The organism is Actinocrinis sp. (genome assembly GCF_035650855.1).
GTDB lineage: Bacteria > Actinomycetota > Actinomycetes > Streptomycetales > Catenulisporaceae > Actinocrinis.
On record NZ_DASRGV010000315.1, the window covers coordinates 1 to 56,814 of the forward strand.

The 56,814-nt window shown below is 71.3% G+C and carries 52 protein-coding genes; 32 read left to right on the forward strand and 20 right to left on the reverse strand.

What is annotated here, in order from left to right; genetic code table 11:
* A partial coding sequence (locus VFB40_RS22215; RefSeq protein WP_324853719.1) for a PAS domain S-box protein occupies window positions 1-243 on the reverse strand: 243 nt, incomplete at its 3' end.
* A 327-nt stretch (window positions 244-570) separates the two neighbouring features.
* On the opposite strand from VFB40_RS22215, the gene ppdK reads away from it, so the two are divergent.
* The 10 genes from ppdK to hypE are packed head-to-tail and all read left to right on the forward strand — an operon-like array spanning window position 571 to window position 13,278.
* Window positions 571-3,345: a pyruvate, phosphate dikinase gene (ppdK, locus tag VFB40_RS22220; protein ID WP_324853721.1), complete on the forward strand. Its 2,775-nt coding sequence runs from the start codon at window positions 571-573 to the stop codon at window positions 3,343-3,345.
* Window positions 3,342-4,586 carry a 4Fe-4S dicluster domain-containing protein gene (locus VFB40_RS22225; RefSeq protein ID WP_324853722.1) on the forward strand — a complete coding sequence of 415 codons (1,245 nt, stop codon included), beginning with the start codon at window positions 3,342-3,344 and terminating at the stop codon, window positions 4,584-4,586. The genes ppdK and VFB40_RS22225 overlap by 4 nt, the downstream gene beginning before the upstream one ends.
* Window positions 4,583-5,500 (forward strand): FAD/NAD(P)-binding protein, encoded by a 918-nt coding sequence (locus VFB40_RS22230; protein WP_324853724.1) that lies wholly within the window; start codon window positions 4,583-4,585, stop codon window positions 5,498-5,500. Before VFB40_RS22225 ends, VFB40_RS22230 begins: the two co-directional genes overlap by 4 nt.
* Before the next feature lie 3 nt (window positions 5,501-5,503).
* Window positions 5,504-6,358 carry an NADH-quinone oxidoreductase subunit B family protein gene (locus tag VFB40_RS22235; RefSeq protein WP_324853726.1) on the forward strand — a complete coding sequence of 285 codons (855 nt, stop codon included), beginning with the start codon at window positions 5,504-5,506 and terminating at the stop codon, window positions 6,356-6,358.
* Window positions 6,355-7,701 carry a Ni/Fe hydrogenase subunit alpha gene (locus VFB40_RS22240; RefSeq protein ID WP_324853728.1) on the forward strand — a complete coding sequence of 449 codons (1,347 nt, stop codon included), beginning with the start codon at window positions 6,355-6,357 and terminating at the stop codon, window positions 7,699-7,701. The genes VFB40_RS22235 and VFB40_RS22240 overlap by 4 nt, the downstream gene beginning before the upstream one ends.
* 5 nt (window positions 7,702-7,706) lie before the next feature.
* Window positions 7,707-8,303, forward strand: coding sequence for a hydrogenase maturation protease (locus tag VFB40_RS22245; protein ID WP_324853730.1), 597 nt, complete (start codon window positions 7,707-7,709; stop codon window positions 8,301-8,303).
* Window positions 8,300-10,756 (forward strand): carbamoyltransferase HypF, encoded by a 2,457-nt coding sequence (hypF, locus tag VFB40_RS22250; RefSeq protein ID WP_324853732.1) that lies wholly within the window; start codon window positions 8,300-8,302, stop codon window positions 10,754-10,756. Before VFB40_RS22245 ends, hypF begins: the two co-directional genes overlap by 4 nt.
* A gap of 5 nt (window positions 10,757-10,761) precedes the next feature.
* The gene (locus tag VFB40_RS22255; RefSeq protein WP_324853734.1) at window positions 10,762-11,019 is read left to right on the forward strand and encodes a HypC/HybG/HupF family hydrogenase formation chaperone; all 258 of its coding nucleotides are present in this window, start codon (window positions 10,762-10,764) and stop codon (window positions 11,017-11,019) included.
* Window positions 11,016-12,152, forward strand: a complete 1,137-nt coding sequence (gene hypD, locus VFB40_RS22260; RefSeq protein ID WP_324853736.1) for a hydrogenase formation protein HypD — start codon at window positions 11,016-11,018, stop codon at window positions 12,150-12,152. The genes VFB40_RS22255 and hypD overlap by 4 nt, the downstream gene beginning before the upstream one ends.
* A 7-nt stretch (window positions 12,153-12,159) precedes the next feature.
* Entirely contained in the window at window positions 12,160-13,278 is a 1,119-nt protein-coding gene (hypE, locus tag VFB40_RS22265) for a hydrogenase expression/formation protein HypE (protein WP_324853738.1), read from the forward strand.
* 13 nt (window positions 13,279-13,291) lie between these two features.
* Here the strand turns inward: hypE and VFB40_RS22270 are convergent, their stop codons facing one another.
* From VFB40_RS22270 to VFB40_RS22295, 6 genes are all read right to left on the reverse strand, one after another.
* A complete protein-coding gene (locus VFB40_RS22270; RefSeq protein WP_324853740.1) occupies window positions 13,292-13,996 on the reverse strand; it encodes a DUF4389 domain-containing protein in 705 nt (234 codons plus the stop codon).
* Entirely contained in the window at window positions 13,993-14,532 is a 540-nt protein-coding gene (locus VFB40_RS22275; protein ID WP_324853742.1) for a flavodoxin domain-containing protein, read from the reverse strand. Before VFB40_RS22275 ends, VFB40_RS22270 begins: the two co-directional genes overlap by 4 nt.
* Window positions 14,504-16,210, reverse strand: a complete 1,707-nt coding sequence (locus tag VFB40_RS22280) for an NAD(P)-binding protein (protein ID WP_324853744.1) — start codon at window positions 16,208-16,210, stop codon at window positions 14,504-14,506. Before VFB40_RS22280 ends, VFB40_RS22275 begins: the two co-directional genes overlap by 29 nt.
* Before the next feature lie 2 nt (window positions 16,211-16,212).
* Window positions 16,213-17,235, reverse strand: coding sequence for a thiamine pyrophosphate-dependent enzyme (locus VFB40_RS22285; RefSeq protein ID WP_324853746.1), 1,023 nt, complete (start codon window positions 17,233-17,235; stop codon window positions 16,213-16,215).
* Window positions 17,232-18,461 (reverse strand): pyruvate ferredoxin oxidoreductase, encoded by a 1,230-nt coding sequence (gene porA, locus VFB40_RS22290; RefSeq protein WP_349261593.1) that lies wholly within the window; start codon window positions 18,459-18,461, stop codon window positions 17,232-17,234. Before porA ends, VFB40_RS22285 begins: the two co-directional genes overlap by 4 nt.
* Before the next feature lie 109 nt (window positions 18,462-18,570).
* On the reverse strand, window positions 18,571-19,299 hold the full coding sequence (locus VFB40_RS22295) for a 2-oxoacid:acceptor oxidoreductase family protein (RefSeq protein ID WP_324853750.1): 729 nt from the start codon (window positions 19,297-19,299) through the stop codon (window positions 18,571-18,573).
* A 269-nt stretch (window positions 19,300-19,568) separates the two neighbouring features.
* Here VFB40_RS22295 and VFB40_RS22300 point away from each other — a divergent pair, with 269 nt between their 5' ends.
* Window positions 19,569-20,261: a CBS domain-containing protein gene (locus VFB40_RS22300; protein WP_324853752.1), complete on the forward strand. Its 693-nt coding sequence runs from the start codon at window positions 19,569-19,571 to the stop codon at window positions 20,259-20,261.
* 113 nt (window positions 20,262-20,374) lie between these two features.
* On the opposite strand, the gene gap is transcribed toward VFB40_RS22300, so the two are convergent.
* Complete coding sequence (gap, locus tag VFB40_RS22305; RefSeq protein WP_324853754.1) at window positions 20,375-21,370, reverse strand: type I glyceraldehyde-3-phosphate dehydrogenase; 996 nt, start codon at window positions 21,368-21,370, stop codon at window positions 20,375-20,377.
* A gap of 206 nt (window positions 21,371-21,576) precedes the next feature.
* On the opposite strand from gap, the gene VFB40_RS22310 reads away from it, so the two are divergent.
* Window positions 21,577-22,443 (forward strand): universal stress protein, encoded by an 867-nt coding sequence (locus tag VFB40_RS22310; RefSeq protein ID WP_324853756.1) that lies wholly within the window; start codon window positions 21,577-21,579, stop codon window positions 22,441-22,443.
* Window positions 22,444-22,473: 30 nt separating this feature from the next.
* On the opposite strand, the gene VFB40_RS22315 is transcribed toward VFB40_RS22310, so the two are convergent.
* The 7 genes from VFB40_RS22315 to VFB40_RS22345 all read right to left on the reverse strand — a co-directional run bounded on the left by VFB40_RS22315 (window position 22,474) and on the right by VFB40_RS22345 (window position 29,665).
* The gene (locus VFB40_RS22315) at window positions 22,474-23,898 is read right to left on the reverse strand and encodes a M20/M25/M40 family metallo-hydrolase (protein ID WP_349261592.1); all 1,425 of its coding nucleotides are present in this window, start codon (window positions 23,896-23,898) and stop codon (window positions 22,474-22,476) included.
* 135 nt (window positions 23,899-24,033) lie between these two features.
* Window positions 24,034-24,513 carry a YbaK/EbsC family protein gene (locus tag VFB40_RS22320; protein WP_324853760.1) on the reverse strand — a complete coding sequence of 160 codons (480 nt, stop codon included), beginning with the start codon at window positions 24,511-24,513 and terminating at the stop codon, window positions 24,034-24,036.
* A 93-nt stretch (window positions 24,514-24,606) separates the two neighbouring features.
* Complete coding sequence (locus VFB40_RS22325) at window positions 24,607-26,241, reverse strand: amino acid adenylation domain-containing protein (RefSeq protein ID WP_324853762.1); 1,635 nt, start codon at window positions 26,239-26,241, stop codon at window positions 24,607-24,609.
* Window positions 26,234-26,992, reverse strand: a complete 759-nt coding sequence (locus VFB40_RS22330) for a thioesterase II family protein (protein WP_324853764.1) — start codon at window positions 26,990-26,992, stop codon at window positions 26,234-26,236. The genes VFB40_RS22325 and VFB40_RS22330 overlap by 8 nt, the downstream gene beginning before the upstream one ends.
* Window positions 26,993-27,005: 13 nt before the next feature.
* Window positions 27,006-27,290, reverse strand: a complete 285-nt coding sequence (locus VFB40_RS22335) for an acyl carrier protein (RefSeq protein WP_324853766.1) — start codon at window positions 27,288-27,290, stop codon at window positions 27,006-27,008.
* A complete protein-coding gene (locus VFB40_RS22340; protein WP_324853768.1) occupies window positions 27,287-28,252 on the reverse strand; it encodes a chlorinating enzyme in 966 nt (321 codons plus the stop codon). The genes VFB40_RS22335 and VFB40_RS22340 overlap by 4 nt, the downstream gene beginning before the upstream one ends.
* Before the next feature lie 105 nt (window positions 28,253-28,357).
* Complete coding sequence (locus VFB40_RS22345) at window positions 28,358-29,665, reverse strand: benzoate/H(+) symporter BenE family transporter (RefSeq protein ID WP_324853770.1); 1,308 nt, start codon at window positions 29,663-29,665, stop codon at window positions 28,358-28,360.
* Between the two features lie 64 nt (window positions 29,666-29,729).
* Here VFB40_RS22345 and VFB40_RS22350 point away from each other — a divergent pair, with 64 nt between their 5' ends.
* The gene (locus tag VFB40_RS22350; RefSeq protein WP_324853772.1) at window positions 29,730-30,278 is read left to right on the forward strand and encodes a helix-turn-helix domain-containing protein; all 549 of its coding nucleotides are present in this window, start codon (window positions 29,730-29,732) and stop codon (window positions 30,276-30,278) included.
* On the opposite strand, the gene VFB40_RS22355 is transcribed toward VFB40_RS22350, so the two are convergent.
* A complete protein-coding gene (locus VFB40_RS22355) occupies window positions 30,260-31,513 on the reverse strand; it encodes an MFS transporter (RefSeq protein ID WP_324853774.1) in 1,254 nt (417 codons plus the stop codon). The two genes, VFB40_RS22350 and VFB40_RS22355, sit on opposite strands and share 19 nt — an antisense overlap.
* 185 nt (window positions 31,514-31,698) lie before the next feature.
* Here VFB40_RS22355 and VFB40_RS22360 point away from each other — a divergent pair, with 185 nt between their 5' ends.
* From VFB40_RS22360 to VFB40_RS22420, 13 genes are all read left to right on the forward strand, one after another.
* Complete coding sequence (locus tag VFB40_RS22360) at window positions 31,699-32,421, forward strand: FadR/GntR family transcriptional regulator (protein WP_324853776.1); 723 nt, start codon at window positions 31,699-31,701, stop codon at window positions 32,419-32,421.
* Window positions 32,422-32,704: 283 nt separating this feature from the next.
* Window positions 32,705-32,971: a hypothetical protein gene (locus VFB40_RS22365; protein ID WP_324853778.1), complete on the forward strand. Its 267-nt coding sequence runs from the start codon at window positions 32,705-32,707 to the stop codon at window positions 32,969-32,971.
* Between the two features lie 104 nt (window positions 32,972-33,075).
* The gene (locus tag VFB40_RS22370) at window positions 33,076-34,956 is read left to right on the forward strand and encodes a RiPP maturation radical SAM C-methyltransferase (RefSeq protein WP_324853780.1); all 1,881 of its coding nucleotides are present in this window, start codon (window positions 33,076-33,078) and stop codon (window positions 34,954-34,956) included.
* Window positions 34,949-35,722 carry a thioesterase II family protein gene (locus VFB40_RS22375; protein ID WP_324853782.1) on the forward strand — a complete coding sequence of 258 codons (774 nt, stop codon included), beginning with the start codon at window positions 34,949-34,951 and terminating at the stop codon, window positions 35,720-35,722. The genes VFB40_RS22370 and VFB40_RS22375 overlap by 8 nt, the downstream gene beginning before the upstream one ends.
* Entirely contained in the window at window positions 35,719-36,642 is a 924-nt protein-coding gene (locus VFB40_RS22380; protein WP_324853784.1) for a PAS domain-containing protein, read from the forward strand. Before VFB40_RS22375 ends, VFB40_RS22380 begins: the two co-directional genes overlap by 4 nt.
* A 2-nt stretch (window positions 36,643-36,644) precedes the next feature.
* Entirely contained in the window at window positions 36,645-37,328 is a 684-nt protein-coding gene (locus tag VFB40_RS22385) for a GAF domain-containing protein (RefSeq protein WP_324853786.1), read from the forward strand.
* 4 nt (window positions 37,329-37,332) lie between these two features.
* Window positions 37,333-38,562 (forward strand): cytochrome P450, encoded by a 1,230-nt coding sequence (locus VFB40_RS22390; RefSeq protein WP_324853788.1) that lies wholly within the window; start codon window positions 37,333-37,335, stop codon window positions 38,560-38,562.
* Window positions 38,559-38,888, forward strand: a complete 330-nt coding sequence (locus VFB40_RS22395) for an acyl carrier protein (protein ID WP_324853790.1) — start codon at window positions 38,559-38,561, stop codon at window positions 38,886-38,888. The genes VFB40_RS22390 and VFB40_RS22395 overlap by 4 nt, the downstream gene beginning before the upstream one ends.
* Complete coding sequence (locus VFB40_RS22400; RefSeq protein WP_324853792.1) at window positions 38,885-40,573, forward strand: amino acid adenylation domain-containing protein; 1,689 nt, start codon at window positions 38,885-38,887, stop codon at window positions 40,571-40,573. Before VFB40_RS22395 ends, VFB40_RS22400 begins: the two co-directional genes overlap by 4 nt.
* A complete protein-coding gene (locus tag VFB40_RS22405) occupies window positions 40,570-41,736 on the forward strand; it encodes a LeuA family protein (protein WP_324853794.1) in 1,167 nt (388 codons plus the stop codon). Before VFB40_RS22400 ends, VFB40_RS22405 begins: the two co-directional genes overlap by 4 nt.
* A complete protein-coding gene (locus VFB40_RS22410; protein WP_324853796.1) occupies window positions 41,733-42,920 on the forward strand; it encodes a cobalamin-independent methionine synthase II family protein in 1,188 nt (395 codons plus the stop codon). The genes VFB40_RS22405 and VFB40_RS22410 overlap by 4 nt, the downstream gene beginning before the upstream one ends.
* Entirely contained in the window at window positions 42,921-44,063 is a 1,143-nt protein-coding gene (locus tag VFB40_RS22415; protein ID WP_324853798.1) for an acyl-CoA dehydrogenase family protein, read from the forward strand.
* A gap of 363 nt (window positions 44,064-44,426) precedes the next feature.
* On the forward strand, window positions 44,427-45,539 hold the full coding sequence (locus VFB40_RS22420; RefSeq protein ID WP_324853800.1) for a cellulose binding domain-containing protein: 1,113 nt from the start codon (window positions 44,427-44,429) through the stop codon (window positions 45,537-45,539).
* 73 nt (window positions 45,540-45,612) lie between these two features.
* Here the strand turns inward: VFB40_RS22420 and VFB40_RS22425 are convergent, their stop codons facing one another.
* Window positions 45,613-46,989, reverse strand: a complete 1,377-nt coding sequence (locus VFB40_RS22425; RefSeq protein ID WP_324853802.1) for an alpha/beta fold hydrolase — start codon at window positions 46,987-46,989, stop codon at window positions 45,613-45,615.
* 173 nt (window positions 46,990-47,162) lie between these two features.
* Between VFB40_RS22425 and VFB40_RS22430 the strand changes: the two genes are divergently transcribed.
* From VFB40_RS22430 to VFB40_RS22440, 3 genes are read left to right on the forward strand one after another with little or no spacing between them, the layout of a single operon-like run.
* On the forward strand, window positions 47,163-47,525 hold the full coding sequence (locus tag VFB40_RS22430) for an ArsR/SmtB family transcription factor (RefSeq protein WP_324853804.1): 363 nt from the start codon (window positions 47,163-47,165) through the stop codon (window positions 47,523-47,525).
* Window positions 47,509-48,048 (forward strand): SRPBCC family protein, encoded by a 540-nt coding sequence (locus tag VFB40_RS22435; protein ID WP_324853806.1) that lies wholly within the window; start codon window positions 47,509-47,511, stop codon window positions 48,046-48,048. The genes VFB40_RS22430 and VFB40_RS22435 overlap by 17 nt, the downstream gene beginning before the upstream one ends.
* Complete coding sequence (locus VFB40_RS22440) at window positions 48,048-48,713, forward strand: dihydrofolate reductase family protein (protein ID WP_324853808.1); 666 nt, start codon at window positions 48,048-48,050, stop codon at window positions 48,711-48,713. Before VFB40_RS22435 ends, VFB40_RS22440 begins: the two co-directional genes overlap by 1 nt.
* A gap of 48 nt (window positions 48,714-48,761) precedes the next feature.
* Here VFB40_RS22440 and VFB40_RS22445 read toward each other — a convergent pair whose 3' ends face one another.
* Window positions 48,762-49,586, reverse strand: a complete 825-nt coding sequence (locus tag VFB40_RS22445; protein ID WP_324853810.1) for a PaaX family transcriptional regulator — start codon at window positions 49,584-49,586, stop codon at window positions 48,762-48,764.
* Between the two features lie 350 nt (window positions 49,587-49,936).
* On the opposite strand from VFB40_RS22445, the gene VFB40_RS22450 reads away from it, so the two are divergent.
* The gene (locus tag VFB40_RS22450; protein ID WP_324853812.1) at window positions 49,937-51,499 is read left to right on the forward strand and encodes an endo-1,4-beta-xylanase; all 1,563 of its coding nucleotides are present in this window, start codon (window positions 49,937-49,939) and stop codon (window positions 51,497-51,499) included.
* Between the two features lie 63 nt (window positions 51,500-51,562).
* Here the strand turns inward: VFB40_RS22450 and VFB40_RS22455 are convergent, their stop codons facing one another.
* Window positions 51,563-52,159: a TetR/AcrR family transcriptional regulator gene (locus VFB40_RS22455; protein ID WP_324853814.1), complete on the reverse strand. Its 597-nt coding sequence runs from the start codon at window positions 52,157-52,159 to the stop codon at window positions 51,563-51,565.
* Window positions 52,160-52,367: 208 nt separating this feature from the next.
* Here VFB40_RS22455 and VFB40_RS22460 point away from each other — a divergent pair, with 208 nt between their 5' ends.
* Window positions 52,368-53,369 (forward strand): alpha/beta hydrolase family protein, encoded by a 1,002-nt coding sequence (locus VFB40_RS22460; RefSeq protein WP_324853816.1) that lies wholly within the window; start codon window positions 52,368-52,370, stop codon window positions 53,367-53,369.
* Between the two features lie 37 nt (window positions 53,370-53,406).
* Here VFB40_RS22460 and VFB40_RS22465 read toward each other — a convergent pair whose 3' ends face one another.
* Complete coding sequence (locus VFB40_RS22465; protein ID WP_324853818.1) at window positions 53,407-54,126, reverse strand: TetR/AcrR family transcriptional regulator; 720 nt, start codon at window positions 54,124-54,126, stop codon at window positions 53,407-53,409.
* Between the two features lie 187 nt (window positions 54,127-54,313).
* Here VFB40_RS22465 and VFB40_RS22470 point away from each other — a divergent pair, with 187 nt between their 5' ends.
* Window positions 54,314-56,482 carry an MMPL family transporter gene (locus tag VFB40_RS22470; protein WP_324853820.1) on the forward strand — a complete coding sequence of 723 codons (2,169 nt, stop codon included), beginning with the start codon at window positions 54,314-54,316 and terminating at the stop codon, window positions 56,480-56,482.
* The last annotated feature ends 332 nt before the right edge of the window (window positions 56,483-56,814 follow it).

The following is a 56,814-nucleotide window of genomic DNA, read 5'->3' on the forward strand; positions in this document are numbered from 1 at the left end:
CAGGATCTCCACATTGCGCCCGAGCAACTCCTCACGCGCATAGCCGAACATCGACTCGGTCTGCGCGTTCACCAACTTGATCCGGCCCTCGTCATCCACGATCACCATCGCGTCCGGCGCCGCCTCCAACAACGCCCGGAACGGAACGTCCGCGGGATGCGGATGCGGATCGGGCCGGAACTCGCGATGCGCGCCGGGATCGGCGCAGCATCCGACCACGCTGTGGTCCTGTGGTTCCACCACGCCCTCCCCCTTGCCGCCGACACGAATGCGCGGCGTGCATTTGCACGTGCGCCGTGAGCCATCAGTGTGCAGTCGCGTACAGCCAGTCGCGGCCGCTTCGGGTCAGTTCGACCGCGCACGCCAACCAACGCCACCCCTACGGGCGCGCTTGCGGGCGACGGCGGCGGACTTCCTGCGGCTCCGCGGGCAACCGGGAGCCCGCGCGAGCGCCGGCACTTCCGGGTCTTTGGTCCTCAGCCCACCGGGACTGCGGGCTCTGACCTGGCGCAACCATGAGCGGGAGCCTGAAGGCGAAGCCAGGACGACGCCGAAGGGGACGGGTTCACCATGTTGAAGACCGAGGGCAGCGCCAGTGCGTACCGCGCCGAACCGCCTGACCGTTACGTCTACGACTTCGCCGACGGCCAGGCCACCATGTCCGACCTGCTCGGCGGCAAGGGCGCGAACCTGGCGGAGATGACCAGGCTCGGCCTTCCGGTCCCGCCGGGCTTCACCGTCACCACCGAGGCCTGCCGGCACTACCTCAAGACCGGGCGGCTGCCCGGCGGTCTCGACGCGCAGATCGCCAAGCACCTGGCCGGCCTCGAGCAGGCGGCCGGGCGCCGGCTCGGGGACGCGGACGATCCGCTGCTGCTCTCGGTGCGTTCCGGGGCGAAGTTCTCGATGCCCGGGATGATGGAGACGGTCCTCAACATCGGGGTCTGCGACGCCACCGTCGCCGGGCTGGCCAAGCGCTACGGCGACGAGCGGTTCGCGTGGGACTGCTACCGCCGGCTGGTGCAGATGTACGGCCGCACGGTGCTCGGCGTTTCCGCGGAGGAGTTCGAGCGGGCGCTGATCCAGGCCAAGGTCCGCAAGGGACTGGTGCCGGACGCCCCGGACACCGCGCTGGACGCCGACGCGCTGCGGGCGCTCACCCGCCGCTTCCAGCGCATCGTGCGCGAGGTCAGCGGGCAGGAGGTGCCGCAGAGCCCGCGCGAGCAGCTGTCCGGCGCGGTACGCGCGGTGTTCGAGTCCTGGGACGGGCAGCGGGCCAGGGTCTATCGCAGGCGCGAGGGCATCCCGGACGACCTGGGCACCGCGGTGACCGTGATGACCATGGTGTTCGGCAACCTCGGCGGCGATTCGGGCACCGGCGTCGGATTCACCCGCGACCCGGCCACCGGCGCCCCCGGCGTGTACGGCGACTATCTGTCCGACGCGGAGGGCGAAGACGTCGTCTCCGGCGTCCGCAACACCCTGACACTCGAGCAGTTCGGCGCGCTCGACCCGGACGCTTACCGGGAGCTGCGCCGGCACATGGCCACGCTCGAGGAGCACTACCGGGACCTGTGCGACATCGAATTCACCGTCGAGCGCGGCAAGCTGTGGATGCTGCAGACCCGGGTGGGCAAGCGCACCGCGGCGGCGGCCTTCCGCATCGCCGCCGACCTGCTGGCCGACGGGACCATCGACGAGGACGAGGCCCTCTGCCGGGTCACCGGCGAGCAGCTGGCCCAGCTGATGTTCCCGTGCTTCGCCCCCTCCGGTGGCGCCATCGCCCCGATCGCCAAGGGCATCGCCGCCTCCCCCGGCGCCGCGGTGGGGCACGCGGTGTTCAGCTCGGCGGACGCCGTCGCGCGCGCCGCGGCCGGCGACCGCGTCATCCTCGTCCGCCGCGAGACCAACCCCGACGACCTGCCCGGCATGATCGCCGCCTCCGGCGTGCTGACCGGCCGTGGCGGCAAGACCTCGCACGCCGCCGTGGTGGCCCGCGGCATGGGCCGCACCTGCGTGTGCGGCGTGGAAAGCCTGGAGATCGACGAGCAGCTCGGCACCGCGACCGTCACCCGCGGCCGCTCGGCCGGAATCGTGATCAACCGCGGCGACCTGATCTCCATCGACGGCACCGACGGCTCGGTCTACGACACCGAGATCCCCGTGGTCAGCTCCCCCGTCGTCGAGTACTTCGAAGGTCACGGCACGCACACCGGCGACCCGGTCGTGGCCGCGGTCGCCACGCTGCTGGGGATCGCGGACAGCCGCGCGCAGCTGGGCGTGCGCGCCAACGCGGACACCCCGGCCGATGCGGCCCGCGCCCGGCGCTTCGGAGCGCACGGCATCGGCCTGGCCCGCACCGAGCACATGTTCCTCGGCGAGCGGCGGCCGATCGTGGAGCGGCTGATCCTGGCCGAATCCCAGCAGGACCGCACCAATGCGCTCAACCGGCTGCTTGAACTGCAGCGCGCGGACTTCACCGGGCTGCTGGCCGCGATGGACGGACTGCCGGTCACCGTCCGGCTGCTCGACCCGCCGCTGCACGAGTTCCTGCCCGACCTGACCGAGCTGTCCGTCGAGATCGCCGTCGCCGACGCGACGCACCAGCCGGTGACGGCAGAGCGGCGCGAGCTGCTGGCCGCGGTGCGCCGCTGGCACGAGCAGAACCCGATGCTGGGCCTGCGCGGCGTGCGCCTTGGCCTGGTGGTGCCCGGCCTCTACGCGATGCAGGTGCGGGCGCTGGCCGAGGCGATCGTGGCCAGGCGCGGCGACGGCGGCGCCCCGCTCGCGCACATCATGATCCCGCTGGTGGCCGAGGCACACGAGCTCGAACTCGCCAGGGCGGAGGCCAAGCGGGTGCTGCGCGAGGTGGACCCGGGCCTGACGGTCTCGGTGGGCGTGATGATCGAGCTGCCGCGCGCCGCGCTGACCGCGCGCCGGATCGCCGAGCACGCCGAGTTCTTCTCCTTCGGTACCAACGACCTGACCCAGACCACCTGGGGCATGAGCCGCGACGACGCGGAGGGCGCGTTCTTCCCCGCCTACCTGGAGCACGGCGTCTTCACCGCCTCGCCGTTCGGCACGATCGACCCCGAAGGCGTCGGTGCCCTGGTGCGCGCGGCCGTCAAGCGCGGCCGCTGGACCCGGCCGGACCTGGAGATCGGCGTGTGCGGGGAACACGGCGGCGACCCGGCCTCCATCCACTTCTTCCACCAGGCCGGCGTGGACTACGTCTCCTGCTCCCCGTTCCGGGTGCCGGTCGCGCGGCTCGAGGCCGGGCGGGCGGCAGTGCTGGCCCGGCGCGAGGCGGCGGGGTCCGACGCGGTGGGGAGTGACACCCGGTGATCGCCCTGCCCCTGGCCCTCGGGCACGCCGCGTCCGGCGCAGAGTCGGCCGCGGGAGGCCGCGGCGCGCGTGAAAGCGCCTCGCAGCTGACCGTGGAGGGTATCGGCGCCCTGGTGGCTGAGCTGCGCCGGCGCGGCTACCGGGTGGTCGCGCCGGTACGCCGCGCCGGCGCGCTGGTCCTGGACGAGATCAGGGAGGCCGGGGAACTGCCGTGGGGGCTGGGTGTGCAGACCGGGCCCGGGCACTACCGGCTGGTCGAGCGCGATGACGGCCAGCTGTTCGCCGGCGCGGCCGGGCCGATGCCGTGGAAGCGGTTCCTGCGCCCGCCGCGCGAGAAGATCCTGGACGCCGACCGCACCCCCGGCGGCGGTTTCACCGTCACCGAGCCCGACCCGGACGAGGAGCCGCCGCTGGCGTTCCTCGGCGTGCGGCCCTGTGATCTACGTGCCCTGACGATCCTGGACAAGGCGCTGCTGACCGCGGGCGGCCGGTCCGGGTACGCCGTGCGCAGATCGCGGGCGTTCATCGTGGCCGTGGAGTGCACCGAGCCGGCCGAGACCTGCTTCTGCGTCAGCGCGTCGGCCGCGCAGGGGGTCAACTGCGGACCGGGCGCCGACCCGGCCGGAACCCCGGGCGCGCCGCGCTACGACCTGCTGCTGACCGAGGTCACGGGCGGCGGCGGGCACCGGTTCCTGGCGCGCAGCGGCTCCTGTCGCGGCGCCGAGGTCCTGGCCGGGATCGCGCACACCGCGGCCGACACCAGGACCATCGACGCGGCGAGGCAAGCGGTCGAGCACGCCGCGTCCTCCATGCGGCGCACGCTGCCCACGGTCGACCTGCGCTCGCTCATGGCCGCCTCGGTGGAGGCGAAGCACTGGCGCGACGTCGCGGAGCGCTGCATCGCCTGCGGCAACTGCACGCTGGTGTGCCCCACCTGCTTCTGCACCACCACCGAGGACACCACCGATCTGACCGGCGAGCACGCCGAGCGGTGGAACAGCTGGGACTCCTGCTTCGACCTGGACTTCTCCTACATATACGGCGGCGAGGTGCGCTCCAGTGTGCAGAGCCGCTACCGCCAGTGGCTGACCCACAAGTTCGGCACCTGGCAGGACCAGTTCGGCGACTCGGGCTGCGTCGGCTGCGGACGCTGCGTCGCGTGGTGCCCGGCCGGCATCGACCTGACCGAGGAGCTCAAGGCTCTTCAATCCGAATGGGAACTGGAGGCGGACGACGCGTGAACGCCTCGACCCGCGACTTGCCCGCCCGCGCCGCGCACGCCGTACCCGCTCCCGCGATCCCGGCCCCGGCGGCCACGCGGCCGTCCCCGATGGCGCCGCTGCCGTACGTCGTCACCTCGGTGCACCGGGACACCTACGACACCGTCACGCTCGCGCTGGAACCGGAGGACGCGGCGCTGCCCAGCTGGGAGCCGGGCCAGTTCACCATGATGTACGCGTTCGGCGTCGGCGAGATCCCGGTCTCGGTGAGCGGAGACCCCTACCGGCAGGACCGGCTCGTGCACACGGTGCGCGACGTGGGCGCGGTCTCGCACGCCATCGCCTCGGCGCGAGCCGGGGACGTGCTGGGCGTGCGCGGCCCGTTCGGGCACGGCTGGCTCTCGGACGGCTGGCCGCAGCACGATGTCGTCGTGGTCGCGGGCGGTCTGGGGCTCGCCCCGTTGCGTCCCGTCGTCTACGGCCTGATCGCGCACCGCGCCAGGTTCGGCCGGGTCACCCTGGTCGTGGGCGCCCGGACGCCGGCGGATCTGGTCTACACGCGCGAGTACGAGGCGTGGCGGTCCTGCGGACTGGACGTGCGGGTGACCGTGGACCGTGCGGCGCCTGACCAGGGCGGGCGGCCGTGGACCGGCCACGTGGGCCTGGTGACCGCCCCGCTGGCCCGGGTGGCGCTCGATCCGGACTGGACCACGGCGTTCGTGTGCGGACCCGAGGTGATGATGCGCGCGGCGGCCGAGGCGCTGGCCGACCGGGGCGTCTCGGAGCAGCAGATCCTGCTGTCCCTTGAGCGCTCGATGAAGTGCGGCATCGGCGTGTGCGGCCACTGCCAGCTCGGTCCCGATCTGATCTGCCGCGACGGGCCCTGCGTGACCTACCGGCACGCCGCGCCGCTGCTGGCCGTCAAGGAGCTGTGAACCATGTCCCCCGCGACCGCTACCCCTGGGGCCGAGATCACTGAAACCGCCGCGCCGACCCTCGCGGTGTGGAAGTTCGCCTCCTGCGACGGCTGCCAGCTCTCGCTGCTCGACTGCGAGGACGAGCTGCTCGCGGTGGCCGGACGGGTGCGCATCGCCTCCTTCCCCGAGGCGACCCGCTCGGTGGCGCCGGGCCCGTACGACCTCTCCCTCGTCGAGGGTTCGATCACGACGCCCGAGGACGCCGAGCGCATCCGCGAGGTGCGCGCGCAGTCCAAGTACCTCGTCGTGCTCGGCGCCTGCGGCACCAGCGGCGGCATCCAGGCGCTGCGGAACTTCGCCGACGTCGCCGAGTACTCTTCCGCGGTCTATCCCACCCCTGAGTATCTCAGCACCCTCAAGGACTCGACGCCGATCCGGGACCACGTGCAGGTCGACTACGAGCTGCGCGGCTGCCCGGTGGACCGCGGCCAGCTGCTCGAGGTGATCACCGCCTATCTGGCCGGACGGCAGCCGGCGATCCCGGACCGCGGCGTCTGCTACGAGTGCAAGGCGCGCGGCGCGGTCTGCGTCACCGTCGTCCACGGCACGCCCTGCCTCGGTCCGGTCACCCACGCCGGCTGCGGCGCGCTGTGCCCGGCCTTCCAGCGCGGCTGCTTCGGGTGTTTCGGCTCGACCCGGCAGGCTCGCGTCCGCGCGATGGCCCGGCTGCTGCTGGCCGAGGGCGCCTCGCCCGACGCCCTGCTGCGCACCCTGAGTTCGGCCAATCCCGCCGACTCGGCCTTCCGCGCCATCGGCGCGCAGATCGAGCGCGATGTTGCGGCGGCGGGCGACGAGAAGGAGGCAGGACGGCCATGACGCACCGTCAGGAACGGCTGCTCGAAGTGGGCTCGCTCGCCCGGGTGGAGGGCGAGGGCGCACTACGCGTCGTGCTCGACCACGGTCGGGTGACCGAGGCGCGGCTGAACATCTATGAGCCTCCCCGCTTCTTCGAGGCCATGCTGCGCGGCCGCTCCTATCTCGAACCGCCGGACATCACCGCGCGGGTGTGCGGGATCTGCCCGGTCGCCTACCAGCTCACCGCCTGCCGGGCGATCGAGGACGCCTGCGGCGTGACTGTGCCGCCGCAGATCAACGCACTAAGAAGGCTGCTTTACTGCGGCGAGTGGATCGAGAGCCACGCGCTGCACATCTACCTGCTGCACGCCCCGGACTTCCTCGGCTATCCGGACGCCATCGAGCTGGCCAAGGACCACCGCGCGATCGTCAGCCGCGGCCTGGCGCTGAAGAAGACGGGCAACGACCTGGTGGAGGTGGTCGGCGGGCGCGCCATCCACCCGATCAACGTGCGGGTCGGCGGCTTCCACCGGGCCCCGGCGCGCAGCGAGCTCGACGCGTTCAAGAACCGGCTGGACGACGCCCTCGAGGCCGCGCTGGAGACCGCGCGCTGGGCCGGGGGCTTCGCATTCCCCGAGTTCGAGACCCCGCACGCGCTGCTCGCGCTTGACGACGCCGGAACGAACGGCGGAAGCCGCAGCCCGGCGGCCGGCGGCGCGGGCCCGCGCTACCCGATCGAGTCCGGGCTCGGCGTGATCACCACCGCCGGCGTCGGCTTCCCGCTGGAGGACTTCGAACACTACGTCAGCGAGTCGCAGGTCCCGCATTCGACCGCGCTGCACGCGAAGCTGCGCGGCGTCGGCACCTACCTGACCGGCCCGCTGGCGCGCTACAACCTGGCCGGCCCGAGGCTGTGGCCGGTCGCCGCGGAAGCGGCCCGCGCCGCCGGCCTCGGCCGCTTCGAGCGCAATCCGTTCCGCTCGGTGCTGGTGCGCGCCGTCGAGGTGGTGCAGGCCGTCGCCGAGGCCCGCGCGATCATCGAGGCCTACCAGCCGCCGGACCCGCCGTTCGTGCCGGTCGAGCCGCGGGCCGGCCGCGGCCACGGGGCCACCGAGGCGCCGCGCGGCCTGCTCTACCACCGCTACGACCTGGACGAGCGCGGCCTGATCACGGCCGCGCGGATCGTGCCGCCCACCGCGCAGAACCAGGCCGCCATCGAGGCCGACCTGCGGCTGGTGGTGCAGGCCGGAGCGCAGCTCGACGACGAGCACCTGACCCTGCACTGCGAGCAGGCGATCCGCAACTACGACCCCTGCATCTCCTGCTCGGCACACTTCTTGGACCTCGACGTGACCAGAAGGTGAGCGCCATGTCAGCCTTCGAGACCATCGTGATCGGCGTGGGCACCGATCTGCGCGGCGACGACGGGTTCGGCGGCGCCGTCATCGAAGCCCTGCGAAAGCAGCCGGCTCTCCGCGACCGAGCGCTGCTCGCCCGCTGCGACGGCGAGCCGGCCCGGATGATCGACCTGTGGGAGGGCTTCCGCTACGCGTTGGTGATCGACGCGGTACGCGGCGGTTCCGAGCGATTCGGATTCGTATACCGGCACGATTTCGCCTCCGGCACCACATCCGGATCGGCGCGGCAGCAGCGCGAGACGGCGCCCGGTGGGGAGCCCGCCGGCAACGGGCACGCGATCGGACTGGGTGCGGCCGTGCGCCTGGGCCGAGTGCTCGACCGGCTGCCCGGCCGGCTGATCCTGTACGCGGTGCACGGGCGGGACTTCCGGCTCGGCGCCCCGCTGTCCGGACCCGTGGCGCAGGCCGTGCCCGCGCTGGCCGGGCGGATCAGCCGGGAGGTACTCGGCGTGCTCTCGCTCGGCGAGGGCCGGGACCAAGGTCCCGGGGCCCGCCGGTCGAGCGGCCCTGTGAGGGTCCTGCCACCACGCGCGACGCTGAGGGCATGACCTCGACGCTGCCGCACCCGCTGCACGCCCGACGCGACCCGGCGGCCGCGGCTGCGCCGGCCCGCGGCGTCGAGCGGCGCCGGTGGGAGGTGCGCGGGACGGTGCAGGGCGTCGGCTTCCGGCCCTTCGTGCACCGGCTGGCGACCGAGTTGGCGCTGGCCGGACGGGTGCGCAACACCGGCGGCACCGTTCTGATCGACGCCGAGGGCCGTGCGGAGGCGCTGGACGCCTTCGAGGCGCGGCTGCGCGCGCAGGCCCCGCCGCTGGCCGCGATCGCCGCCCTGGTGCAGCTGCCCGCGCGCGACGGCGGGTTGCCTGCCGGGTTCGTGATCGAAGAGTCGCTGGCCCTTGAGGCGACCTCGGACGGCGAGGTGGCGCCCGCACACCGCGACGTGCCGCCGGACGCCGCGATCTGCGACGCCTGCCTGGCAGAGCTCTTCGATCCGCGCAACCGCCGCTACCGGCACCCGTTCATCAACTGCGTGGACTGCGGGCCGCGCGCCACCATCATCGACGATCTGCCTTATGACCGGCGGCGCACCGGGATGGTCGGATTCGAGCTCTGCGAAGCCTGCGCCGCCGAATACCGGGATCCGGCGAACCGCCGGTTTCATGCGGAGCCGGTCGCCTGTCCGGAGTGCGGGCCGCGGTTGCACTGGCAGCAGGTCGCAGCCTCGCCTCCAACTCAACAGGCGCGTGGTCGAGAAGTGCTGGGCGAGGACGCGCTGCGTGCCGCCGCGGCTTGTGTGGCTGCGGGCGGCATCATCGCGCTCAAGGGCTTGGGCGGCTTCCAGTTCGTCTGTGACGCGACGAACGAGGCGGCGGTCGCGCTGCTGCGCGAGCGTAAGCACCGTCCGAGCAAGCCGCTGGCCGTGATGGTCGCCGACCTGCGCTCGGCAGAGGCCCATGCCCGGCTGTCCGCGATCGAGCGTCAACTGCTGACCGGCCCGGCGCGGCCGATCGTCCTGGTCGAACCGCGCACGCCGCACGGACACCGGCTCATCGCGACCGGTGTGCGCCGGGAGAGCCCGGCCCTCGGCCTGTTCCTGCCCACCACGCCGCTGCACCATCTGCTGGTGCGGGCCCTGGGCCGACCGCTCGTGGTGACCAGCGGCAACCTCGGCGGCGAGCCGATCGTGATCGACGACGAGACCGCCCGGGCCAGGCTCAGTACGGTCGCGGACGGGATCTGCGGCCACGACCGGCCGATCCTGGCCCGCTATGACGACTCGGTGACGACCGTGACCGCCGACCGGCCGGCCGTCGTGCGCCGCGCCCGCGGCTACGCCCCGGCGCCGCTTTCCCTGCCGATCCCGGCGCGCCGTCCGCTGCTGGCCGTCGGCGCGCAACTCAAGTACACCTTCACCCTCGCGCAGCGCGCTACAGCGATTACGAGTGCTCACATCGGCGACCTCGAAGACGCGGCGACACACGAAGCCTTCGTGCGCTGCCTGCACCGGCTCAGCCGGCTGCACGCGATCGTGCCTGAGTACGTCGTGCACGACCTGCACCCCGGCTACCTTTCGACGCAGTACGCGGATCGCTTCCCCCGGGGCCGGCGGATCGCGGTCCAGCACCACCACGCGCACATCGCCTCCTGCGCCGCCGAACACGGACTGACCGAGGACGTCATCGGGGTCGCCTTCGACGGCCTCGGGCTCGGTGACGACGGGACGCTGTGGGGTGGCGAGGTCATGGTCGCGAATCTCCAGGGATACACCCGTCTGGGGCGCTTCGCCCGCGCTCCCCTGCCCGGCGGCCCCGCCGCCGTGCTGCATCCCGCGCGCATGGCGCTCGGCTACCTCGCCGGGCTGGAGCGGTTCGGCAGCGGGGAGTCCGGCAGTGGGGCGTTCGACCGGGAAGCAGCGTCCTGTTTCACCGACCGGCTGGACCAGCGCGAGGTGTCCACCCTGCTGCGCATGGTGGCGCGGCGGATCAACTGCCCGGTGGCGTCCAGCGCGGGCCGGCTCTTCGACGCGGCCGCCGCGTTGCTCGGCCTGCCCGCCGCGCTGCCGCCCGGCGCACAGGTCAGCTTCGAGGGTGAGGCGGCGATCGCGCTGGAGAACGCCGCGGGCGCGGTGTCCGCGCCGGCGCTGCCGTGGCGCTTGGCGCACGCGGACGGGCTGTGCATCTACGATCCGCGCCCCACGCTGGCCGCGCTGCTCGACGGCGTGGCCGCCGGTACGTCGATCGCACGCCTCGCCGCCGGCTTCCATGAGGCCATCGCCGAGGCGACCACCGCAATGGTCGAACAGGCGGTGCGCGTCGTCGGCGCCAAGCCGGTGTGCCTTTCCGGAGGCGTGTGGCAGAACCGCCGGCTGGCCGCGACGGTCGTCTCCAACCTGGAGAACGCCGGCCTCGACGTCTTTGTGAATCAGCGGGTTCCGTGCAACGACGGCGGCATCAGCTACGGCCAGGCCGCCATCGCCGCGGCTCGTCTCAGCGAGAGGTGAGCGCGATGTGCCTGGGCATTCCCGGACGGATCACGCAGATCCGCGACAGCGATCCGTTTCCAATCGCGCTGGTCGACTACGGCGGCGTGCGTAAAGACGCCTGCCTGGCGTACATCCCGGACGCTGTGATCGGCGAATACGTGATCGTACATGTCGGGTTCGCCATTGCACGGGTCGACGAGGCCGAGGCGCTGCGCACGCTCGACGTGCTGCGCGCCATGGGCGACCAGGTCGCCCAGGAGCTCGGGGAGCCGCTGCGATGAAGTACCTTGACGAATACCGCGACCCGGCGCTGGCCCGCGCACTGCTCGGGCAGCTGCGCGCCACCGCGACCCGGCCGTGGCGGATCATGGAGGTCTGCGGCGGGCAGACCCACACCCTCGTGCGACAGGGCATTGACGAACTGCTGCCGGCGGGGATCCGAATGATCCACGGCCCGGGCTGCCCGGTGTGCGTCACTCCGCTTGAGATCATCGACAAGGCCCTGGCGATCGCCGCACGTCCCGAGGTGATCTTCGCCTCCTTCGGCGACATGCTGCGCGTGCCGGGCTCGCGTACCTCCCTCGCGCAGCTGCGCGCGGCCGGCGCGGACGTGCGGGTGGTGTACTCGCCGATGGACGCCGTCAGCCTCGCCCGGGCCAACCCGGACCGGCAGGTGGTCTTCTTCGCCGTCGGCTTCGAGACCACCGCCCCGGCCAACGCCGGGGCGGTACTGGTCGCCGAGCGCCTCGACGTGCCGAACTTCTCCATCCTGGTCAGCCACGTGCTGGTACCCCCGGCCCTCACCGCGATCCTGGAATCAGAGCACTGCGAGGTGCAGGCCTTCCTCGCGGCGGGCCACGTGTGCGCGGTGATGGGCTGGACCGAGTACGAGCCGCTGGCCGCCAAGTACCGCGTGCCCATCGTGGTCACCGGATTCGAACCCTTGGACCTGCTCGAAGGCATCCTGATGACGGTGCGTCAACTGGAGGAAGGCCGGGCCGAGGTGGAGAACCAGTACGCCCGTGCGGTGCGGCGCACCGGCAACAGCGCCGCGCAGGACGCGATCCGCCGGGTGTTCCAGGTCACCGACCGCACCTGGCGCGGTGTCGGCCCGATCCCGGCCAGCGGCCTGCGACTGGCCGACGCCTACGCCCGCTTCGACGCCGAGCAGCGCTTCGGCACCGGCGATGTGCACGCGGTCGAGGAGCCCCGGTGCATCGCCGGGCGGATCCTGACCGGGCAGTCGCTGCCGACCGACTGCGCCGCGTACGGCACGGACTGCACGCCGCGCAACCCGCTCGGTGCGCCGATGGTGTCCGGCGAGGGCACCTGCGCGGCCTTCTACTCCGCCGGGCGCAGGGCGACACGCCCCGTTCCCGTCATCGACTTGACCAGCGTTCTGAACGGCAGGTGAGAAGCCCATGTCAGTGATCAACGATCCGGTCCAGGCGACCTGCCCGGCGCCGCACGCGGAGCACGAGCGCGTGCTGCTCGGGCACGGCTCCGGCGGCCAGCTCTCCGCGCGCCTCCTGCACGACGTGATCGTGCCGGGCCTCGGCGCGGCGGCCGCGGACCTCAGCCTCGACGACGCCGCGGTGCTCGATCTGGAGCCGTTCCTTGCGCCCGGCGACCGCGGCGGCCAAACCGAGGACCTGCGCTCCGGCAGCGTCGTCGTGACCACGGACTCCTTCGTAGTAGACCCGTTGGAGTTCCCCGGCGGGGACATCGGCGCGCTGGCGGTGCACGGCACGATCAACGATTTGGCGATGCGCGGCGCGCAGCCGCTCGCGCTGACTGTGGCGCTGATCGTGGAGGAGGGTTTCCCGCTGGCGCGGCTGCGCCGCCTGGTCGAGTCGGTCGGCCGGGCGGCCGCGCAGGCCGGCGTTCCGGTCGTCGCGGGCGACACCAAGGTGGTCGGGCGCGGCTGCGCGGACAAGCTGTTCATCACCACGACCGGCTTCGGCCGGCGCGCGCCGCGGGCGCGCTGCTCGGCCACCGCGATCCGGCCGGGCGACGCGATCCTGATCTCCAGTCCGATCGGCCTGCACGGGGTGACCGTGCTGGCCACCCGCGAAGACCTGGGCTTCGACGCCGATCCGCAGCTGCGCTCGGACACCAGGCCGCTGCACCGCATGGTCCAGACGATGCTCGACGCGGGCGGCTCCGACGTGCACGCGCTGCGCGACCCGACCCGCGGCGGGCTCGCCTCCGCGCTCAACGAGCTGGCCGAGGCGTCCGGAGTCGGCATCCTGGTCGAGGAGGACGCCGTCCCGGTGCCGCCCGTCGTCGCGGCGGCCTGCGACCTGCTCGGGCTCGATCCGCTGCACGTGGCCAACGAGGGCTGCGCCGTCGCGTTCGTCCACCCGGCCAGCGCCGACGCCGTGCTCGCCGCGATGCGCTCATGCGCCGAGGGCGCCCAAGCGGTGCGCATCGGCACCGCCGTGGCGGACAACCCGGGCCGCGTCGCGCTTCACACGCTCGTCGGCGCCTACCGCATCGTCGACATGCTCGTCGGCGAGCAGCTCCCCCGTATCTGCTAAGAACTCGTATCCGCTAATAGACGGGAGGTTGATCAGCGATCTGCGGTTCCGGCTCGCGCCCGCCGAGGTCGAGCCGGAAGGGCGGGTAGACGTCTGTCATAAGGCTGGCATAGACGATCACCCGCAGCGCCCACCGGTTCAGGCCGATGACGAGTTCGAATATCTCCGGCCGGTACGCGCCGGTGAAGGCGAGCGCGACGGCGGCGAACAGCGTCAGCACGCCGATCAGGCCGAGGCCCGGGACGCCGGCGAACCGGTAGCCGCCCAGGAAGATGCCCACGATGACGTACTGCGGGATGGCCAGCAGCCACCATTTGACCAGGGCCAGACCCCGCGAAAGCTGCTCGGGGTAGGCCACATCGAGCCGGGCGGGATAGTCGGGGACGTCGGCGAGCGTGAACGGCGGGTAGCGATCGGTGCCCAGGGCGCCGTACGAGTAGTACGCGACTCGCCAGCCCCACCGCAGCACCCCGACGTTGAACTCGAAGATTCCGCGCGGGTACCGGCCGGTGAACACGATCGCGAACAGCGCGACGATGCTCAGCACGAAGTAGGCCACGCTCAGGCACCACAGCGCGATGTAGTGCGGGATCGCCAGCAGCCACTTGACGAGCCAGAGCCACCGCGAGAGCGGTGCGTCGAGCCTGGCCTCGACCGTGACCGGCCGCTGGAAGCCGGCCGCGGGGGCGGGCGGCGCCGGGGTGTATGCGGCGGTCATCGCGCACCGCCCGGCTCGGTTTCCGGTCCGGTTTCCGGCTGCATGCCGGTCAGCAGCTCTTCGGCGATGTGCTTGCCCCAGGCCGCGATCTCGTCCCAGTCGCGCTCGTCGCTGTCCGCGATGTGCATTGCCGCCATCAGCGTGCGGTGCACGATGCCGAGCTGCGCGCGCTCGATCCGGCCGCCGAACACGCGGTGGTCGCGGGCCGCGGTGGCGGTGATGACCTGCGAGGCGTCCACCGGGGGCGTGGAGCCGTCCGAGCCGCGCTCGCCGACCGGGCCGCTGGAGAACAGCCAGACCGGCCGGCCGCTCAGCTGCCCGGAGACCCGGTCGACCAGCTGGCGGGCGCTGGGCAGCCAACTGCCCATGTACACCGCGCTGCCGAGCACGAGCGCGTCGTAGCCCTGCAGGTCGGCGACCTGGTCGGGGGTGCGGGCGTCGGCCGGCACGCCGTTGTCCGCCAGCGCCTTGGCGAGGGCGGCGCCGATTTGCGCGGTGGCTCCGTGCCTACTCGCGGTGCATACCAATACTCTCATAATCAGCGCCTTCTTCAGCGGGCTCGGTAATCATGGCGATCGCCCCGGCCGGGCACTCTTCGGCGCACAGTCCGCAGCCTTTGCAGTAGTCGAGGTCGATCGAGTAGCGCGGCTGCCCGTCCGCGTCGAAGCCGAGCTTCGTGATCGCGTTGTCGGGGCAGACGCCGTAGCAGTTGTCGCAGCCGAAGCAGTTGCCGCAGGACAGGCAGCGGCGGGCTTCGTAGAGCGCGTTGTCCTCGGTGAGGCCGTGCACGATCTCCGCGAACGTGTCGACGCGGCGCGCGGCCTCCAGGCTCGGGCGCACCGTGGCGGGCGCGTCGCTGTAGTACCAGGTGTTGAGGTTCTCGATCGGGACCGGGGTCTGCGGCGCGGCGGCCGGTTCGGCGGCCAGGCCGCGCAGGTACCGGTCGATGGCGCGCGCGGCCGCGGCTCCGTGGCCGATCGCCTGGGTGGCGGTGCGCTCCCCGTCGATCGCGTCGCCGCCGGCGTAGACGCCGGGCCGGCCGGTGGCGTAGGCGGAGTCGACGTCGATCGTCCCGTGCGAGACGGCGATCCCGGGCGCCCTGCCCAGCCAGTCGAGTTCGGCGCTCTGGCCGAGGGCGAGCACCACGGTGTCCGCGGCCAGGGTCTCGAATTCGCCGGTCGGCTGCGGGAACCCGGTCTCGTCCAGCTCCATCCGCTCCACCGCGATGCGGCCGCGGTCGGCGTGCGTGATGGTGGAGAGCCAGCGTACTGTCACGCCCTCCGCCAGCGCTTCTTCGAGCTCTGACTCGTGGGCGGGCATCCGGTCGCGGGTGCGGCGGTAGACCACGACCGCCTCGGTGGCGCCGAGCCGGCGCGCGGTGCGGGCGGCGTCCATCGCGGTGTTGCCGCCGCCGTAGACCGCGACCCGGCGGCCCAGGTGCAGCGGCCAGTGGTCCTCGGCCGCGGCCAGCATGGTGAGCGCGTCGAGCATGTGCGCGCTGTCGCCGGCCGGTATGTAAGCGTTCTTACCGCTCTGCGCGCCGACGCCGAGGAAGGCCGCGTCGAAGCCGCCGGCGGCGAGCGCCTGGTCGAGGTCGTCGACGCAGCTTTCCGTCTCGAAGCGCACGCCGAGCGCGGCGATGCGGGCTATCTCGGCGTCGAGCACTTCGCGCGGCAGCCGGTAGCGCGGGATGCCGTAGCGCATCATCCCGCCGAGCTTGTCGGCCGCCTCGCGCACGGTGACCTCGTGGCCGCGCAAGGCGAGCTGGTACGCGGCGGACAGGCCGGCCGGGCCGGAGCCGACGACCAGGACGCGGCGTCCGCTGGGTTCGGCGGTGACCCGCACCGTCCAACCCTGCTTGATCGCCTCGTCGCCGAGGAACCGCTCGACGGAGTTGATGCCGACGGACTGGTCGAGCAGCCCGCGGTTGCACGCGGTCTCGCACGGGTGGTAGCAGATGCGGCCCATGACGGCCGGGAGCGGATTGTCGAGCATCAGTCTCCGCCACGCGGCTTCGTACGATCCGTCCTCTGCCGTGTAGAGCCAGTCGCGTACTGCCTCCCCGGCCGGACAGGCGGATTGGCAGGGCGGCAGGACGTGCTGGTAGACCGGGCGCTCAACGCGCCAGGCGCCGGTGTGGTTGGTGCGGCTGCTGCCGGGGTCGAGGGTGGTGGCGAAGGGGTGCTCGCTCTTCGCTTCGCGCACGTCGTCCATGGCTACGCTCCCTGGCCGGTGGTCTCGCGGCCGGGGCCGGTCGCGTCGAGCAGCCCGTAGACCCGGATGTTGCGGTCGGCATGCTCCTGGATGCGCGCTACCAGATCCGGGCGGCCGTCCCGATGGCCGTTCGGGAACAGGTGCGCATAGCGGGTTTGCGGCCGCAGGTATTCGTCGACGGGGACGCGGTGGCGGATCGGGGTGACCGCGGTCAGCTCGCCGTATTCGGCCTCGAACAAGGGGAAGAGCCCTGATTCCGCGGCCAGCCTGGCCAGCCGGATGGTCTGCGACGAGGCCGCGCCCCAGCCGAGCGGACACGGCACCAGCACGTGCAGATACCGCGCTCCGGTGAAGCCCATCGCCCGCTCCACCTTCGCCTCAAGGTCGCGCAGGTCGGCGACCGTCGCGGTGGCGACATACGGGATGCGGTGCGCCATCGCGATCGCGGGCACGTCCTTGCCCTGGCCGAAGCGGTTACCGGGAATGCCGGCCACGACGGGCGTCGTCGCGGTCCGGGCGGCCGGAGGCGTGGCGCCCGAACGTTGCACGCCGGTGTTCATGTACGCCTGGTTGTCGTAGCAGACGAACAGGACGTCGTCGTTACGCTCGAACATGCCGGAGAGCGTGCCGAGCCCGATGTCGACGGTGCCGCCGTCGCCGGCCTGACCCAGGACCCTGACGTCGGCGTGGCCTTGGGCCTTGAGCGCCGCGGCCACGCCGGAGGCGACCGCCGGGGCGTTGCCGAACAGCGAGTGCAGCCACGGCACCCGCCAGGCGCTCTCCGGGAAGGGCGTGGAGACGACCTCGAGACAGCCGGTGGCGTTGACCACGACCAGCTTGCCGTCCGACACGCGCATCGCGGCGTCGAGCACGTAGCGCGCCCCGAGCACCTCGCCGCAGCCCTGGCAGGCCCGGTGTCCTGAGATCAGGCTGTTGGCGCGCTTCGGGTCGGACTGCGCGGCGCGCTGGTCTTCGGGCAGCAGCCGGTTGCCGACCGCGAGCGAGCCGACCTGGTAGAACTTCATCGCGATTCCTCCCGCGCGTGCAGCCGGGCGAGCAGCCGCTCGGCGGTCGATCCGGGAGCGTCGTCGGAGGCGCGGCCGTACCCGGCCCGGGACAGCAGATCGCGGTCCAGGCCGAGGAAGGAGAACCGGGCCACGCGGGACGCCGCCGCGTCGCGCACCAGGGTGCGCAGCGCCTTCTTGGTGATCGGTCGGCCGCCGAGCCCGGCGACCACGGTGCTGCAGCGGGCCGGCACGGCGGGCGGGTCGGCCAGCGCGGCGATCAGTTCCGGGGTGATGATCCCGGCCGCGCCGGTGGAGAAGGCCCGTTCGAGCACGACCACCTGCTCGGCCCCGGCCAGCAGGGTGCGCAGCCGGTGCGCCGGGAAGGGCCGGAAGCAGGTCAGTTCCACCGCGCCGACGGCGAGTCCGTCCGCGCGGGCCTCGTCGATCACGTCTTCGAGCGTGCCGAGCACGGAGCCCATGGCGAGGAACACCGTGCGCGCTCCCTCGAGCCGGTAGCCGCGGGCCAGGCCCTCGGACGGACGGCCGACCAGTTTCGCGTAACGCTCGGCCAGCTCCGGCATCCGCAGCAGCGCCCGCTGCATCCGGCCGTGGGCGAGGAAGCGCACCTCGGTGAAGGCTTCGGGCCCGACCATCGCGCCGATGGACATAGGCACGCCCGGGTCGAGGATCTGCTGCGGCCGGTAAGGCGGCAGGAACGCGTCGACGGCCTCCTGCTCGGGCACGGCGATGCGCTCGACCGCGTGGGTGAGTACGAACCCGTCCATGCACACCATCACCGGCACCGACAGCTCTTCGGCCAGGCGGAACGCGATCGGGTGCAGGTCGCAGGCGGCCTGGTTGTCGCGGGCGTAGAGCTGGATCCAGCCGCTGTCGCGCTGGGAGAGCGAGTCGCTCTGGTCGTTCCAGATGTTGATGGGGGCGCCGAGCGCGCGGTTCGCGACCGTGAGCACGATCGGCAGGCCGAGTCCCGCGGCGTTGTACAGCGCCTCGGCCATGAACAGCAGGCCCTGGCTCGAGGTGGCGGTGTACGTGCGCGCCCCGGCGGCCGAGGCGCCGATGGACAGCGACATCGCGCCGAACTCCGACTCGACGTTCACGAACTCGCAGGGCGCGAGCACGCCCTGGCGTACCAGAGCACTGAGTGCCTCGACGATGTGGGTCTGCGGCGAGATCGGATAGGCGGGCACCACCTGCGGCCGGCAGCGGGCTACCGTCTCGGCCACCGCGCGGGAGCCCTCGACGGCGCGTCCCGGCGCGGCCTGCTGCGCGGCGGCCGGGCCGGCCTTGGCCGCGGGGGCGTTCGCCGGCGTGATGCCGCGGCGTGCGGATACGTCAGGAGCGGGCACCGGGCACCTCCGGGGTCGAATACGCGGCGGACTCGGCCCCGTCGCGGGCGTCGTCCTCATAGAAGCGGTCGCCGGCGCGCCGGATGTGCTCGAAGGCGTCGGCGGCGGCCTCGGCGTTCGCTTCGGCCACCCGGCCGGAGAAGCGCGCGGCGATCGCGTCGCGCACGGCGGCGAGCGGGACGATGCCGGTCGCCGCGGCGGCGGCGCCGAGCATGGCCGCGTTCGGCAGCGGGCGGCCGGTGCGCTGCCGGGCGAATTCGGTGGCGGGCACGGTGCGCACCCGCACGGCGCACAGCGTCATGCCGGCCGCGTCTCGGGCCGCCGGCCGGGTCAGGCCGGTGTTCGTGACGTCCGTGCCGTTTGCTTCGGTATGGCCTGAGCCGTTGGTCAGCACGGTGGCGGCCGCCGCGTCGTCGGGCGCGGTGGTGTTGATCAGGGCGGTGCCGCCGGGCTTGAGGCCGTCGAAGACGAAGCGCTGGCGCAGCAGCGTCGCGTCGAGGACGATCACCAGGTCGGGCTCGGTCACCGGTTCGCGGGACCGGATCGGCTGCTCGTCGATCCGGCAGTACGCCTCGACCGGAGCGCCGGTGCGCTCCGAGCCGAAACTGGGGAAAGCCAGCGCGTAGCGGCCGTCGGCGATCGCCGCCCAGGCGATCAGCTCGGCGGCGGTGACGACGCCCTGGCCGCCGCGTCCGTGCAGTCTGATCTGGTACATGACGCTCCGCCTCCTCCCTGGCATCCTCGCCCGCCGCCCCCGCGGGTCCCAGGGTCCTGAGACCTGGGCCTGGCGGGCCGAAGGGCCGGGACTCGGCACCGCTGTGGCCCGCCTGGGTCACGGCGGCGGCGCGACCGTGCACGGCCGAGGCACTGCGGCGGTGTCGGCCGGTCGGCCCCGGACGGGACCTTCGACCGTGTCCGGTGCCCGCGTTCCGCGCGACGCTGGAAGGACGAGCAGTGGCAGGGCCTACGTCGAGGAGGTCGCTGATGTCAGCAACCGTACGCAGCGTGATGACGAGCGAGGCGGTCTCAGTGCGCGTCTACACGCCGTACAAGCAGATCGTGCGCATCCTGCTCGACTACGGCATCAGCGCGGTGCCGGTGGTCGACGAGACCGGGCACGTCCTGGGCATCGTGTCCCAGGCCGACCTGATCGAGAAGGAGGCCGCACAGGCGCGCTCGACCTCGGCCGCCCATCGCCCGGCGACCTGGCACAGCCGCACGTCCCGGACGAAGGCCCACGCGGTCTCCGCCGACACGCTGATGACCGGCCCGGCGATCACCATCGGCCCGGATGCGGACCTGAACAGCGCCGCGCTGCTGATGAGCAAGCACAACGTCAAGCGGCTGCCCGTCGTGGACGCCGAGGGCCGGCTGCTCGGCGTGGTCAGCCGCGGCGACCTGCTCGTGCCGTTCCTGCGCTCGGACATCGAGATCCACGACGAGATCCTCAACCGGGTCCTGCTGACCGAGATGTGCGTGGATCCGCACTCCATCGACGTGAAGATCGCCGACGGCGTGGTGACGCTCAGCGGCCGGATGGAGAACGAGTTCGTCGCCCGCGACACGGCGGCGCGGGTGCAGGCGATCGACGGCGTCATCGAGGTCGTCGACTACCTGACTCCCGAGCCGGGCGAGGACCAGCCGCAGCGGCTGCCGTTCCGCACTCCCGTGTACTGATTGATGTACTGATCCCCGCCATAAGGGAGGGCCCCCGGGACATCCCGGGGCCCCTCCCTTCGCTTCGGCGCTTGAGGCGTCAGGCGGAGCGCCGCGCCCGTGCGTCGCCGTCGCTACAGCCGGGCGCCGACGTACTCGGCCAGGTCTGCCAGCCGCTCGGTGTAGCCCCACTCGTTGTCGTACCAGCCGAAGACCTTCACCAGCTCGCCGCTCGACTGGGTCAGCGCCCCGTCGAGCACGCACGAGGCCGGGTCACCGACGATGTCGGTGGAGACCAGCGGCTCGTCCGAGACCCGCACGATGCCGCGCAGCCGCTCCTCGGCGTCGTGCGCGAAGGCCGCGTTGATCTCCGCGGGGGTCGCCGGGCGGGCCAGCACCGCGGCCAGGTCCACCAGCGATCCGGTCGGCACCGGGACGCGCACCGCGATGCCGTCGAGCAGCCCCGCGGTCTGCGGGATGACCAGGCCGATCGCCTTCGCCGCGCCGGTGCTGGTCGGGATCACGTTGAGCGCGGCGGCCCGGGCCCGGCGCAGGTCCTTGTGCGGGCCGTCGAGCAGCTGCTGGTCGTTGGTGTAGCCGTGAATGGTGGTCAGGAAGCCGCGCACCAGGCCGAAGTGCCGGTGCAGTACGTCGACCATCGGCGCCGCGCAGTTGGTGGTGCAGGACGCGTTGGAGATGACGTGGTGGTGCGCCGGGTCGTAGTCGTCCTGGTTCACACCCATCACGACGGTCACGTCGACCGCGCCCTTCGCCGGCGCGGAGATCAGCACCTTGCGGGCGCCGGCCTCCAGGTGCGCGGCGGCCAGCGGGCCGGTGCGGAACTTGCCGGTCGACTCGATCACGAGGTCGACCCCGAGCTGCGACCACGGCAGCTGCTCGGGGTCGCGCTGCGCGAACACGGCGATCTTGCGGCCGTCCACGATCAGCGCGTCGTCGGCGTGCTCGACCCGGCCGCGCAGGCGCCCGTAGGTCGAGTCGTGGGCCAGCAGGTGGGCCAGGGTCGCGGCGTCGGTCACGTCGTTGACCGCGACGACCTCGAGCCCGCGCTCCAGCGCGATGCGGGTGAAGACCCGGCCGACCCGGCCGAATCCGTTGACGGCGATTCTCATCAAAGCCTCCTGGTAAAACAACCTTTCCCGGCCTCAGCCTCCCGCCGCGGCGACCGAGTCGGCAGGGCCGGGCGGCCCGGGACAAGTCCCGCACGACCCGGGCCGAACGCCTCTGCCCGTCGACCGGGGCGCGCAGGAGGATGAGTTAAAGGCAGGGCGTTGATCCGTGGCGCTCCGCGTGGGCTTGTGATCGCCTTGGAGCTGTCATGATTCAGACACCTTCGACGCCGCAGCGCATCGTCGTCGGCGTCGACTCCTCCGATAACGCGCTGCACGCTGCGATCTGGGCTGCACGCCAGGCAGTCGACCTCGGTGTGCCGCTTCTCGTCGTACACGCCCTCGATCTGGGCGCGACCAGCATCTACTCCACGGCCGTCGGCTACACCGAGGCCCGCAGGGAGGATGGCGCCACGCTGCTCGGCCAGGTGGCGCGCACGCTGCGGGAGAAGGTCCGCGGCGTGATCGTCGACACCGAGCTGTTCGACCAGGGCGCGCCGCAGACGCTGGTGGCCCTCAGCAACGAGTCGACCCTCGTCGTCTCCGGCACCCGCGGGCACGGCGGCTTCGCCGGGCTGCTGCTCGGATCGGTCAGCCTGAAGCTCGCCGGGCACTCCCACGGCCCGGTCGCCGTCGTGCGCGCAGGCGAGCCGAGCGAGCCGGAGAACGCGATCGTGCTGGGCGTGGAGCCGGAGGAGCACGAGGCGCCGATCCGCTTCGCGTTCGCGCTGGCGGCGCAGCTGGGCGCGACGCTCGACGTCGTGCGCGCCTGGTGGCCGCAGGCCGCGTACGGCGGTTACTACTCGGCGGACATCGGGATCGCCGAGCGCGACCACGCCGTGGACGTGGAAGGGCTTATCAAGGCGCTGCGTGAGGAGTACCCGGGCGTCAAGGTCTTCGTGAGCCCGATGCGCGGCAACCCCGTGCCGATGCTCCTGGAGGCTTCACGCGGCGCGCGGCTGCTCGTCGTCGGCGCGCATCGCAAGCACAGCCCGCTCTCGGTCGGAGCCGGCTACGTCGTGCAGGGTTTGCTGTCGCACGCCGCTACGCCGGTGGCCGTGGTTCCGGTCGTCTGAGTTTGCCGCGAGAGCTGACCGGCGCACGGGCTACTTGCGCGCGTGCCCATCCAGGATGTGCGCGACCACTTCGGTCACCCGCTGCGCGAACGCGATGTTCAGCCACTCGTCGGGGCCGTGCGCGTTCGAGTCGGCGCCGAGCGCGCCGGTGGCGAGGAAGTCAGCGTTTTGATACTTACGTCCGAGCAGTTCCATGAACGGTACCGAGCCGCCGCAGCCGAGGACGGCGTGGGGGCGGCCGAACACCTCAGCGCCGACGCGCGCCAGTGCCGCGCGCAGCCAGGGTGCCGGTGCGGGCGCGGCCCAGCCGTTCATGGTGAGCCTGTCTGAAAGCTCGACTTTCGCGCCGGCCGGTACGTCCGTCGTCAGCGTCTTTTCCAGCGCGGCGAGCGCGGCCTGCGCATCGGCTGTGGGCGGCACGCGGAAGCTGAGCTTGAGCGAGGCCGCGGGGCGCAGCACGTTGCCCGCGTCCGCCGGCTTCGGAAGTCCGGCCGCTCCGGTGACCGTCAGCGCGGGCCGCCACGTGTTGTTGAGCAAGAGCTCTGCTTCATCCGCGCCGGCGGCCGGAAACGGCGCGACCATCGGGAAGCGTCCGGCGATCAGGCCCGGCGCCAGCGCGGCGGCGTCACGGGCCGCGGTATGGCGCTCCGGCGGCAGGGCCACGTGCATCGCAGGGATCTTTATCTCTCCGCTCGCCGCGTCTTCGACCCGGTCGAGCAGGTGCCGCAGGACGCGGAACGGATCGGGGACGATGCCGCCGGCCAATCCCGAATGCTGCGGCGTTTCGAGCACGCGCGCGGTCACCGTCAGCTGAACCAGGCCGCGCAGGCTGTCGGTGAGCCATAGGCGCTCGTAGTCGATGCCCCCGATGTCGAGGCAGACGACCAGCGACACGTGTGCGAGCCGCTGACTCAGCAGGTCGAGGTACGCGGGCAGATCGGTGCTGCCGGACTCCTCGCAGGTTTCGAGCAGGATCACCGTGCGCGCGTGCTCACCGCCGGCCGCGCGAACCGCCTCCAGCGCCGTCGTCGCCGCGTAGCCCGAATAGCCGTCGTCCACTGCGCCGCGACCGTACAACCGACCGCCACGGAGCACCGGTTTCCAGGGCTCAAGTCCGGCGGACCAGCCGTCGAGCGGCGGCTGTTTGTCGAGATGGCCGTAGAGGATCACGGTGCCGGCGTTTCGCGCCGCGGCGCCCGCCGTCGCCGGGATGTCGGCGATCAGCAGCGGCGAGCGGCCTTCCAGCGTCAACGTCTCGATGCGGGCGCCCGGTAGTGCGCGCGCCGTGATCCACGCGCCGACGTGCTCGGTGGCCGCCCGAAGGTGACCGTTCGCCGCCCAGGACGCGTCGTACAGCGGGGAGAGCGCGGGGATTCGCACGAACTCGGCCAGGCTCGGCAGAGCCGATCGGGTCCAGAGCTCGTCCACCAGTCGCCGTATCGTGTGCGCGTCCATGGGGTCGCCTTCCCGCGGGCGAAGGAGCCTGTCAGGGCTCTGCGGTTCGGTGGCGAGAGGCGGCGCGGCGAGCCTGGGGTGGCCGCCGGGTCGGCGCTGGGTTCGACCCGACGGCCACGAGCGGCGCCCGAGCCGTCAGCCGCGCTTGACCTTCAGCACGGTGTGCTCGGGCAGGATCTCGGTGATCTTCCCCGGAATCTTGAACACGGCGTTGGGCGTGCCGGCCGCCGCCCAGACCTCGTCGAAGGTCAGCAGGTCCTCGTCGACGAGCAGGGTGACCGGCTCCTTGTGGCCCAGCGGCGGCACCCCGCCGATGGAGTATCCGGTGGCGCTCTTGACGAAGTCCGCGTCGGCCTTCTCGATCCCGCCGCCGATGCGCTCGGCCACGGTGTCGGGGTCCACCTGGTTCGGACCGCTGGCGAGCACGACCACCGGGGCGCCGGTGCCGGCGGCGCGGAACACCAGCGACTTGACGATCTGCGCCTTCGAGCAGCCCAGGGCCCGGGCGGCGTCGTCCGCGGTGCGGGTGGAGTCCGGCAGTTCCTGAACGGTCAGCCCGAGGCCGCGCTCGTCAAGGGCCTGCTGGAACTGTCGGGCTCGTTTGCTCAGCGTCACTGGTGAAGCTCCCGGTCTCGGTTCATGGTGGTTCTCGGCGGTGGTCTTAGCGGCGGTGGTCTTAGCGGCGGTGCTTGGCGGCGGCTCGACGGGCTACGGGCCGGCGGCGAGCAGCGCCGCGCGGTCAACCTTGCCCGTCGCCGAAAGCGGAAACCCGTCCCGAATGCGGATCTCGCCCGGGATCATGTAGCCGGGCAGCCGCCCGGCGAGGTACCCGCGCACCGCTGCCGGGGTGCAGCCCTCGTGTTCGGGGACGACGAAGGCGACCAGCTTCTTCTGCCCGGTCGGATCCTCGGTCACCAGGACATGGCTCTGCTTCACCGCCGGGCACGCGTCGAGATGGTGGGCGACCTCGCCCAGTTCGATCCGGTACCCGTTGATCTTCACCTGGTCGTCGAGGCGTCCTTGGAAGACGAGCACGCCGTCGTCGCGAAGGTAAGCGCGATCGCCGGTGCGGTAGACCCGCTCGATGACGCCGCCCAGCCGGACGGTCGCGAAGCTGTGCGCCGTGGCCTCGGGCGACGCGAGGTAGCCGGGCGACAGACCGGGCCCGGCGAGCAGGACCTCGCCGGTTTCGCCGGGTTCGCACAGCCGCCCGGCCTCGACGACGTAGGCGCGGGTGTTCTGGATGGGCACGCCGATCGGCAGCGCGTTCTCGTCGGCGCGCAGCGCGCGCACCGGGTGATAGGTGGCGAAGGTGGTGCACTCCGTGGGCCCGTACACGCTGGTGAGCCGATCCGGGCCGTACCGGTCCAGGGCGCGGGCGATGTGCCGGAGCGAGTGCGCTTCGCCGCCGGTGAGGATGCGGCCGACGCTGTCGAGGGTCTGCGGCGCCTCGTCGAGGATCGAGTTGAACAGCGCGGTCGTGAGGAAGATATCGGTGACTTTCTCCTGCTCCAGCACGCGTTGCAGTTCGGAGAAGCGCACGAACGCCGAGGGGTACAGGACGCAGGTGCCGCCGTGCAGCAGCGCTCCCCAGATCTCGAAGGTGGCCGCGTCGAAGGTGACTGGAGCCAGCTGGAGCAGCACGCTGGATTCGTCGAGGGTGGTGTAGCGGGCGCGGAAGACGAGGCGCGCGATGGCGCGGTGCTGAATCGGCACCGCCTTGGGCCGGCCGGTGGATCCGGAGGTGAAGTTGACGTACGCGATCGCCTCGGCGCTCGTGGTGGCCGCCGGGTTCCCGGGATCGTCTGCGGCGTCTGCGTTTTCAATGGACGCTGTGTCTTCGATGGACGCTGTGTCTTCGATGGACGCTGTGTTTTCAACGGACCCCGCTTCCTCAATAGGCACCGTGGTCACGCCGGGCAGCCGCGCGGAGAGATTGGCGGCCGCGTCACCGAGCGCCACGGTGCACTGCGCCTGCTCGAAGAGGGCCGCGAGCCGGTCGTCCGGCCACGTGGCGTCGACTGGCAAATACGCCCCGCCGCACTTGAGCACGGCGAGTAAGGACGCGATCAGTTCCGGGCTGCGTCGCGCGCAGACCCCCACGATCCGGCCTTCGCAAGATCCGTGCGCGAGCAGACGTGCGGCGATGCGGTTCGCGAGCGCGTTCAGCTCCCGATAGGTCAAACGCCGTGAGCCGTGCACTACCGCCACCGAGTCGCTGAACCGCGCTACGCATTGTTCGAAGAGTTCTGAAACGCTGGCCTGTCCGGGATACGGCGCGGTGGTGCGGTTGAGCAGCCGGTGTGCTTCCAACGCTTTGTCGGTGACTTCGAGCTCATCCATCCCCGGCTCCGATTCGGCGGTCGATGGCCTTGAGTAGGTCGGACAAGTGCGTGTCGAGAAAGAAGTGGCCGCCGGGCATTTCCAGCAGCTCCGCGCAGCGCGTGGTGAACGACGCCCAACCGCTCATCGCCGCGCGGGTGTCGACCGGATCATCGACGCCGTACATCGCCGTGATCGGTACGTCGACGGACTGCCCGTGCCAGTCGGTCCACAGTTCGGCGAGGCGGATCTCCTCGCGCACCACGGGCAGCAGCAGGTCGCGCACGCCCGGGGAATCGAGGAATTCGGCCGGAGTCCCGCCCATGCGCCGCAACGCGTCGCAGAATCCTGCTTGATCGAGTTCGTGCATGTACGGCCGCACCTGCGGGACGTCCGGGCTGCGACAGCCGGAGACGAACAGGCGTCGGGTGCAGTCCGGGTGGTCCTTCTTCGCCCGGTGCACGAGCTCGTAGGCGAGTCGCCCGCCGAAGCTGTGGCCGTAGAACGCGTGCGGCGCGGCCAGATACGGCGCGAGCGCCGCGTACACGTCCGCTACCAGCGTTTCCCAGTGCTGATACGGCTTCTCCTTGATCCGCTTGCCGTGGCCGGGCAGCCTGAGCGTGAGCAGCTCCACGTCCGGTGCCACGCCGGCGGACCAGGCCCGGAACATGTCCGGGCTGCCGCCGGCGTAGGCGAGGCAGATCAGCCGGATGCGCACCGCCGGTTCGGCGGGGCGGATGGTCACCACCCAGCGATCGCCGTCGTCGGACATCCGTGCTCCCCGGTCACCGGGCCGCGGCGGACCGCGCCGGATCGGCGGCGCCGGCGGTGTTGCGCTGGATGGTCGCGGCGATGGCGCTCACGGTGCTGTGCTCGTACAGGTCGTCGGGCGGCAGCGCGTCCTCGCCGAACTCCTCCTCGACCCGGGCGATCAGCCTGATCGCGGTGAGCGAGGTGGCGCCGGCCGCGAAGATGTCGCCCTCGGCCCCGTCGAGCTCGACGCCAAGGTCGCGGCACGCCCCGATCACCCACTGCTCGACCTGGTTGCCGGCCGCGTCCGCCGCGCTCACGCCGCACCCACCGGGGTGCGCACCGGGAAGCGGAAGCCGTCCACCGTGCTGTCGACGAAGCGGTTGTGCCCGTAGCGGTCCTCGCCGGAGACCAGGACGTTGCCGAACTTCTCGAGGCTGGCCGCGCCGCCGAACTCCTCGAGGGAGTCAGAATACGGATACACTCGCACCGAGGTCGGCAGGTATCGCGCGGCGAAGCCGAGCCGCATCTCGTCGGTCTTGCCGCTGTGCGGGAGCGAGGCGTGCATCAGGGTCGACCAGAACATGATGAACTGGCCCTGCCGCATGACCTGCGAGACGGCCTTGGACTCGTCCGGCGACCAGTTCGGGTCCTTTTGCAGCTGCCGGTAGTCGTAGCCGAAGAAGCCGCGGCGCACCCCGCCCTTCACCTGCTGGTTGATGGAGTCGGCGTCGTAGGTCATGGTCTTGGACTCGTCGTAGTTCATCGTGCGGTGCGATCCCGGGATGAACTGCAGGCAGCCGTTCTCCAGTGTCGCCGGGGTGAACGCAGCCCACACGGTGATCGTCCCGCCGAACTCCGCGTCCTCGGGCCAGACGATCTGCGGGTGCTTCGATCCGGCCACGTTCGAGAAGTTGTCCGCCTGGTGCCAGTCGGTGCCCTCGTCGCCGGGGTACTTCGGGAAGAACTCGGTGCGCCAGCACAGCGTGTCCGGACCGAGCACCGAGGCGACCCGGTCCACGATCTGCGGGCTGGTGATGTGCCGGGCCAGGAACTCGATGTCCAGGTGGCGGTCGTAGTTCGCCAGGTTCGTCACGCCGGACATCGCGCCGTCGCTGTTGTATATCGCCTTCTTCGTGTTGAGCAGTTTCGGCCGCAGGGCCCGCAGATTCCGCTCCATCTCCTCCGCCGGATACAGGTCGAAGGGGCCGATGAAGCCGTCCCGGTGGAATCGCTCGAGCTCCTCTGGGCTCAGTGAGAAGTCGGTGCGCTGCTCGTCCATGCCCGTCTCCCTCGTGTGCTTGTCGCATTAGGCAGGCTGCCGAGGCAGTCTATCGGCACTGATCCGTATATGGAACAGCTATCCGGATTCTGATACGTTGCCCGTTCAGCGGCCGGTTTGCGGCGCCGCCGCGGCCTGCTCGGCCTGCTCGGCCTGCGCTGTCCGCTCCGTCTCTTCGGTGCCCTGCGGTGCGTCGGCGGGGCGCTGACGTGGCAGGGCGCTCGTCGTCGCCGACGGAATCCGGCGGTGGCGCAGCGCGAGGAAGGCGAAACCGGCCAGCAGGCCCCAGAACGGGCTGCTGATTCCAGCCACGGTCACATTCGAGACGGTCACCAGGAAGGTGACCGTCGCGCATTCGCGCAGCCGCTCCTCGGCCAGCGCGGCGGTCAGCGCGGAGACCAGTGCGCCGAGTAGGGCCAGTCCGGCGACCGTCTCGATCAGCAGCGGGGACGCCGCCGCGCCGAGGGCGGCGGCCAGGCCGGAGCACAGGCCGAGGACCAGATATCCGCATCCGCTCGCCACCCCCGCGATCCACCGGCGCCGCGGGTCCGGGTGCGCGTCCGGCCCGGCGGCCATCGCCGCGGTGATCGAGGACAGGTTGAGCGCGATTCCCCCGCTCGGCGCCACCACCAGTCCGGCGGCGCCCGTCACGGTCAGGATCCGCCGCACCGGCGGCCGGTATCCATAGGTCGCGAGCACGGCGACGCCGGGGATGTTCTGCGAGGCCATGGTGATCACGTACAGCGGCAGCGCCAGCCCGACGAGCGCGCCGAGGGTCGGCCTCGGCAGGTCGAAGGTGAGCGGCGGGAGCAGTCCCGGCGCCCGGAACCCGCCGCTCGGGCCGACGACCGCGACGACCACCGCCGCCGCGGCGAGGGCGGCCGGCACCGCCCAGCGCGGAAGCAGCCGGGAGAAGACGGCCCAGGTCACCACGACCGGCGCCGCCTGCCACGGGATGTGCGCCATCGCGTTGACCGGTGCGGCGCACAACGGCAACAGCACTCCGGCCAGCAGCGCCGCGGCGATCTGGGGCGGGACCGCGCTGACCCACCGGCTCAACTGCGGGACAGCGCCCGTGATCACGATCAGCGCGCCGGCCACCACGAAGGCGCCCAGCGCCGCGGCGTACCCGCCGGGTACCCGTCCCGTCGAGGCCAGCAGCGCCGCACCCGGAGTGGACCAGGCGATGATGACCGGCATGCGGGTGCGCACGCTGAACCAGAGCGTCAGCGCGCCCATGCCGAGCGAGAGCACCAGCAACCCGGAGGCCGCCCGCGCCGTGTCCGCGCCCACCGCCCGCAGACCGGTGAGGACCACCGCGAAGGAGCCGACATAGCCGACCAGCGCGGTGACCACCCCGGCGAGGACCGGCTGGCTCCAATCGCGCGCCGCGTGTCGTGTCGTGCCACTCATGTGATGTACACCCACCCCGAACTGTTCTGTATACGGAACGAACCAGGGTGGCACGATAGCAACCGTGAACGCGAACTCGGCGCCGGAGGCGGCGCGTATCGGCCGGCGTATCACCGCGTTGCGCCGCGAACGCGGCTGGAGCCTCAACGAGCTGGCCCTCCGCGCCGGGGTCGGCAAGGCGACGCTGTCGGGGGTCGAGGCGGGCACCCGCAATCCGACCCTTGAGACGCTCTACGCGATCGCCGGGCAGCTCGGGCTGCCGCTCGCCGCGGTGCTGGCCGATCCGCGCGACGGCATCGAGGCGGTGAGCACCGTGCACGGCACGGCGGTGACGGCTGAGCTGCTGGCGGTCTTCAACGAGCCGACCGCGGTGTTCGAGTACTACCGGGTGGTCATCAAGCCGAGTCTGCGCCAGACCTCCCCCGCCCACGTCGCCGGCACCACGGAACACCTCACGGTGTACCGAGGCATCGGCTACGTCGGCGCCAGCCACACGCCGCTCAAGGTGATGGCCGGCAGCTATGCGACATGGAACGCTGACGAGCCCCACATCTTCGAGGCCGACGAAGAGATTCACGGCGCGCTGCTCATCCGCTATCCCTCCGCCGCCTGAGCCCGGGACGGCCCGCCGCCGGCCGCCGCGGCGCGCGGATCGGTCAGCCGCAACGCCAGTAGGAAGGCCAGGATCGGGAAGACGGCGACGATCTCCAGCGTGCGCACCAGGCCGGTGTGGTCGGCCAGCACTCCGAGCAACGGGGCGGTCAGGCCGCCGACGGAGTTGGCCAGTCCCAGCGTCATGCCGCTCGCCGTGCCGATGTGCCGGGGCAGGTAATCCTGGCCCAGGGTGACCTGGACGGTGAACGGCACGAACACGGCCACGCCGAGCACGGCGGTCAACGCGAACCGCACCGCCACCGAGGGGACGAGCACCAGCGCGAGGAAGGCCGGAATGCACACCGCGTATCCGAGCCTGATCGCGGGCAGCCGTCCCCGGCGGTCCGCGAGGTAGCCGCCCAGCACGGTACCGATCGCTCCGGCCACGGAGAACACGGTCAGCGCCCACGAACCGACCGCGGTGGACTTGTGCTCCACCCTGATGAACAGCAGGGCCAGGAACGAGATCAGCGAGAAATACAGCACCGACCTGGTCACCACGACCGCCGTCAGGGCACTGAACGCCCGCCAGTCATCGCCACGGTCGGCGGCCGCCGCGCTCCCGCCGCGGCGCCCCGCCTTGCCCGCGCCGGCCACGGTCCACGGGCGTGCGCTCCACGTCGCGGCGGCCATGAGCACGGCCGGCACGGCGAGCAGCGGCGTGCCGCGCAGCCCGGTCGCCAACAGCACCGGGGTCATGAGCAGCGGCGCCAGGGACACCCCGATGTTGCCGCCGACCGTGAACCAGCTCATCGCGCGGGTCGACGACCGGGCCGCGGCGCGCGCCACCCGGGCGGCCTCGGGGTGGTATGCGGCGACGCCGATGCCGGAGACCGCGATGGCCAGCCAGGTCAGGACGTAGTTGCCGCCGAGCCCGGAGAGGCCCACGCCGACCCCGGCCACGAGCATGCCCCCAGGGATCAGCCAGCCGAGGCTGTGCCGGTCGGTGAGCAGGCCGAAGCCGGGCTGCACGATGCTGGCGAGGAAGGTGGCGGCCAGGGTGATGCCGGTCAGGGCGGCGTAGGTGTAGTGCCGTTCGACGGCGAAGAAGGAGATGAGCACCGGGATGGCGCCCTGGTAGAGGTCGTTGACGGCATGGGTGGTGGTCAGCAGCACCATGCGTGGGCGCCGCGACTCCTCTCGCGCACCGCTTAACGCGGCGTGGCCGACGGCAGCAGTCTGTTCTGCGGACACGGGACCTTACCCCTTACCCCGCTGAGGTCGATGAGTCGCGAAGGGCTCGGTTGCCTTCGGTATGCGCGCACGCCCTGGCGCCCGAGCACCGGAGCATGAGTAGGCGATTGCGCGGAAGCCCGGTGCCGGGCGGTCGGCGTCCGCTACACTAGCACTCCTCAGACAACCTGCGAAGGATACGAGTCATGACGCTCGCGCCGGTGAAGCGCAGTCCGCTGGTCGACCAGGTGATGCAGCGGCTGCTGGCCGAGGTGGCCTCCGGCGCCTGGCCGGTGGGCCAGCGGCTGCCCTCGGAGACGAGCCTCGCGGGCATGCTCGGGGTCGGCCGCTCGACGATCCGGGAGGCCATCAGGGCCCTGGTCGGCGCGGGCATCGTGGAGACCCGGCAGGGCCTCGGCGTGTTCGTGGCGTCGACGCGGCCGGTGGAGAACCTGGAGCAGCGGCTGCGCCGAGCCGACGTGCTCGAGGCCTACGAGGTGCGCGGCAGCCTCGAAGTCACCGCCGCGCGCCTGGCGGCGCAGCGCCGGACGCCGGAGGACCTCGAGCGCCTGGAAGCCGCGCTGGAGCGCCGCATGCAGGCCCGCGGCGCGAGCGCGCAAGAGCTCGTCGACGCGGATCTCGACTTCCATCAGGCGGTCGTCGCCGCGGCGTGGAACTCCGTGCTCAGCGACGTCTACGGCGCGCTGCTGCCGGTGTTGCGGACCCGGCTCAAGGACCTGGCCGAGGACGCCGCCGCGAACGCGGACGACCGGATGCGGCGAGCCGACAACGCGCACCGGGTGCTGTTGGACGCGATCCGCAGCGGTGATCCGCACGCGGCCGCGGACGCGGCGCTGGACCACCTCGAAGGCGCGCGGCGGGGTGTGCGCGCGGCGATGGAGGAGCGCGGCTCGGAGCAGAAGCCCTGAGGTCGGGCCCGGCACCGCGCCGGGCGGACCGTTTCAGTCATCAGTGCTCTTGCTTTCACGAAGATTCAGGCCGACCGAATCAGTCAGCTGCTTTGAAAGGCGCAGCTGATGGCGTACAGCGCGCGACCTTCCGGCCACGGTGCGCCATAAGCCGAGCTGACAGAGCCTCTGAACGGTATTGACCGCTTAATCACCCCTCTGGTTGTATGACAACCGGCCGGGTCTGAGGACCGAACCAACCGGCCCTCTCCCGCCACCTGTCCATCCTGGAGGGAGTATCGAGATGCTCGATCGCATCGCCCGCTACGCCGCCGATCCCAACTACGCCGTCACGCGCACGGCCGCTGCTGTGCGCACCACTGACTCGACCGGCCTCGCCGTGGCCAACCACGCCGTCGCGAACCACGCCGTCGCGAACCACGCAGTGGCCAATCACGCGGTAGCCAACCACGCTGTCGCGAACCACGCAGTAGCCAACCACGCCGTGGCGAACCACGCGGTAGCCAACCACGCGGTCGCCAATCACGCAGTGGCGAACCACGGCCGCTGAGCGCGGCCGAAAGATATATCAGAGCACTACGGGGCGGCGGGGCCGGCGTATTCGCGTGCGCCGCCGCCTCGAGCGCCCCAGGCGCCCTGACCGAAAGCAGAGCCATGCGCGTCGTCCTGATCAACATGCCGCTGACCTCGCTGCGCTTCCCTTCGTTCGCCCTGAGCCAGCTGGCCTCGGTGGTCCGCGAGGAACTCGGCGAGCGCTGCGAGGTCGAGGTCGTCTACGCCAACCACCTCTTCGCCCGCGAGCTCGGCGTCGACCGTTACGAACGCCTCGCCGACCCGCGCTACCACTCCACCGGCGTCGGCGAGTGGATCTTTCGCGGGGGCGCCTTCCCCGAGCTTCCGGACAACTCAGCGCCCTACCTCGCCCGGTACTTCGGCGGCGAACAGGGCGGCGAACTCGCCGCCACCGTCCGGCTGGCCGCCGGGCTCGCCCCCGATTTCTGCGCCCGGCTGGCCGAGCGGCTCGACCTGCGCGACGGCGACGTGCTCGGCCTCACCTCGATGTTCGCCCAGACGGCCGCGAGTATCGCGCTGTGCCGCGCCGTGAAGCGGCGCACCCCGGGCGTGATCACGATCATGGGCGGCGCGAACTGCGAGACGGTGATGGGAGCGGCGCTCGCGCGGGCCGAGGAGCAGCTCGACTTCGTCTTCTCCGGGCCCGCGCTGGTCTCGCTGCCGACCTTCCTCAAGCGGCTGCTCGACGACGGATCGACCGAGCGCTGCCACACCGTCCCCGGCGTGCTGAGCCGGCGCAACCACGACAACCCGGTGGCCAGGGCCCTGACCGGGCAGGAACGGCCGCTGGCCGACGTGATCGTGCCCGACTTCGCGGCCTTCCGCGCGGCCTTCGACGCGACCTTCCCCGACGGCGGCGCGCGCCCGGTGCTGTTCTTCGAGACCTCGCGCGGCTGCTGGTGGGGCGAGCGCGCCCACTGCACCTTCTGCGGGCTCAACGGCTCGGACATGGGCTTTCGCGAGATGCCCGCGCAGGCCGCGGTGCGCCAGTTCGAGCAGCTCTTCGAGTTCCACCCCTGGTGCACCTCGTTCCACTGCGTCGACAACATCATGCCGACCAGCTACCTGGAGACCGTGCTGCCCGCGCTCGACCCGCCGCCGGGCACCGAGATCTTCTTCGAGATCAAGGTCGGCAAGCTCGGCCACGACGACCTCAAGACGATGGCCAACGCCGGAGTGACGCTGCTGCAGCCGGGCATCGAAGCGCTGTACACCCCGACGCTCAAGCTCATGCGCAAGGGCACCTCGAGCTTCCAGAATCTCGCCTTCCTCGCCGAGTGCAAGCAAGTAGGCATCCAGCCGTTGTGGAGCCTGCTGATCGGCTTCCCGAGGGAAGAAGAGGCCGTATACGACAAGTACCGCGCGGACCTGCCGCTGCTCGGCCACCTGCCACCGCCGATCGGCGTCTTCACCATCAGGTTCGACCGCTACAGCCCGTACTTCACCGGCGCCTCGGACTACGGGCTCGAACTCAAGCCGTTCGACTTCTACCGGATGACCTTCCCGTACCCAGAGCAGACCATCGCGGACCTCGCCTATTACTTCGACGACATGAGCGGGCAGGCGTATCAGGAGGCTTCGCTGCGCCGCCAGCCGGAGCTCCAGGCGCTCGCCGCCGCGTGGCGCGACGGGTGGTCGGACGGGACCGCTCCGGTGCTGCGGCTGGAGTTCGACGGCGAGCAGTGGTCGATCCTCGACACCCGGGGCGCGCAGCCGCGGCGCACGATCATCGGCATCGAAGAGGTCGAACTCCTGCACGCGATGGCCAAACCGGTGCGGCTGGACCGATTGCAGATCGAGGGCGAGCCGATCGACGAGGCGGTGCTCGACCGGCTGCGCGCGCTCGGCACGGTGTTCGAGGAGAACGGGCGGACCATGACGCTGGTCGAGAACGTCCTCGCGCCACTGCGTGCCGAGGACTCCGATGCCGCGATACGCGAATCAGTAGGCGCCGATGCGTAGGGTCGGCGCCGGCCTGTTCCGGCTCGCGGCAGGAGACGGCGGACAGCCGGTCCGCGCGGTGTGCTTTCCGCACGCGGGCGGTTCGGCGAGCGCGTTCCACGCCTGGCCCGCGCTGCTCGAAGCAGCCGCCGACGTGTTGGCGCTGACCTTGCCCGGGCGCGGTATCCGGATCAGGGACGAACTGATCGCCGACCTGCCCGGGATCGCGCGGGCCGTGGCCGACGACCTCCAGGGCGGAAACCTGCTCGACCGGCCGTACGTCCTGTTCGGCCACAGCATGGGCGGCCTCGTCGCCTATGCGACCGCGTCGGAACTCGCCCGCCGAGGCCTGCCGCCCGCCACCGTCGTCGGTATCTCCGCGACCCCGGCGCCCTGGAGCGCGCAGTCCGCCGCGCCGGCGCAGCAGAGCGACGACGAACTGCTCGACCGGTTGCGGTCCTTCGAGGCCACGCCGGAAAGCACGCTCACCGGCAACGCGGCGCTCAGAGCCCTGCTGCCGGCGATCCGTGCTGACTTCGAAGCCTGCGACGGATACCGGCCCGCGCCGCGACCGCTCGACTCCCCGGTGCTCTGCTGGGCCGGGACGCGCGACCCGGTGGCGCCCGTGGAAACCGTGCGGGCGTGGAGCGAGGTGGCAGCCGCGGGCTTCGAGCTCGAACTGCTTGACGCGAGCCACTTCTACCTGGACGAGCACGGTTCGCGGATCATTCGCGGCCTGCTGGCCGGGCTTATCACCGCACCCGCCGCGACCCAGGAGTTCGCATGACCGTAGACAGCGCGGAGCTCGAACGGCTCGAGGACCTGTTCGAGAACGCCTCCGTGGGCTTCGCCTTGACCGACCCGGCCGGGAACCTGCTGCGCCGCAATCGCGCCTTCGGGCTGCTGACGGGCAGCGGTCCGCGCGACGCCGGCGGGAGCCCTCCCCCGCTGGCGCACTACTTCGCACGCCCGGATCTGCCGGGCTGGCTGATCGGCATGCTGACGCAGGACCAGCCGGTGGCGGACGAACCCGCGGTCCTCAACGGCCTGGACGGACGGCAGCGGCAGGTGATCGTCGACGCCACCGGGCGCACCGGCGCGGACGGCCGGCTCGAAGCCGTCAGATGGGTGCTGCGGCCACGGCTCGACGGCGCGACGCCCTCGCTCGACGACGGCGAGAACGACGCCGTGCGCTGGGCGCGCGCGGTGAGCCCGGCATCAGACCTCCGCGTGGAGTTGCCGAGCCTGTCCGAGTCCGAATCCGAGGCCCGGCTGCGTGAGCTGGAGGACTTCTTCCAGAACGTGCCCGCCGCGATCCATCTGATCGGCATGCGCGGGATCGTCTTGCGGGCCAACCGGCTCGACCTGGCGGTCGCCGGCCACAGCGCCGACCCGGAGCGCTACCTCGGCCACCACGTCAAGCCGTACTACGCGGACCAGACCGTACTGGAGGACCTGTTCGGCTTCTGGGACAAGGGAAATCCCATCGTGAACTTCCGCTCCAGGCTGGTCGGCGCCTCCGGTGCCGCCCTCGGCGTGGTGATCTTCTCCAACTCGCGCATCGTCGACGGCCGGTTCCGCAACACCCGCTGCGTGGTGTTCCCCGACCCCGACCAGAGCGCCCCGCCCACCGCAACCCGCAGGTTCCGCTGGCCGGCCGCGCCGCTGTTCGCGGGCGCCGCCGCCGCTCCCGTCCGGAAGGGATGAGGATGACCACCGCCACCTCACGGCCCACCAGTGCGCGCTCCGCGGACTCCTGGGGCGTCACGCTGGACTACATCCTGGGCAAGAAGCGCGCCGAGGAGGCACTCGGCTTCCTGATCGCCTGCGGCGGCGCGCTCGAAGCGGCCGCGAGCCACGTCGAGGCGGTGCAGAGCGTGCTGGCGCTCAGCGTCCCGTACTTGGCGGACTGGGCCGGCGCGGACTTCGAGCCGGCGCCCGGCCTGGCGCGGGACCCGGTGCGGCGCAGCCGGACCGTGGCGGACTGCGCGCCCGAACTGCTTGAGCCGCTCGCCGCCGCGCTGGCCGAGCGGACTCGCAGCGCGTCGCCCGCCGATCAGGCGACGCTGCTGCTGACCGCGGAGAGCGGGGAACTGCACGGCGTCGCCGCGGACCCTGGCAGCGGTGAGCCCGTCGCCACGAAAACGGATCCGCAGCTCGCCGGCATGGCGGCCACAGCAGGGGTCGCGTCCGCGCTCGCGGTGCCGCTGCGCCGATTCGACCGGCAACTGGGAACCCTGATACTGCTGCGCGCGGCCAACCGCCCGGACGCGCAATTCGAGGCCGGCCCCGTCGAGTTGGCGGTGGAGGTCGCGCGGCGGCTGTCCTGGGTCACCGACGCGTTCGCCGCACGCGCCGCCGGGCCGGCCGCTGCTTCTCTCGTCTCGGGGTGAGTCCATGGGCAGTGCGGCCCTCGACGCTCTTAGGCGCCTCGATCCGGACGGTCTGATCGACTTCGGTGCCGAGCAGTTCCAGACCGATCCATGGCCGGTCTACCGCGAACTGCGGCGCAGCGACCCGGTGCACTGGATCGCCGCGAACCGCATGTTCTTCGTCCTGAAATACGAGGACGTCGCGCACGCCCTCACCGATGACCGGTTGGCGACGGACTTCCCGGTGCGCGCGAGCCGCCGGATCTTCGGGTCGACGATGCTGGACGCGGACGGCGCCGGGCACCGCGCGCTGCGGCAGGGCTTCGGCGCCCTGTTCAGCGCCAAGGCCGTCGGCGGCTACGGCGCGCAACTCATCGCCGAAGCCGTCGAGGCGACCCTCGCGCCGCTTGCCGGCTGCACGAACATCGACTTCGCGCAGCACGTCGCCGCGCGGCTGCCCTACGAGGTGACCACCCGGCTGCTCGGCGTCCCGCCCCAGGACGGCCCCTGGCTGCGCGAGCACGTGCGCGCCGTGGCTCGGGGACTCGACTTCCCTGGCGGCCCACTCTCTGAGGCACAGGCCGCGGAATCAGTCCTTTGCGATTATCTCCGGGACGCGGCGCGGCACAGTACGCGCGCGGCAGGCTCCGCCGTGCCGAGTCTGCTTGACCTGCTCGTACGACGCGCCGGCTCACCGGACGACCCGCGATTCGGCGGAACGGCGGTGCTCTTCCTGCTGGCCGGCACCGAAACCAGCGAGGCGGCGCTGTGCACGATGATGCTGGCGCTGCTCTCGCAGCCCGGTCCGGACACGGTTGTCGACTGGTCGGACGGCGATGCCGTGGCGGCGGGAATCCGGGAGGCGCTGCGCTGGGAGCCGCCCACTCAGAGCATCCTGCGATACGCGACGGACGACCTGACGATCCGCGGCGTGCACATTCCGCGGCGCAGCGCCGTGCTGCTCTCGCTGGCCTCGGCGAACCGCGACGAAGAGGTCTTCGACGAGCCGGACCGCTGGTGGCCCGCACGTCCCGCGCGCCGTTCGCTGACCTTCGGCGCCGGCCCGCACACCTGCCTCGGCATCCATCTGGCCTATGCCGAGTTCGAGGCTCTCGCCGCCGCGCTGGGGCGGCGCTTCACCGACATCGCCCTGGACGGGCCGGCTGCGCCGCTGCGCGGCCACGGCTTCAGGCGGCCGGTGCGGCTCGACCTGCGCTGGCGGCAACGCCGCCGACAAGGAGGACCAAGATCGTGACGGACAGCACAGTGTCTACCAAGGCAGCGTCGCACGACACAGCATCAAACATCACCGCGCCCACCGCACCGCCGTCCGACGGGCGCATCGAGCAGCTGCGCGAGTGGCTGGAGCAGCGGTACCCGGACGCGGAACTCGACGAGGACAGCGACCTGACCGACGGGGTCGTCGAGGACTCACTCGCTTTTGTGGAACTGCTCGTCCTCGTGGAGGACCTGCGGGGCACGCCGATCCCGGCGGCGGACGTCGACCTGGAGAACTTCCGCACGCTGCGCATCATCGCCGCCCGGTTCTTCGACGCGGCGGCCGCGGGAGACGGCCAGTGAGCGCGTTCACGCTCGCGGCCGGCGCTCGCCCCGCCACCGCCTCCTCCCCCGCCCTCGCGGACGGCGCGCGCGCTTGGCAGCCGGGATACCCGCGGGAATGGGAGCCGGTGCTCGTCGGGAGATTCCTGCTGCGCCACGCGCGATCGCGGCCCGATGCCACCGCGATCATCTCGCACGGCGTCAGTCATACCTACGCAGAACTCGAACATTCCGCCACGCGGTGGCGCGAGCGCCTGGCTGCCCTGGGCCTGCGACACGGCGACGCGGTCGCGGCGCTGATGGAGCCGGGATTCGAGTCGGTCAGCCTGCTGATCGCGTGCGGCGAGCTTGGCTGTGTCTTCGTCCCCTTCAACGCGGACCTGCCCGAGGCCCGCGTAGTGGGTATCTGCCGCCAGATCGACGCGAAGCTGCTGGTGCTCGGCCCAGGGGCGCAACTGCGCGCAGAGCGTGCAGCGCGCATCACGGACCGGTGGGCGGTGACCCAGGGCTCGGATGCAGAGACTCACGGCGGGCCGGTCGCCGGTCCCGGGCCGCACCGCAAGGTGCTGGAAAGCGACATCGCGTACATCATCTTCACCTCCGGAAGCACCGGCACGCCCAAAGGCGTGGTGATGAGCCATCGCGCCGCCGTCGTGGCCTTCCGCGCCATCGCAGCAGCCTGCGACGTGCGCGGCCGGCTCGGCTCGGTCGCTCCGCTCGGCTTCGACCTGAGCCTGCTCGACACGGCAGCCGCCCTCGGCGTCGGCGCCACGATCGTCTACGTCCCGCGTCAGGTCGCGTTGCATCCCCGTCGCCTGTTTGACGAGCTGGCCGCGCAGCGCATCCGGCAGATGCACAGCGTGCCCACCCTCTGGTCGATGATGCTCAAGCACTGCGGCGATCGGCTCGGCGAGCTCAGGGACCTGCAACGCATCGTCGTCGGCGGCGAGGAGCTGACCGTCGCGACCGTCAACGCGTTGCGCGCGCGGCTACCGGCTCTCGAAGTCGTGAACCTCTACGGGCAGACCGAGTCGATCTGCTGCGCGTTCTATCCGGTGCCCAATCCGGTGCCGGCGGGCTGGGCGTCGATCCCGATCGGGACAGCGTATCCGGGTGCTGAGATGCTGCTTTTCGACGAGCGCGGCGACCGGGTGACGGCCGAGGGAGCGCCCGGCGAGATCTACTTGCGCGCGGCGAGCATGTTCCAGGGGTACTGGCGCGATGCCGAGACGACCGGCCGGGTCCTGGTGCCCGATCCGGAACGGCCGGACTCCGGCGAGCGGCTGCTGCGAACCGGCGATCTGGCCGTCCTCGGCCCCGGCGGGCTCGCGTTCGCCGGCCGCCTCGACCACCAGGTGCAGGTCCACGGCAACCGGGTGGAGCTCGAGGAGATCGAACGCTGTCTCGCCCGCGCGCACGGCGTGCGCGTCGCAGGGGTCACCGACGTGCGCGAGGGAGACAGCCATTTGATCGTCGCCTTCGTCGTCGTGGACGACCCCGGCGCCGCCGACTCGGCGGGGCTGCGCGAGCACTGCCGCGCGGATCTGCCGCCGTACATGGTGCCCGCGCGGTTCGTCTTCGCCGAGGCGCTTCCCGAGTCCGCGTCCGGGAAGGTGGACCGAAAGGCGCTCGGCACGTTGTGGTCGACACACACTCACGGGCCGACGCGTTCTGCTGACGATCGCACCGTGCCGGTGGCCCGATGAACGACCCCGGCCAGCGCCAGGTCGCTCTCTACGACACCACGTTGCGCGAGGGTGGCCAGGCTCCCGAGGTGAATTTGGACGCGCAGGCCAAGGTGCGGCTCGCCCGCGCCCTCGTCGCGACGGGCGCGGACGCGATCGAGGCCGGTTATCCGATGACCTCGCCGGGCGAATTCGAGGCCGTACACGCGGTGGCCGGCGAGGTCGGCGGCTCGGTCATCGTGGCGGCGCTGGCCAGGGCCAACCGGATCGACGTCATGCGCGCCAACGCCGCTCTGGCCGGAGCGGCGCGGCCGCGCATCACCGTGTTCGTACAGGTCTCCGAGGTCCAGGCGCGTGCGGCCGGTCTGACGCTCGACCAGATGGCGCAGCGCGCCCGCGAATCCGTGGCCCGGGCCCGTGACCTGGTCGCCGACGTGCAGCTGTCGCTCGGCGACGTTCCGCGGGCGCAGCCCGGGTTCGTCGCCGAGCTCGCGCGCGCCGCGGCGGAGGCCGGAGCGGGCACGATCTCGCTGGTGGACAGCGCCGGAGTGGCCACGCCGGAGGAGATCGGGCGGGCCGTGGCCGGGGTGCGGGAGGCCCTGGCCGGCCTGCCGGCCAGCGTGTCAGTCCACTGCCACGACGACCTCGGGCTGGCCACCGCGAACGCGTTCGCCGGAGTGCTCGCCGGCGCCGATCAAGTCGAGTGCTCGGTCAACGGGGTCGGCGAGCGGGCCGGGAACACGGCGCTGGAGGAAATCGCGGTGCTGCTGCGGGTCAAGGGTCCGGCTCACGGAGTCGATTGCGCGGTGCGTCCAGCCGAGCTCGCCTCGGCCAGCGCGATCGTCGAACTGGCCACCGGGTATTCGGTCTCCTGGAACAAGGCCGTGGTCGGCCGGCACGCCTTCGTGCACAGCGCCGGAGTCCATCAGGACGCGGTGTTGGCGGACGATTCGAGCTACGGCGCGCTCGGCTCGGTGTTCGGCGCCGCCCCGGGCCTGGCCCTGGGCAAGCACACGAGCCTGGCTGGACTGCGCGCCGCTCTGGTCGCCTCCGGCGCGTCGCCGACCACTCGCGAACTGGCCGACATGTACCGACGCCTCAAGGAACTCGCCGACGCCGGGCGAAGCCCGCTCACCCTCGCCGACCTTCTCCCGGCGGCCGAATCCGGCAGGAGTGGGCGATGAGCGCGATCGCGACCACGCATGTCGGCAGCTTGGTGCGGCCGACCGAGCTGCGGCCCTTTCTGCTCGCCAGGCATCATCGGACCCCCTATGACGAGGCGGAGTTCGAGCGGGTGCTCGCGCAATGCGTCGATGACGCGGTGCGCGACCAGGTGGCCGCCGGCGTCGACATCGTCTCGGACGGCGAGTTCGGCAAGACGCTGACCTGGGCGACGTATATCAGGGAACGACTCGACGGTTTCGAGGAGCGGCCACTCGGGGACGGCGAGCCCGAGCCGCAGCGCTTCGGTTTGGACCGCCGCGCATTCCCGGAGTTCTTCGCGGAGTACGACCGCGTCCAGTTCCCGGAAGGCCAACCCGAGCGGGGCCTGGAATGGGTGTGCACCGGACCGATCCGCTATCGCGGACAACGGGAGCTGCGCCGCGACATCGCCAATCTGCGCGCGGCGGCGGAACGACACGGAGCGCGCGGCGCATTCCTGCCGGTCGTGGCGCCGGGGAGCGTGATGCCAGTACGCCGCGACGAGTTCTACGGCACGGAGCGCGAGTTCGCGCTGGCCGTCGCCGATGCCCTGCGCGTCGAGTACACCGAGATCGTGAACGCCGGCCTGTACGTGCAGATCGATGACGCGTACCTGACCATGATGCACGACTCGATGGTGCACGCGCCGAATGCGGGCCCTGAGACCGCGCGCGAGTTCCGCGAGTGGGCCGAGCTGCGTATCAGTTCCCTCAACCGTGCGCTGGAAGGCGTTCCGCCGGAACGCGTGCGCTATCACGTGTGCTGGGGAAGCTGGAACGGGCCGCACACCGGCGACGTGCCCCTGCGCGAGATCTTGGACTTAATCCTCCAGGTGAACGCCGGTTCCTACGCCATCGAGCAGGCCAATCCGCGGCACGAGCACGAGTGGGCGGTGTGGGAGGACGTCGCCCTCCCGGAAGGCAAGCGGCTGATTCCCGGAGTGATCAGCCACGCGACCAACATCGTCGAACATCCGGACCTGGTCGCGGAACGCTTGCTGCGCAACGCGCGCCTCGTCGGATCCGATCGCATCGACGCGGGCACGGACTGCGGATTCGCGCAGACCCCGTTCAGTGCCCGAGTGCACCCGTCGATCATGTGGGCGAAGCTTCGCGCGCTCGCGGAAGGCGCCCGGATCGCCTCCAAAACGCTGGGGCTGGCATAGATGAGCACTCAAGACACTGAGGCGGAACAGCACAAGACGCGCCTGCGGGTACGCGAAGTGCTTGAGCGCGAGGTACTGCCCTTTGCCGAGCAGTGGGAGGATCAGGGCTATATCGACCGCAGCGGCTGGATCTCCCTCGCCGAAGCCGGATTATTCGCGCTGCCGCACGCAGGACCGGGATTCCTTGACAGCGCGGTGTTCCTCGAAGAGCTCGGCCGCACAGGCTACGCCGGAATCCGAGCCGCTATCGGCGTGCACGCATATATGGCCCCTTCATATCTGATCAAGTTCGGATCGGCGCGGCAACAGGAGAGCTATCTGCCCGCGATCCGCCGAGCGGAGCGCATCGCCGCCCTCGCGTTGAGCGAGGAAGGCGCCGGCACCGACCTGGGCTCCGTGCGCACGCGCGCCGAACCCGACGAGAACGGCGGCTACCTGCTGTCCGGCCGCAAGCTGCACGTCGCCAACGGCTCGCAAGCCGGACTCATCATCACCCTCGCCCGCGTCGGACCGGCGGACAGCGACGCTGAACAGCAACGGGGCCTGTCTCGCCTAGCCCTTTTCGCCGTCGACGCGAGGGCGCGCGGCGTGGCCGCGACCCCCGAGCCGATGCTGGGATGGCGCACCGCGGACGTGTGCACGGTCGACTTCGACAACGTCCGCCTCCCGGGCGACGCGGTCATCGGAAAGCCCGGCCGGACGTTGATCTATCTCGCGCAGGCGCTGGAATTCGAGCGCTTAGTCGCCGGGCTGCTGGCGGTGGGCGGCACGGCGTTCTGCGTGTCGCTGCTCGACGAGTTCGCGCGCAGCCATCGGATCAACGGCGCCGCGCTCAGCGCGAACCAGGCCGTCCGGCACCGCGTCGCCGATCTGTCCGCCGACCTCGCGCTGGTCGAGCAGTACGGCCGCTACGCCGCGCAACAGCACGCCCTGGGCCGTCTCGACGCGCGCGTCGCGTCCATCCTCAAGCTCAAAGCGACCGAGCTAGCCGTCACGGCCGCGCAAGCCTGCATGCAATTCCACGGCGCGAGAGGATACGCGGCCGACAGCGCGGCTGCTCGCGTATTCCTGGACGCGGCCGCGGGAACGATCGCCGCCGGCCCGAGCGAGCTGATGCGCGAGCTCATCTTCGAGTCCCGCTGATCCGAGCCCCGCTGACTCGAGTCCCGCCGACTCGTCGAAGGGATCGAACAACCGTCGAAGCGCTTGCTTTCATTTCGACAGGCTCGTTCCCACCGCTCAGCCGTCGTGGATCAAGGCTCTGCCAGCGGTTCTTTCGCTGCGCCGTGCAGCCCCGTCGATCTCGCATTTCCTTCTGGACAGCGTGAATCGCCGCCGGTATCCCTGAGTCGAAGCGCTTCGATGCCGCGGCTGGATGCGACGCCTCTGCGCGGTACCGCGCCGAACGACCCACAGAGAAAGAGGACACCCACGATGTCAGAATCCGAAGGGCGCGCTGCGCGGCGCAGTGCACCGCGCAGTGCCGCATTCCGCAAACGAAGCCGAATGGCCGCCGCGACCGCGGCAGTGCTCGTCACCACCGCGGTCGCCGGGCTGGCCGTCGCCCAATCCGCCAGCGCCGCGAGCGGATGCCAGGTCTCGTATACCGCCAACTCGTGGCCGGGCGGCTTCACCGCGAGCATCTCGATCACGAACCTCGGCTCGCCGCTCACCAGCTGGACGCTCGGCTTCACCCTGCCGGGCAACGAGAGCGTCACGCAGGGCTGGAGCGCCGGCTTCAGCCAGTCCGGCCAGAACGTGACCGCCGCCAACGCCTCCTACAACGGCTCGCTGGGCACGAACGCGAGCACCAGCATCGGATTCAACGGCAGCTATACCGGCTCCAGCTTCCCGGGCAACCCGACCTCGTTCACGCTCAACGGCACGACGTGCACCGGCGCGGTCGCCACCGGCTCGCCGACGCGCACCTCCACGCCCACGCCCACGCCCACCCCGACACCGACGCCCACTCCGACGCCGACCTCGTCCGGGTCCTCCGGCTACCTCTACGAGGACTCCGGCCAGTGGGCGCAGTACTCCATCGGCGGCTACACCATCTACAACGACGAGTGGGGCAGCGACCACGGCGCCCAGACGCTCTGGGTGAAGTCCGCGACCAACTGGGGCGTCTTCTCCACCCAGCCGAGCACGTCGGGCGTCAAGTCCTACGCGAACATCAGCAAGAGCGTCGGCGTCGCCCTCAACTCGCTCTCGTCGGCGAGCAGCAGCTTCAACGAGACCAATCCGAGCGGCGGCAACTGGGAGTCCGCCTACGACGTGTGGCTCAACGGCTCCGGCATCGAGGTCATGGTCTGGACCGACGTGAGCGGCAACGTCGGCCCGCTCGGCTCGTCGGTGGGCACCCTGACCCTCGACGGCAACACCTGGACCCTCTACGCCGGCAACAACGGCTCCAACCCCACCTACTCGTTCGTGCGCAGCGGAAACGAGAGCTCGGGCACGGTCAACCTGCTCGACCTGCTGAAGTACCTGGAGAACACGAAGGGCTACTTCTCCAACCCGACGCTCTCGACCATCCAGTACGGCTGGGAGATCAGCGGCACGAACAACACGCAGGAGAACTTCACCATCAACAGCTACTCGGCCAGCGCCTCCTGACGCACGCCGCGATCGGGGGGAGCGGATCCAACCCTCCGCTCCCCCCGATCAGCGTTCTGCCAACCGGTCGCGGTCAGCGGCTCGGATGCGGCTCAGGGTTCTGCACGAGCAGGCGGGCCGGGCGGTAGCGGACGAACGCGGCGCCGTCGAGGTTCAGCGCCGTGGCGGCGGCCTGCAGGTTCGCGGCGGTGGTGCTGGCGCCCCAGTGCCCGTCGGCGGCCCGCTGGCTCACCGTGTCGAGCGCGGCGACGATCTCGGCGGTGGTGAAGTTGCAGTGGCCTTGGCGGGCGACGAACGCCTGGCGCAGCAGGGCGCTGTCGCCGGCGGCGCGGACCTTCTGGGCGAACGCGCTTTCCTGCTCGACCGGGACGAGCTGGTCGGAGGTGGTGTGCACGTCGAGCAGCGGCACGCCCAGGTGTCCGCTGTTGGTCGAGGTGGCCCGCATCGCGGCCAGCGAGCCGGGCTCGGCGGTGTAGTGCGCGCCGCGGGTGAGCGCCGTGAGATCCGCGTCGAGATCCAACCCGGCCTGCCGATACAGGGCGCGTACCTGCTCGTAGTGGGCTGATCCGCGCAGCAGCGCGGCGTAGTCGAGCCCTGCGTTCCAGCTGCTGTCCCCGCCCGCCGCCAGCTCGATGTAGTAGCGGCCGAACTCGATGAACTGCAGCTGGCCGGAGGTGAGCCAGGTGTACTCCTGCGCTTCCTGCCCGGCGTAGTCGCGCGGGGCGGGGGCGCCGGCACCGGGCGCCCAGTCCGATTCGTTGAGCAGCGCCGAGGCTAGCGCGATACGGGCACGTCCAGAAGCGTTCGACTGCGCCTGCGTGATCGCGGTGACCATCTGCGTGGCGGCCGCGGCGCCCGCGTCCGGGGATGCGTAGTCGCGGATCGGGATGCCGGAGGCGCCGGGCAGCAGCGTCGTGATCGCGTACTCGGCGTTGAGCTGATAGTTGTTCAGGTCCACGCCGCCGGCGACCAGGCCACACAGGTTGAGCGCGGCGTTGATCCGCCCGGCGCCGTCCTGGGCGATCTGGCTGTTGATCAGGCCGCCCATGGATTCGCCGACCGCGAGGACCCGCTTGGGCGCGCCGAGCAGCCGCGAGGCGGCGGTGAGGGTGGCGAACTGGTCGCGTTCGGCGCTGGCCAGGGCCCACCAGGAGCCGTTCGGGTCGTAGGAGGACCCGGCCAGCGCATAGCCCTGATTCAGCAGCGCGTCGGCGCTGGCCTGGCTCGGCGCGTCGGCGGCGGTCAGCGGGCCGAAGCCGTGGCTGAACAGGATCAGGGTGCCGTTCCAGTGCGCCGGGGTGTCGGCGATCCAGGTCGCACCGTCGGCCAGGGTGCCGGTGTAGTGCCCGGCGGGCACCGCGGCGGGAGTCACGGCCGCGCTGGCGGCGCCGGCTCCGGCCGCGAGGGTGAGGCAGAGGGTGGTGAAGAGTGCGGGCATGCGTCGTTGCATGGAAACGCCTTCCTGAGGCGAACAGGGGCACTGCGCCATGGCGGCGGAACGACGTGAATGTACGGCAGAATTTTTGTTGCGGTCAAGAGATTGCCGAATATTGCGGGCCATACCCGTCGCGGGTCGGCGCGGCCGGAGGTTGACGCATTCCGATATAGGCATATGATGGCGCCGTGGCACGAGCGGCGACGACCTCCGACGCGTTCAACGCGATCGCCGAGCCGCAGCGGCGCGAGATCCTGGTGCTGCTGCGGGGCGGCGAGCGGCCGGTGACCGACCTGGCCCGGGATCTGGGGATGACCCAGCCGCAAGCCTCCAAGCACCTGCGGGTGCTGCGCGAGGTCGGGCTGGTGCGCGTCCGTGAGGCGGGCAAGCGGCGGCTGTATGGCCTGGACGCGCGCGGCCTGAGGCCGATCCACGCGTGGGTGGGCGGATTCGAACGGTTCTGGAACGAGAGCTTCGACCGGCTGGACGCATACGTGCAGGAGTTGAAGCAGGCAAGTCAGGAGGCGGCACCGGATGACGGCGAACAGTAACGGCGGCGGGCCCGCGGACACGACCGCGGACCGCGAGATCGTGATCTCCCGGCTGATCGGCGCCCCGCGGGAGCTGGTGTTCGAGGCGTTCACGCGCGTGCGGCACCTGGCGCGGTGGTGGGGGCCAGAGGGCTTCACCACCACGACGCGGTCCTTCGAGTTCCGCGTCGGCGGGACGTGGGACTTCGTGATGCACGGGCCGGACGGCACCGACTACCAGGAGTGGATCACCTACACCGAGATCGTGCCGCCCGAGCGGATCGCGCTGCTGCACGGCGAGTCCCGCGACGACCCCGACGCCTTCGAGTCGGTGCTGACCTTCGAGCCCGTGCCGACCTTCGAGCCGGCCGGTGGGCAGACCCGGATCGTGATGCGCACGGTGTTCCCGACCAAGGAGCTGCGCGCGCAGGCCGTGGAGAAGTACCACGCGATCGAGGGCGGCGAGCAGACCCTGCGCAACCTGGCGCACTACGTCGCCGAACTCGCCTCGAACCGGACCGCACCGAAGGGAGCACAGGACTGATGGCCGGGAAGGTGTTCTTCAGCGTGACGATGTCGCTGGACGGCTTCATGGCGCCGGACGACGCACCCGTCGAGCTCGTCTTCTCGCCCGAGGGCCGCGGCGATCCGCGGGTCCGACGCTGGATGACGAAGTGGTCGGCGCTGCAGTCGTGGGTCTTCCCGCAGCGGTGGTTCCGGGAGAACCTCAAGCTCGGCGAAGGCGGGGAGGAAGGAGTCGACAACGACGTCGTGCGGGCGACCTTCGAGCGCACCGGCGTGAGCGTCCTGGGCAAGCGGATGTTCGACGCCGGCGAGCTGTCCTGGCCGGCGGAGGCACCGTTCCACACCCCGGTGTTCGTCCTCACCCATACCAAGCGTGACCCGTGGGAGCGGCCGGGCGGCACCACGTTCCACTTCGTCAACGACGGCATCGAGAGCGCCCTGGAGCAGGCCCGCGCGGCCGCCGGAGAGCGTGACGTGCGCATCGCCGGCGGAGCCGAGACGATCCAGCAGTACCTGGACGGCGGCCTGATCGACGAGTTCTGCATCACGCTCGCGCCCGTCCTGTTCGGCACCGGCATCCGGCTGTTCGACCGCGTGGACCCCGACCGCCTCGTGCTGGAACAGACCCGCGCGGACGCGTCGTCCCGGGTGACCCACCTGACCTACACCGTCGCGAAGCGCTAGCCCGCGTTCCCGCGGCGTGCGGCGTCGGCCCGTGCCCGCGCAGCTCGCTCAGTCGGCGTCGATGTGGTCCAGCACCTCGGTCGCCAGCCGGGCCGCGGGTTCGTCGAAGCGCCCGGCCAAGGTGTAGAAGAGCTCTTCGGCACGCGCGGCAGGCCAGTGCGCGGGCAGATGCTCGGCGGGAAGATGCGGATCCTGACGCACCAGGTTCAGCCACTCGGTGTGCAGCAGGAGTTGGCGCGCGAGCGGATCGTCGGCGCCCGGCAGCAGCGCGTCGGCGCGTTCCCATCGCGCCCGGAAGGCCTGGTACCGCTCGGCGATGCCCGGAAGGTCGAAGGCTGCTTCGATCAGCGCGACGGCCTCGGTGGGCTTGGCCGACTGCCCGTGGAAGACGCGCAGGTACGCATCAAGGCCCAGATCCGCGACCAGCGAGGCCACGTCCACTCGCCCGGCCGCGATCCACATGCCGTTCTGCACCGGCCCGAAGCCGCCCCACACCAGCCGGGAGCGCAGATCGTGCCGCTCGCTCGCCCAGGCCTCCGGCAGCGAGAAGCCGACGACCGTCCACGTGCCGTCCCAGGCGCGGTTGACGGCGCCGACCCGCCACACGCGGTCGTGACCGTCCTGCAGCACGCCGGTCGCGCGCGGCGTGAGGCCGAAATAGGCCTTGCGGCCACGCCGGTGGCGCTCCAGCAGTCCCCGGCTGACCATGCGCGCGAGCGTCGTGCGCACCGCGTCCTCGCCGACCCCGACGCGTCCCAGCACATTGATAACGCTGCCGGAGGACACGGCACCGCCGCGCTTCAGCATGTGCACGGCGAAGAACGTGAGCATCAACGACTGCGGTCGGTGCGCGGGCTGCTCGGCGTCTGACACGACAAGAGCCTAACCCGCTGGATGCGCGGTCGATCCCAGAGGACGAATCTTGCGTGACAAGCTTCGAAAATGAGCGCCAGGCGAAGCGCACCGCCCCGTTGACCGGTAGATCAAGCGGTCGGCAACCGGCCGGTCCGAAGTAAGTTTCACTTCGCATCTTCGGCCTGCGCCCTCTCCACACCGGCTGAGCACTCAGGGCCGAAATGTTGCGGGAGCCGCCATTGAGATTTCGGGGGCGCTTTGGCACGCTCACCGCGACATTAAGCAGCCGGGATCGGTCGGGCCGTCCGGGTCACTTCGCGTCGGCTTGCGCCCGAGCACACTGTTAGCGCTCTCAAAGGAATGAACCTATGGATATCGACACTGGCGCCGATATCAGCGCCGGACGTAGGCGGCCCGGGCCGTCTGGCCGCCGCCGACTGCGCGCGGCCATGGCCGCCGGCACGGTGGCGTTCGTCGCCGCGGCGACCGGCGTCGTGGTGCTCACCGGCACGGCCAACGCGGCCAGCACGCTGCGCGCGGCGGCCGAGGCGGACGGGCGCTACTTCGGCGCCGCGGTCGGGCAGGGCGACCTGGGCAACTCCTCGGCCACCAACCTGGCCGCCACCCAGTTCGACATGGTGACCCCCGAGAACGAGATGAAGTGGGACACCATCGAGCCGTCCAACGGCTCCTACAACTTCGGCCCTGGCGACAACATCGTCAACTTCGCCACCTCGCACAACGAGCGGATGCGCGGGCACAACCTGGTCTGGCACTCCCAGCTGCCCGGCTGGGTCACCAGCCTGCCGCTCAACCAGGTGCAGAGCGCGATGGAAAGCCACATCACCACCGAGGTCACCCACTACAAGGGCAAGATCTACGCCTGGGACGTGGTCAACGAACCCTTCAACGACGACGGCAGCTACCGCCAGGACGTCTTCTACAACGCCTTCGGCGGCGGCGAGCAGTACATCGCCGACGCCATCAAGACCGCGCACGCCGCCGACCCCAACGCAAAGCTCTACATCAACGACTACAACATCGAGGGCACCGGCTCCAAGAGCAACGCGATGTACACCCTTGCGCAGCAGCTGCTGCAGCAGGGCGTCCCGCTCAGCGGCATCGGCTTCGAGAGCCACTTCATCGTCGGGCAGGTCCCGAGCAGCCTGGCCTCCAACATGGCCCGCTTCACCGCCCTGGGCCTCGACGTGGCGATCACCGAGCTGGACGACCGCATGCCCACCCCGGCCAGCAGCGCGAACCTGCAGCAGCAGGCCACTGACGACGCCAACATCGTCAAGACCTGCCTGAACAACGCGCACTGCCCCGGCGTCACCCAGTGGAACCTCAGCGACGCCGACTCCTGGGTCCCCGGCACCTTCTCCGGCCAGGGCGCGGCCACCCTGTTCGACAGCAACTGGCAGCCCAAGCCGGCGTACACCTCCGTGCTCAACGCCCTGAACGCAGGCGGGGTCATGCCGAGCAACTCGGCGTCCGGCTCGCCGTCGTCCAGTCCGTCCAGCTCGCCGTCGGGCAGCCCGTCAAGCAGCCCGTCGAGTTCGCCCTCCGCCAGCCCGTCCAGCTCCCCCTCGGCGAGCGCGTCGAGCGGCGGCGGCAGCTGCCGGGTCGGCTACGCGGTCTCGAGCCAGTGGCCGGGCGGGTTCGGGGTGAACGTGACGATCACCAACCTGGGCGCGCCGGTCAGCAGCTGGAAGCTGAGCTGGTCGTTCACCGGCGGGCAGACCATCACCCAGCTGTGGAACGGTACTTACACCCAGTCCGGCGGCAATGTCACGGTCAGCAACGTCTCCTACAACGGGTCCATCGGAACCGGCGGCAGCACCGCCTTCGGGTTCAACGGATCCTGGAACGGTTCGAACCCGGTACCGACCGGCTTCACCCTCAACGGCAGCGCTTGCTCCACCAGCTGACGTGTAGCAGACGCCTGACTAGCAGACACCTGACGCCCGCGGCCGCCCCGGCAGCCGCGGGCGTCAGCTCTTCGCGGGCCGCCGCAGCCCTTCGAGCAGCAGCTCGATCAATCGCCTGGGATCGTAGCGCGGGTCTGTGTCGCGGCCGACGCACAGGTTCCCGATGCCGCGCATCAGCTCGTACGGCCGTATGTCAGGCCTGATATCGCCGGCGGCGGTGGCGGCGCCGAGCAATTGGAGGCACACCGGTTCCAGGCGGTCCAGGAAGTGGGTGTGCAGCGCGGCGAAGCGGTCGCTGTCGGACTGCAGCGCGTCGGCGAGCCCGTGCTTGGTGACCAGGAAGTCGACGAAGAGGTCGATCCACTGCCGCAGCGCCTCGAACGGGGAATCGGCCTCGGCCAGCAGGCGCGGGCCGGCCTCGGCGCAGGCCTCGACCTGATGCTGGTAAACGGCGGCCACCAGGTCCGCGCGGGTCGGGAAGTGGCGGTAGATCGTGCCCATCCCCACGCCCGCCTTGGCCGCGATCTGCCGGATCGGCGCGTCGACGCCCGAGGCGACGAAGACCTCCGCGGCGGCGGCGAGCAGCGTGCGCTGGTTGCGTACCGCGTCGGCCCGCTTGCCTCGGACCGCCGCCTTCTCAGCGGGGCTCTCGGTGGACAACAGGCTCCTTCCAGCTCCGTGATTCCAGCTCCGTGATTCCAGGCTGTGTCGACTACAGGCTCGGTTGACAAAGCGGAACAGCGCTCCGGATAATAACTGGAGCAGCGTTCCGCTTCAGTCTAGCCGAGGCGGGACGTGCCTGCCTATTTCCCCTGCCGCCGCGGCTTGCCTCCGCCCGCGGCAGGAGCCCCGAGAAAGGACACTCGCCATGAGTGCATCCACCGACACCGCCGACACCGCGGCTGCGACCACAGCCAACAACACCGCCGACACCGCCCTCGGTTCGCCCGCCGCGGTCCTCTCCTACAGCCCGGTGGTCCTGTCCGTGCCCGGGCGCCCCGTGGACCTGGAGATCCGCGTCTGCGCACCCGCGACCGGAACCGATCTGCCCGTGATCCTGCTCTCCCACGGCCACGGCCCGTCGCAGAACCTCTCCTCCCTCAACGGTTACGCGCCACTCGCCGGCCGCTGGGCGGCCCAGGGGTTCGTCGTCATCCAGCCGACGCATCTCAGTTCCCGCACACTGAGCCGCCTGCTCGCCGATCACCCGGACGCGCCCTTCTTCTGGCGCTCGCGCGCCGAGGACATGACGCACATCATCGACCGGCTCGACGCCGTCGAGGCGGCTGTGCCGCAGCTGGCCGGGCGGATCGACCGCGGCAGCATAGCCGTCGCCGGCCACTCGCTCGGCGGCTTCACCGCCAGCCTCCTGCTGGGCGCCCGGCTCACCGATCCCGCCACCGGGAGCGTGGCGGACCTCGCTGAACCGCGCATCAAGGCGGGCGTGCTGCTGGCGGCGCCCGGCCGTGGCGGCGACGCCCTGAACGGCCCCATGGCCAAGGACCTGCCGTTCTTCCACACCATGGACTTCTCCCCCATGGCCACGCCCGCCCTGATCGTCGCCGGCGGCAAGGACGACTCGCGGCACTTCACGGATCTGGGCCCGCAGTGGCACACCGACCCGTACACCTTCGCTCCCGGCCCGAAGACCCTGCTCACCCTCTTCGACGCGGAGCACGGGCTCGGCGGGATCGCCGGATACGACGCCGCGGAGACCACGGACGAGAACCCCGAGCGAGTCGCCGCGCTCGCACGGCTCAGCGGCGCCTACCTGCGCACCTTTTTCCGTCCCGGTGACGACGCCTGGCAGCGCGCCTGTGCCGCGCTGACGACCGGTCCGGCCGCATTCGGACGCGTCGAATCCAAGTAAGTCGCACAGTCCTTAGTACGGCGGCAGTTCTTGTAGCTCAGCTCGCCGCGGGCGTCTGCGGCGGGATGGTGACGCTCGTCATCGGCTGAGCCACCGTCATAGGTTGCGTCGGATCGGCGCAGTTGACGCCGAGGGCGCCGCAGGCCGCGACGAGGGCGGCGGCACGCACGAGGGGCAGGTCTTCCTCGGGCGTGTCGTCGCCGAGGGCCGCGTGGATGCTGCCGAGCGCGGCGCGCACGCGGGTGCGGGCCGTGACCGGGTCCTGGCCGGGGACGCGCAGGGCTTCGACCAGCGGCGTGTAACCTTCCCGGACGACGGCCTTGACCTTCTCGTTCCGGCCGACCGCGGGGTCCTGGTAGAGCACCTGGAAGATCTGGCGATGCGCGGAGACCAGGTCTAGGTATCCGGCCAGCAGGCCGACCCGGCCGAGGTCGCCGCTGGAGCTAGGAGTGTCGGGGCCGGGGGCGCCGGCCAGCGCCGCGATCTGCGCGACGACCGGCTCCACGAGGGCCGCGAGCAGGTCGTCCTTGGTGCGGAAGTGGTAGTAGAGGGCCGCCTTGGTGAAGCCCATCTGCTCGGCCAGTTCCCTGGTCGTCGTCGAGGCGAAGCCGTTGGCCGCGAACAGCTCCACCGCCTCGGCCAGGATCCTGGCGCGGGTGTCCTCGCGCTCGGCGCGCTCCAGCGGGCGCCCGGCACGCGCCGGCCGCCGCGTGCCGCCCGCGGTCATCGTGCTCGTCACGCTCGTCGCGATACTCATCAGGCCCCTCATCACCGCAGGCGCTACCCGGGAAACACCTGGCCGCCTTCCGGTGTTCCGCACCCTAACCGCCTTACTTGCCGGGCGACAAGTAAGCTTGCCCTGCCCGGCACGCACACTGCCGGGCGGCCGCCCGCGGGTTCGAGGGTCCCGGGCGGCCGTCCACGAGGGGAAGGAAATACCTGCCGTGTTCGCACGACTTGGCCGGATGGTCGCGCACCATCCCTGGCGGGTGATCGGGGTCTGGATCATCGCGGCGATCGCGGTGATCGCGCTCGCGCCGAAGCTGGCTTCGACCGCGGACGAGTCCAGCTTCCTGCCGAGCCACTACGAATCGATCCAGGCGCAGAAGCTGCAGGAGTCGGCGTTCCCGCAGCACGCCGCGCCGGCGGCGATCATCGTGCTCGAGCGTGGTGACAAGGGCGCGCTGACCGCGGCCGACTTGTCGACCGTGACGCAGATCGCGGACAAGCTCAAGGCCGCCGCCGTGCCGGACGTGACCTCGCTGGACGTCGGCCCGGCCTCGCCGAACAAGCTGATCCAGACCATCGGCGTGCAGATGCCGACGGAGAACGATCCGCAGCAGAAGGCGCAGACCGACGCGGTCAAGGTGCTGCGCACGCAGCTTCAGTCGGCGCTGGCCGGCACCGACCTCAAGGGCGGCATCACCGGCACCGCCGCGCAGAACCTCGACTCGCAGGACTCCGGGAACAAGGCGGACGCGATCATCGGCATCGCCACCATCGGCCTGATCCTGGTGCTGCTGCTGATCATCTTCCGCAGCCCGATCATCGCGCTGCTGCCGATCATCACCATCGGCCTGGTCTCGCAGGTGGCCGACGGGCTGATCGCCTGGGCCAGCAACGCCTTCGACCTGAAGACCGACAGCTCGGTCACCTCGCTGCTGATCGTGGTGCTGTTCGGCGTGGGCACCGACTACATACTGTTCTTCATGTTCCGCTACCGGGAACGGCTGCGCGCGGGCGACTCTGCGCGCGAGGCGGTGGCGGTGGCGGTGGAGCGGGCCGGCGAGGCGATCGCGTCCGCGGCCGGCGCGGTGATCGTGGCGTTCATGGCGCTGGCGCTGTCCACCCTCGGCCTGTTCCGCTCGCTCGGGCCGTCGCTCGCGATCGCGGTCGCGGTGACGCTCCTGGCGGGGCTCACGCTCATCCCGGCGATCGTCGCGCTGCTGGGCACCAGGGTGTTCTGGCCGTCGAAGGCCTGGAAGGCCGAGCCGCGCGCGGCGCGCTTCGCCGCGATCGGCGCTTCGATGGGCCGCCGCCCGGCCCGCTTCGCCGCGATCTCCGGGATCGTGATGGTGGCGCTGGCCATCGCGGCGTTCAGCTTCAAGCCGACCTTCGACCTGTCCTCCGGCTCGACCAACTCCACCTCGGAGTCGACGGTGTGGCAGAACGAGCTGCTGCGCGGCGAGCCGGCCGGCGCGACGCAGCCGACGCAGGTGTATCTGAAGTCGGACAACGGCTCGCCGCTGACCGCGGACGAGCTCGCGTCATATCGCACGAAGCTGACGACGGTGCCCGGCGTCGGCTCGGTCTCGGCGGCGCTGCCGAACCCGGCCGGGACGGTGGCCGCATTCCAGGTGACGCTCACGGCCAACCCTGCGTCCTCGGACGCGATGAACACGCTCAAGGGCACGCTGCGGGCGACCGCGCACGGCGCGGCCCCGGCGGGGACCAGCGCGCTGGTGGGCGGCATCACGGCGATCTACGTGGACATCCAGGCCGCGGTGAACCACGACTACGCGGTGGTCTTCCCGGTCGCGGCGATCCTGATCACGATCATCCTCGGCCTCGTGCTGCGGGCGCTGGTCGCGCCGCTGTACCTGATGGCCTCGGTGGGTCTCGGCTTCGGCGCGACGCTGGGCGCGACGGTGCTGCTGTTCCAGAACTCCGGCGGCAACAAGGGCCTGATCTTCATGCTGCCGGTGATCATGTACATGTTCGTGGTCGCGCTGGGCACCGACTACAACATCCTGATGATCACCCGGCTGCGCGAGGAGGCCAGAGCGGGTCGCTCTCCGCGCGCGGCCGCCGCGGAGGCGGTCAAGCACGCCGGTCCTACGATCGCCGCGGCCGGACTGATCCTGGCCGGCTCCTTCGCCTCGCTCATGCTCGCGGGCCAGTCCACGCTGACCCAGATGGGCTTCGCCATCTCGGCGGGCATCGCCGTGGCGGCGTTCGTGATGGCGATGTTCTTCACGCCCGCGCTCACGGCGCTGATCGGGCACGCCGCCTGGTGGCCCGGCCACGCCGACTCCGCGGCCGGGCACGGCGGGCCGCCGGCGTCGGCCGGCGAACCGGAGGAGAGCGAGCCGGCCGGACAGCTGCGGCGGTGACGGCGAAGGGCCGCGGCGGACCCCGGCGGACCGGGGCGTCGAGGCGGCGGCCTTCGTATAAGGGTTCGTAGTTAGCGGAAGATATGTCGCGTGCGGGCGGTGGCCAAGAGGGCGCCGCCCGCACGTTGCATTTGCGCCGAACCGCGCACCGGCGCCCGCGGGGTGAAAGTTTCACCGGCCGAAAGCCGTAACCTGGTGTTTAAGATCTATGAACCCTGACTCTCTAGTATCCCGGCGTCGGCCGCGCATAGCGTCGCGCCCGCGGCCGGTTCCCTTGCCCTGAGCAGGGATTAAACCTCCGGCGCGGCCACCACCAGCGGCGACGCCGCGCG

Bases quoted from the DNA above. Each gene is read 5' to 3' on its own strand.
- ppdK (WP_324853721.1), top strand. From the start codon at position 571: ATGTTGAAGACCGAGGGCAGCGCCAGTGCGTACCGCGCCGAACCGCCT.
- VFB40_RS22235 (WP_324853726.1), top strand. From the start codon at position 5,504: ATGTCCCCCGCGACCGCTACCCCTGGGGCCGAGATCACTGAAACCGCC.
- VFB40_RS22240 (WP_324853728.1), top strand. From the start codon at position 6,355: ATGACGCACCGTCAGGAACGGCTGCTCGAAGTGGGCTCGCTCGCCCGG.
- VFB40_RS22245 (WP_324853730.1), top strand. From the start codon at position 7,707: ATGTCAGCCTTCGAGACCATCGTGATCGGCGTGGGCACCGATCTGCGC.
- hypF (WP_324853732.1), top strand. From the start codon at position 8,300: ATGACCTCGACGCTGCCGCACCCGCTGCACGCCCGACGCGACCCGGCG.
- VFB40_RS22255 (WP_324853734.1), top strand. From the start codon at position 10,762: ATGTGCCTGGGCATTCCCGGACGGATCACGCAGATCCGCGACAGCGAT.
- hypD (WP_324853736.1), top strand. From the start codon at position 11,016: ATGAAGTACCTTGACGAATACCGCGACCCGGCGCTGGCCCGCGCACTG.
- hypE (WP_324853738.1), top strand. From the start codon at position 12,160: ATGTCAGTGATCAACGATCCGGTCCAGGCGACCTGCCCGGCGCCGCAC.
- VFB40_RS22270 (WP_324853740.1), bottom strand. From the start codon at position 13,996: ATGACCGCCGCATACACCCCGGCGCCGCCCGCCCCCGCGGCCGGCTTC.
- VFB40_RS22275 (WP_324853742.1), bottom strand. From the start codon at position 14,532: ATGAGAGTATTGGTATGCACCGCGAGTAGGCACGGAGCCACCGCGCAA.
- VFB40_RS22280 (WP_324853744.1), bottom strand. From the start codon at position 16,210: ATGGACGACGTGCGCGAAGCGAAGAGCGAGCACCCCTTCGCCACCACC.
- VFB40_RS22285 (WP_324853746.1), bottom strand. From the start codon at position 17,235: ATGAAGTTCTACCAGGTCGGCTCGCTCGCGGTCGGCAACCGGCTGCTG.
- VFB40_RS22295 (WP_324853750.1), bottom strand. From the start codon at position 19,299: ATGTACCAGATCAGACTGCACGGACGCGGCGGCCAGGGCGTCGTCACC.
- VFB40_RS22300 (WP_324853752.1), top strand. From the start codon at position 19,569: ATGTCAGCAACCGTACGCAGCGTGATGACGAGCGAGGCGGTCTCAGTG.
- gap (WP_324853754.1), bottom strand. From the start codon at position 21,370: ATGAGAATCGCCGTCAACGGATTCGGCCGGGTCGGCCGGGTCTTCACC.
- VFB40_RS22310 (WP_324853756.1), top strand. From the start codon at position 21,577: ATGATTCAGACACCTTCGACGCCGCAGCGCATCGTCGTCGGCGTCGAC.
- VFB40_RS22315 (WP_349261592.1), bottom strand. From the start codon at position 23,898: ATGGACGCGCACACGATACGGCGACTGGTGGACGAGCTCTGGACCCGA.
- VFB40_RS22325 (WP_324853762.1), bottom strand. From the start codon at position 26,241: ATGGATGAGCTCGAAGTCACCGACAAAGCGTTGGAAGCACACCGGCTG.
- VFB40_RS22330 (WP_324853764.1), bottom strand. From the start codon at position 26,992: ATGTCCGACGACGGCGATCGCTGGGTGGTGACCATCCGCCCCGCCGAA.
- VFB40_RS22340 (WP_324853768.1), bottom strand. From the start codon at position 28,252: ATGGACGAGCAGCGCACCGACTTCTCACTGAGCCCAGAGGAGCTCGAG.
- VFB40_RS22345 (WP_324853770.1), bottom strand. From the start codon at position 29,665: ATGAGTGGCACGACACGACACGCGGCGCGCGATTGGAGCCAGCCGGTC.
- VFB40_RS22360 (WP_324853776.1), top strand. From the start codon at position 31,699: ATGACGCTCGCGCCGGTGAAGCGCAGTCCGCTGGTCGACCAGGTGATG.
- VFB40_RS22365 (WP_324853778.1), top strand. From the start codon at position 32,705: ATGCTCGATCGCATCGCCCGCTACGCCGCCGATCCCAACTACGCCGTC.
- VFB40_RS22370 (WP_324853780.1), top strand. From the start codon at position 33,076: ATGCGCGTCGTCCTGATCAACATGCCGCTGACCTCGCTGCGCTTCCCT.
- VFB40_RS22375 (WP_324853782.1), top strand. From the start codon at position 34,949: ATGCGTAGGGTCGGCGCCGGCCTGTTCCGGCTCGCGGCAGGAGACGGC.
- VFB40_RS22380 (WP_324853784.1), top strand. From the start codon at position 35,719: ATGACCGTAGACAGCGCGGAGCTCGAACGGCTCGAGGACCTGTTCGAG.
- VFB40_RS22385 (WP_324853786.1), top strand. From the start codon at position 36,645: ATGACCACCGCCACCTCACGGCCCACCAGTGCGCGCTCCGCGGACTCC.
- VFB40_RS22390 (WP_324853788.1), top strand. From the start codon at position 37,333: ATGGGCAGTGCGGCCCTCGACGCTCTTAGGCGCCTCGATCCGGACGGT.
- VFB40_RS22405 (WP_324853794.1), top strand. From the start codon at position 40,570: ATGAACGACCCCGGCCAGCGCCAGGTCGCTCTCTACGACACCACGTTG.
- VFB40_RS22410 (WP_324853796.1), top strand. From the start codon at position 41,733: ATGAGCGCGATCGCGACCACGCATGTCGGCAGCTTGGTGCGGCCGACC.
- VFB40_RS22415 (WP_324853798.1), top strand. From the start codon at position 42,921: ATGAGCACTCAAGACACTGAGGCGGAACAGCACAAGACGCGCCTGCGG.
- VFB40_RS22420 (WP_324853800.1), top strand. From the start codon at position 44,427: ATGGCCGCCGCGACCGCGGCAGTGCTCGTCACCACCGCGGTCGCCGGG.
- VFB40_RS22425 (WP_324853802.1), bottom strand. From the start codon at position 46,989: ATGCAACGACGCATGCCCGCACTCTTCACCACCCTCTGCCTCACCCTC.
- VFB40_RS22435 (WP_324853806.1), top strand. From the start codon at position 47,509: ATGACGGCGAACAGTAACGGCGGCGGGCCCGCGGACACGACCGCGGAC.
- VFB40_RS22440 (WP_324853808.1), top strand. From the start codon at position 48,048: ATGGCCGGGAAGGTGTTCTTCAGCGTGACGATGTCGCTGGACGGCTTC.
- VFB40_RS22450 (WP_324853812.1), top strand. From the start codon at position 49,937: ATGGATATCGACACTGGCGCCGATATCAGCGCCGGACGTAGGCGGCCC.
- VFB40_RS22460 (WP_324853816.1), top strand. From the start codon at position 52,368: ATGAGTGCATCCACCGACACCGCCGACACCGCGGCTGCGACCACAGCC.
- VFB40_RS22465 (WP_324853818.1), bottom strand. From the start codon at position 54,126: ATGAGTATCGCGACGAGCGTGACGAGCACGATGACCGCGGGCGGCACG.